Source organism: Virgibacillus carmonensis (assembly GCF_057836705.1).
Map to the genome: position 1 here is coordinate 1 of NZ_JBYQFJ010000014.1, position 57,671 is coordinate 57,671.

The following is a 57,671-nucleotide window of genomic DNA, read 5'->3' on the forward strand; positions in this document are numbered from 1 at the left end:
AACCGATGATCGGAACCATTTTTAAGTTATTTTTGGCTAGTTATGTCCCAGCCTCATCTCTTTTGTTCATTCACTTATTTTAATGCCTACATTTCCAAATTGATTCCCTTCTTTAAGATAATAAAATGCTTCTTTCGCGTGATTCAGTTCAAATGTTGTATCTACTATCGAATCAAGTTTGTGATTTTCAACAAACCGAAGCATATTTCGGAGCTCTTCCCTACTACCCATTGTTGTACCGAGAAGCTGATATTGGCCATAGAAAAATTCACGTAGATTTAACTCAACTGTATCTTCCGTCGTGGCACCGAATACTACTATGCGTCCGCCCTTTTTCAATACCTGTAATGAACGATTAAATGTGGCTCGACCGACGCTTTCAATTACTAAGTCTACTGTTTCATTTGCTAGTTCCGCTGGCCAATCACTCGTTGCATCAAGCGCGATATCTGCACCTATAGCAATGGCTTTTGCTCGTTTTTCTTCACTGCGCGATGTCACAATCACCTTTGCTCCAACACTTTTTGCAAACATAATAAGATATGTCGCAACACCACTTCCTGCTCCTGGAATAAATACTGTATCGCCTTCTTTTAATTCTCCTTTTGTAAATAAAGCGCGGTACCCTGTTAGAGCGGACAAAGCAAGAACGCCAGCCTGGTCCCAAGTCAAATGGGCTGGCTTTTTCTCCACCTGCTCAGCTGAAATAGCAATCTTTTCAGCAAACGTACCATGATTAGGCATGCCTAAAATATCAAATTCTTTTGGAGGTGCATCACTTTTTTCATTCCAGCGGAGAGAAGGATTAATAATCACTTCATCTCCTACTGAAAAATCGGTAACATGCTCCCCTATCTTCTCAATTACACCTGCTCCATCAGATCCTAAAATAAGCGTTTCTTCTTCTTTCCCTCGTCGTTTAGGGATCCCGACATCCCGGCGGTTTAATCCTGCCGTACGAATGCTTACAAGTACCTCATCATCATTCAAGTTAGGTTCAGCAATATTCTTTACTTCCAAGTTCCCATTTTCGTGTACAAATGCTTTCAACACAATCATCCTTTCTGAAAATATCCACTAAAATGTTCAAGCTGTTGCTTATCTGTAATATCGTTTGAAAATAAAGGAATATAGAATAATTCCTGCTTCGTAAACGTTTCTTCAATCATTGTTATATATTGTCTCTCATGTTCCTTCCTTTTTCCAAGGAATTCACCTTCAGGATTTTCTGGGAGTATTTTATTTACTAGTAATGTCTTCACATGCAACTGATAATTATCCAGCAAAGTGAGCGCTTTTTCCGTTTCCAGAATAGGTAGTCGTTCCGGATTTAGTACGAAAACAAAGCTTGTCTGTTTAGGGTCCAGTAAAATTTTTCTAGCAGCAGAAAATCGTTCTTGGCGTTTCTTTAACACATCATAGATCGGGTCCTCGATTGGTTCACCGTCGTTTAATAATTGTGTATAGTTCTCGTTTGTTTTTTGCCGTTTTTGAAGCAACCCTTCAATCCACACTCCCATCAACTCTGGAAGTGACAATAATCGAATCGTATGACCAGTTGGTGCTGTATCAAAAATGATTGTATCATAGTGGTCTCTTTCCTCTAAAATAATCGATATCAGTTTATCAAATAACGCTGCTTCATCAGCACCAGGTGAAGCCTTCGCAGTATCTAGCTGCCGATGTACCTCTTCCATCATACCTGAATGGACAATGCCTCTTATATTTTCCTTAACTCCCTTAATATAGTTTGTTGTCTCAATTTCCGGATCTATCTCGAGGGCCGCAAGATTATCAGTAATGTTTGTAATTTTACCACCAATTTTTTGATTAAAAATATCTCCAAGATTGTGAGCTGGATCGGTTGAAACTAGTAACGTTTTGGAACCCTTTTCAGCTGATTGCCAGGAAATTGCTGCGGCGGATGTTGATTTACCTACACCACCTTTCCCCCCAACAAATACGATTTTATTTTGTAATTCTTCCATAATGCACACCTTCTTTTCACAAAGATTTAGCAACAACGAATCCCGGATAATGGTGATTTCTCCATCCCCATCCGCAGATGCCAATCATGGAATTGTTCGATCATGTAAGGATAAAGTTCAAGTGTATAATAATAAACAGGATTTGGTATACCAATCATCTCTGAATAGAGTAGCAATAAAAATAAATCATCCTGATTCCGAAGCTCTCGAGCAATTTCTGTTCGATGCGGCATACTTAATACTTCTTCATAAAAGTCTATAATTTTTTTTATTTGATCTAACATTCAAATCACCAATCTTTACATGAAATAGTGCGAAAAGAGACCATTTAACAATGATCCCTTTTCACCCTTATCTTGTCTATACCTTATTTTAGCTTTTTAGAATCATCCATATTTTTCGTCAAGGTTGAAAAAGCAGTTAGAATAATCCATACGGCAAAAACAAATATGATGGCACCAAAGACAAACAAGAGCGTATTTGAGTTGGATCCGAACCATGACCATTCAAAAACTACTTGCTGGAACATAGCGAGCAAAGTCATGAATAGAACAAAAATCATTGGTATTAATGTGATAAGATAATTTCTCCCTAGTCGTTTTAACCAAATCGAAATTAACAATAAACTGATACCCGCAAGTAATTGATTTGAGGTACCGAATAATGGCCAAAGTAGATATCCACCTGATCCAAATCCTTTAGGTCCCTCAGGTAGTAAAACTAATGCTGCACTGGCTACAACTGCTAGAGAAGTTGCCACATGTGTCTTAGATAATGCAGGCATCTTATATTCAACACCAAGTTCCGCAATAATATAACGCATTAAGCGAACAGATGTATCAAGTGACGTTGCTGCAAAACTAATGATAATAATGGATACAATCGTTGTTGCAACTTCTTGTGGAATCATCAAACCTGTTGCTAATTTACTAGCACCTTCAACAAATACGCCAAGACCTGATCCACTAGAAGCAGCAAAGCTACTATACGTGGCGAGGAATGCTTCTTTACTTGGGAAGAATGTTACAACTGCAATTATCGAAATTAGTGCCAAAACACCTTCACCTACAGCACCAAAATACCCAACAAGTCGTGCATCTGTCTCTTTATCCAATTGTTTGGATGACGTACCAGATGATACAAGGCCATGGAAACCTGAAATCGCACCACAAGCAATCGTTATGAACAATAACGGGAACCAAGAGGTGTCTGTATCCACATTCGTAATAGGAGCTGTAATCTCAGGATTTGTGAATAGTAAACCTAAATACAATATAGCTAAGCCCACAACCAGTTGATGAGAGTTGATAAAATCACGTGGCTGTAATAATTTCCATACTGGTAACGTAGAAGCAATATAAACATAAGCCATCAGAATAATAATCCAAATAAAAAATGCGGTTGATACAGCGCCAAGTCCAAATAGCCCTGCTCCTCCTTCCCCACCCATGTATTGAACTAAATCAATTTGCATGAAGTCTACTTTACTGGCGACGACAGCTGTGATATACATTACAGCAAGTGCTAGTAATGATGGAATCAACATTTTTTGTTTTCTTTTATAAACCGCGAATCCTATCCATATCGCTAAAGGAATTTGAATGAAAATTGGAATAACGCTAGCTGGATAAGAAATAAATAAGTTTGCAATAACCCATGCAAATACAGCGTTTACCATTAATACAAGAATAAGTATAATAAACAAGAATAATATTTTTGCCCGTTGACCAATCAGCCTATGTGCTAATGTTCCAACAGATTGTCCTTTATTTCGTACAGAAAGCACCAGTGTACCGAAGTCATGCACACCCGCTGCAAAAACTGTCCCTAATATTACCCATAAGAATGCAGGTAGCCAACCCCAATAAACTGCGATAGCAGGTCCAACTATAGGAGCTGCACCAGCTACTGATGAAAAATGATGCCCCCATAAAACAAACTTGTTTGTAGGGACAAAATCCACCCCATCTTCATATTGATGTGCAGGTGTTACATAATTAGGATCTAATCGAAAAATCTTCTCCGCGACAAATTTTGAATAGTAACGATAACCTAATGCAAAAACAATAAGACCAATAATAGCAACTAATATAGCACTCACAAATCTCAACTCCTCTGATAGTTAATAGAAACATACCTATTAAAACCTATGTGTACACAAGTATGATTAGTACAACTTCTCTCTGCTAGATGATGGATGCGATTGAAAAATCATCGTAGTAATTCCGGGATATCCGGTAACCAAACGGAACATAGGTCAACCTCATGCATTACTCTTTTCCCATGCCTCGCAAAAATTGCAGAAGCATGGTTACACTTCGATTGATTTCTGGATCTTTTAACGCTCTAATTAAATCCATATAAGATGTCTTTTCAGATTCATCAAATGTACGTGATTTTTCCAATCCATCGTTAAGTTTTCCAGTGAAATGTTTAAGTTCTTCTATATTTAATTCTCCGATCAACAAAAAGAGATTGCTTACATTTTCTAATGTTGCGGAGTATTGTGGTTTATTCAATTCACGCATAACATTGTCGAGTGCAGTTTCTTTTTGTTTCACAAGTGCATGAGTCATATCTAGCAAGCCATTATTATTCATGGTACTTAAAAAATCAATGCCTTTCAAAATTGCATCCTTATTTTCACTAACAGCCTTTGTAACCTCTTTTAAGTTTTGTTCGCGGGCAATTTCTTCAGGAATTTCCACTCTTTTTATTTTCCTAATTGGATTAGCCATCATGCTTCACCTTACTTCCTGGAAAAATATAATCATCACGTTCCCATTTCCGGTCTACACGAACACCTATCTGCGGCTGAGGATTACCGTGTCTATGATTATTGAAAGGAAGTGGACTTTTTCCCTTTTTCTTTAGAACCTCCATTTTAACTGCAATCTCCTTATACGCAGGAGTATTCGTTTCTTTATCTACAGTGTTATCCGTTAAATAGTTTATAGCTGATTTTCCATTATCATTTAGTGGTAGATAGAGTTCCTTTCCTTTTACGCGGTCAGTAACATGGACAATTCCAGTTGCATAACCTGCCTCAGATATTAATTTAACTTTCGCACCTTCCTCAATCCCTCTTTCCTTAGCTAGTTCAGGTGAAACCTCGATAAAGGAGTTTGGTGTTTTTCTTGAAATTCCTACTGATTTGTAGGTCATGTTTCCTTCATGGAAATGCTCTAGCAATCTACCATTATTTACATGCAAATCGTATTCCTCATTTGTGTCATAATCTAAATCAAATTCTACAGAGAATAATTTAGCTTTTTTATCCTCAAACGGGAACCCATCCGTATATAACAATGGTGTATCCGTACCATCCGCTGCTACTGGCCATTGCAAACTTTTATATTCCGTTAGCAAATCATAGTTTACACCAGCAAATAATGGAGCGAGTGCTGCTGACTCATCCATGATTTCCGATGGATGTGCATAACCCCAGTCATAACCCATCTCTTTCGCAATTTCCATGAGAATCTGCCAGTCTGGCTTCGAATTACCAAGGGGACTAAGTGCTTGATAGAGCCGTTGAATCCGACGCTCTGTATTGGTAAAGGTCCCTTCTTTTTCAAGACTTGGAACTGCTGGTAATACAACATCAGCATATTCACACGTTTTGGTCAAAAATAAATCCTGAACAATAAAAAAATTGAGCTTTTTAAATGCATCGGTTACATAATTAATATTAGAATCTACTATCCCAGTATCTTCACCGATAACATACAATCCGTGTAATTCACCATCATGTATCGCATGTATCATTTGATGATTGTCTTTTCCTGGTTTACTGGGTAGTTCCACATTCCAGGCGTTTTCATATTTTTTTCTAGCATCATGATCGGAAACTTTTTCATATCCAGGGAAGAAATTTGGCATACTACCAAAATCACTGCAACCTTGAACGTTATTATGGCCACGTAATGGGTATGCACCAGTTCCGCTTCTCGTGTAGTTTCCAGTCACTAATAGTAGATTCGAAATTGCGGTACTTGTATCACTGCCTAATTGATGCTGGGTAACTCCCATTGCCCAACAAATTGCTACTTTGTCAACATTCACAATCTCTTTGGCTATTTCTATTAATGTTTCCTGAGAAAACCCGGTGATCTTCTCGGCATACGCTAGAGTGAATTTTTCAAGGCTTTCTTTATACGCTTCAAAATCGTTAACCCATTGATCGATAAATGTACGATTTTCAAACCCTTGATCGATAATGTATTTGGTAACAGCAGATAGCCATACCAGGTCTGTTCCACTTTTTGGTTGGAAAAAGCGATCTGCTCTCTCAGCCATTTCATGCTTTCGTAAGTCGAATACAAATAATTTTTGTCCAAACAGCTTTTGTGAGCGCTTAATTCGTGATGCAAGCACTGGGTGTGATTCCGCCGTATTGGATCCAATCGTGATTACCATTTCCGCTTCCGCGATGTCATCGATTGATCCAGAATCGCCACCATGACCAACTGTACGGAATAACCCTTTAGTAGCTGGCGACTGACAATACCGGGAACAGTTATCAATATTATTTGTTCCAATTACTTGGCGTGCTAGCTTTTGCATTAAATAAGATTCTTCATTAGTTGCCTTAGAAGATGAAATAAAGCCTAATGCATCTGGACCATATTCATCCTTAATGTCGGTAAAACGTTTTGCTATATATGAAATGACCTCATCCCATTCAACTTCTTCAAATTGGTCACCCCGACGAATTAACGGCTTAGTTAAGCGCTCTTTTGAATTCACATAATCCCATCCGAACTTCCCTTTAATACAAGTGGAAATTCCATTCGCTGGTGAATGCTGTTGTGGCTCAACCTTTAGTATCTTACGGTCTTTGGTCCAAACATCAAACGTGCAACCAACACCACAGTATGTACAAACAGTTTTCGTCTTATCAATACGTTCTTCCCTCATCGATGCTTCGGTATCAGAAACGGCAAATAACGGACCATATCCCGGTTCCGTTTTTTTCGTTAATTCAATCATCGAACGTAGTAATCCTGGCTTATGATTTGTCATATAGCCTGCTTCACCAATCATCTCTGTTTCCATTATTGCGTTACATGGACATACTGTAGCACATTGTCCACAGCTAACGCAGGAGGATTGATCAATCGGTACGTCGTTATCCCAGATAACACGTGGTTTTTCCCGGTCCCAATCAATTAGTAATGTTTCGTTCACTTCTACGTCCTGGCACACTTCCACACACCGACCACAAAGGATGCATTGATCCGGATCATAGCGATAAAACGAGCCTGAATTATCTATTTCATATTCCTTTGATTTGAATGGTTTTGATTGATGCTCTAGACCAAACTCAGCCACAGTGTTATGAATTTCGCACGTGCCATTGTTATAGTCGCAAACCGTGCAATAGAGCTCATGCTTTTCCAAAATTGTGTCTAACGCCTCTTTTTGGGCAGATTTCACGTAATCTTCAGTAGTTTTTACATTCATGCTTGTCTCAATTGTTGTACCACAAGCACGTGCCATTTCCCCGTCAACTTCGACCATACATGTATCACAGGTTTGAATGGGTCCCAGTGTCTCGTTATAACAAATCTGTGGAACCGATTCAGCTGTTGTATTGATCAAATCCAATAAGTTTTGTCCAGGCTTTGCTAAGTATTCTGCTCCATTAATTGTAACAATGTTATGTTCTTGATCATGCACGGAATTTCCCCCTCTTATTTTGTATCATATATCCCGTCACTCACATTCTCCTGCATTCTATTTTCATGCGTATACACATTTAAACTACTGTTCCGAATAAATCCTATTGCGGTTATTTGTAAATCTCTTGCCAGTTTCAGTGCTAGATCAGTAGGAGCCGATTTTGCTAGCAGAATACCAGCACCAATTTTTGAAACCTTAAGTACTACCTCTGAAGAAATTCGGCCTGAAAACAATATACAATAGCCTTTTACAGGTAATTTGTTTATTAAAATATGACCAAATAATTTATCGAGTGCATTGTGTCTACCGATATCAATGAAGGCAGCTTTAATTTGGTGTTCTGTAGCTAGTCCAGCCTGATGAACACCACCCGTTCTTCCAAACACATCTGCTTGCTCATCAAAACAATGCATCAGGCTAAAAATTTGATTCGGCTTTAATTTCATCGTAGTTGTACTTGTTTTCGCAACCTTAATATCCTGTTTCAAATAAAACTCACGGCTTTTTCCACAACATGAGCCAATCCAACGTTCAGTTCGCTCAGTAAATTCTACTGGAAAATGCAATTCTACATATGCAAAACCTTTATAATCGTCCACTGTAATGGACAGGATGTCATCGTACCTCCGAATCATCCCTTCAGACGCTAAAAAACCGATTACTAATTCCTTTAGATCTGTTGGCGTACAAACGATGGTTGCATATTGTTCACCATTAATCGTAATTGTAAGCGCAAACTCACGAGCAACTGCGTCCTCTTCGGTAGTTATAAGATGTTGACGATACTTTGTCGTTGTCCATTGTGTCACGCCTTTGTCTTCCAAAATTTCACCCCCCAACCTTGGAAATTTCCTAATAATTAAATCATTTACTGAATTTTTATATTATTATACCACAAAATAAGAAAGCACTTCCACGGTAGGAAGTGCTTTCTTATTTTGTGGTATATTTAAGTGGTTGTTCAAAAAGGTGCCAAGTTAGAAATGAGGTCGATTAAGAACGTAAATGACCAAAAGACCAGGCAACGAAGAAATTCGTATTTTTCGTTTGGTGATTTTTGGACCTCCCCTTTAATAAAGTTTTCCTTGACGGTATAAAACAGTCGAAAGCTTAGAGACTGCATGAATATAACAATTTTGGCGCAATGGGTGCGGGTCACCAAAAAATTGCGGCAGAATCGTATCAAACGTCTCTTTCATCTTACCAAATTGTTTTGTAAGGACCTCTTCTTCTGTATAAAATTGTGTCTCTCTTCCCTGGATCCACTCAAAATAAGAAACAATTACACCACCAGCATTAGCTAAAATATCAGGTACGATGATGGTACCATTATCACTTAGAATTTGATCTGCTTCAGCAGTTACAGGTGAATTGGCACCCTCGACAATAATACGTGCTTTGACGTCATGGACATTATCCGCATGAACTTGATCCTCAAGCGCGGCCAAAATCAAAACATCAGTGTCAAGACTCAATATATCATCTCGACCCATTATTTTGGCTTTAACCTCCGCATTAGCAAGTTGTTCTTCACTAGTAGGTAAATCACCATTATTAGACTCAGAAACCTTGATTAAAACAGGAATATCAAGACCATCCGAATTATATAATGTTACATTGCGGTCACTCACTGCAACAATTTTGTTATTTAGATAGTTGCATCTATACGCCTCAAGTGCTGCGATTGATCCAACATTTCCAAAGCCTTGCACCGCCATTGTCAAGTCTTTATCACTATGATCGAGAGCTGTTTTGGCAAAAATATTTTCCCGTTCTTCAAGCCATTTACGTTGAGCTGTAACAAAATCATGAAGCAAATATCGGAATGTATAATAAACCCCTTTACCAGTTGCTTCCCTGCGCCCTAATGATCCTCCGTTCACAACACTTTTTCCTGTGAAGCTTCCACGATATCTACTACCTGGACGAATACTTTTGTATTCACCCATCATCCAGTCCATTTCACGATCACTGGTGCCAACATCTGGTGCTGGTATATCCTTATCAGGTCCTAAGATTTCACTAAAGTATTGAACATATTTTTTACAGATTAAATTTAATTCTTTTGTCTCAAATTCACGTGGATTAATCGCAACACCACCCTTTCCGCCGCCAAACGGAACGTGATGAAGCGCATTTTTCAGCGTCATCAATGAAGCTAGATTAATAACTTCTTGTTCATTAACAGACTCATGAAAACGAATACCACCTTTGTATGGTCCTAAGATATTGTTGTGTTGAACGCGAAACGCAGGTATCCGTACTACCTTATCATTTTCAAGTGCCACTCGTAAGAATGATTTGTTCACGTGATTTGGAGTAGAAAGAATAGAAACTAATGAGGTAAAAGCCTTTTCTCTAATTCCATCTTGCAAATCCGGTAAGAATAATTCATCATCATATAGTGCGTTCAATGATTCTTGTACAATCGAGCTTGTTTGTTTCGACATAAATAGGGTTACCTCCAGTAAAAAAAATGTTTAAAATGTGCGTTCAAAAAGTCGTCGAATTAGAAATAAGAAGGTCGAGGCACGAAAGTCTTGAGGACCAGACTTGCGCGCGATGTGTTGACTTCTATGCTACCCACAGGACGTGGGGCACTTAGTAGAAATTCCTTTTCTAGCGAAGAGATTCGCCATTTATCATTTGGTGACTTTTTTAAACATCCTCTTAATTCCTTATACTAATGATTACCCTATTTTTCCAAACATATGCCTCAGATTTAAAGTAAAAAGATCGCAACCATTGTGGATATAAGCAAGCCAGCAATAACCGGAATAAAGTTTTTCCGAACCAAGTCCATGACAGAAATCCCACAGAAACCCGCAATAGCAATTAGAGAAGACCAAGCGACGAGCGTTCCACCACCAGTCCAAATTGCACCCATTTGGCCTATTGCTGCAAGAGTTTCTGTATCAATCGATTCATTACTAAGAGAAGCAGCTAACGCTCCAGTTAATGGTAGACCTGAAAATCCAGATCCATCTAGTCCGGTTATGATACCGATAATTAATACACTAAACCCGGCTAGTAAAGCACTTTGTGGCAGGAACTGTTGAATAGATTGAACAATATCAAACAGAAATGCAGGTGGATTTTCATCAATGCCAAGAATGCTTCCAGCAAAATCTGCGCTACCCAAAAAGAAAAACCCTGCAATCGGAATTACTGGTCCCATCGCCTTGAAGGCAAAAATAAATCCTTCTGTAATGTGATTACTAACGTAATCCAGTGCATGATGCTTACCAAACGCAACTGTCGCAAGTAGTAATAAGATAACAGCAACGCCCCCGATAAATGCTGCACCACCACCACCTTCAAAGCCACTCATACGACCAGACGTTAATTTTGTGGAGATCATATAAATGACTACTGCCAACAAGGATACTGGTACCACTATTGCAAATACCTTACTCCATGTTGATAAATGTGCACCATGGGGCATATTTGTAGATTCAGTTGCTGTTTCCAGTCTTGCTAAATCCTCTGCAATTAGTGGACTGTCCTTTTTACGAATTGTCTTACGATACATGAGATAAGCCAATAGAATTGCTACACCACCAGTGATCAGTGATAAAATTAACGCCGTATCTGTTACTGCTGCAGTACTGATGCCAGCTGACTTGGCAGATAAACTTGGAGCTACCTGTACAATATAATCAGACGAAAGTGCCATTCCTTGCCCAGCCAAAGCAATTGCCACTGCAGCTGTCATGGCTGGAAGGCCCGCCCGAACAGCTGCAGGAACCAATAACGCACAAATAAGCGGTACAGCAGGTGTTGGCCAGAAAAATAACGAAATGACATACGTTACCCCGATTAAAACGAAAAACGATACATGACCATTAACCATCATTTTTTGAATTGGTTGAATCATTCGCCGATCCGCACCAAGATCTCGTAAAGCATGAAGTAATGCCATCATAAATGTAATGATTAGGAAGATACTGAATAGTTCCGTTGCTGCAACAAGGTTGGCATTGAAGATTGCGGTAAATCCATCAACCAAGCTCCCTTTATACACCCACGCAATCACGAACGTTCCAAGTAAGGTGGGAAGTACAACACCCTTCTTGAAAATCATGGTTCCAATAATTACTAACGTAAAAAATCCATATAACCAATGTGAAACGGTTAATTCCATATTTCTACTTCCTTTCTCACATCCTTTATTTTTGAATGTGCTATAGCCTATGCACTTTTACAAGATTGAGTGAAAGAAAGCTCCCGATTCTATGGGTAGTACATATTCTATTATTTCTTGTGACCCGTATCGATCATCAGTAACTTTTACGGTTTCATCAGTATGTAGCATACAAAAAGGCAACCTTATTAAAAAAAGGCTGCCTACCCATTCTCATTATCTAATTTTTCAGCACACTCACTACATAAAAGCTTACCATTTTCTTGATGGCCATTAAAAAATCCATTCTCACAATACACGTTGTTACCACATGATTGGCACACGCCAATTAACTCACGCATTAACATCACCTCTTATAGACAGTATACAACAAAAATGACAGCCTTGATAAGAATCAAGGCTGTCATTTGTTGAGTAACTTTATTAAGCTGCGTTTAACAATGTTCTTGGCTGTTTGTGGAACAAGAGGAACACAGCGACAGTACAAATAATAAATGATGGTATCATGTAGGATATATTGTATAGTAACGAATACATCCAGACCGTTTGCCCATCGATTGCAGACTCAAAAAAGACTACACCCGCAATATAATGGGCAATAAAACGTAGACTTGAAGCCAACAATACGCCGAACATGATGTATGTTAAGTATTTTTTTGTACGACTATCTTTAACTGCTTTTTGTACTTTATTAGCAAAAATCCCAGCAAAACCTAAAACAGTAAAAGCAACCCCGTAATCCAAGACTCCTTGGATTGGGGTTAAAATATAAGCCGTACCTGTCGCCACCTGTAAAACTCCCCAGAGGAACCCGGACAACAAACCGCCTTTGATCCCCCACCGAAATGCAACAATAAAGACCGGAATCATCGCCAGTGAAATCGATCCACCCTGAGCCCAGATTTTAAACGACAAAAATGGAATTAAATCTAATACGAGTGCTAATGCTGTAAAAATGGATACCTCAATTAAAAATAAAATCTTTTTTGAACGCAAAACTATTACCTCCCCTATTTTTTCCAAACAAAAAAAGCAATGCCTAGGGGAAGTTTCCTGATGGTGGATTCCTCGCGCACTGCTTTTTATCCATCAAAAAAGTCACGATCCCTACGCTAGTATTAACTAACAGGTTCAAAGGGTCAGAACAAATATATGTTCACTCTCAGCCAAATGGCTCCCCCTGTAGGCTTTTTATATTGCTTTTTTCATTACATTTATTATAACGAATTTCTAGTAGTTTAACAATACTAATGTATCAGGATAAATCGAGAAATTCCTCAACGTCCTTGACACACAGCTTCATCGCACTCTCCCAGAAATCGGGCTTCGTTAAATCAATGTTTAAATGTTTTGCTGCCAGGTCCTCAACATTCATTTGACCGGTGTCACGCAACAATGCTATATAGTCCTCTTCAAAGTCTCCGTCAGATTCTAATGCATGTGCATACAGGCCAAGACTGAATAAATAGCCAAATGTGTACGGGAAGTTATAGAATGGTACACCAGTGATATGGAAATGCAGTTTAGAAGCCCAGAAGTTTTCATCATAATCATCAATAGCATCGCAATACGCTTCTTTTTGCGCTTCTACCATCAATTCATTTAATCGCTTAACGGATACCATGCCTTGTTTTCTTTCTTCATAAAAGCGATTTTCAAATAAAAATCTAGCATGAATGTTCATAAAAAATGCTACACCACGCTGCACTTTATCCTCTAGTAAAGACACTTTTTCCTTATCATCGTTTGCATGCTTTACAGATGCATCCGCTACAATCATCTCAGCAAAGGTGGAAGCCGTTTCTGCGACATTCATTGCGTACCCTTGATTTAAACCATGAATATCATTCATCACATGTTGATGATAAGCATGACCAAGTTCATGGGCCAATGTTGCAACGTTAGAGGATGTTCCCGAATACGTCATAAAAATCCGTGTTTGCTCACTATCTGGAAAGCTTGTACAAAATCCACCAGGTCTTTTCCCAGCACGATCTTCAGCTTCAATCCACCGCTTATCAAACGCCATTTGTGCAAAGTCCGCCATTTTTGGACTGAAGGTGCGAAAATGTTTCACAATAAAATCGGCGCCCTCTGAGAACGTTTTTGTTTCAACAGAATCTGAAAGAGGAGCACCAATATCAAACATGCTTAGCTTTTCACGTCCTAATAAGTCAGCCTTTTTTTGTAAAAATTTTACAAATGGCTGCTTATAATCGGTAATTGCCTTCCACATCGCATCAAGCGTCTCTTTTTTCATACGATTAATTTCGAGTGGTTCTTTCAAAACATAATCCCATTTACGATGCTTATATTTTTGTAAACGAAATCCAGCTAAATGATTGAGCGTTTGTCCAAAAAGATCTGAATTAGCTTTCCAAGCCTTGTCAATCTGTCCTGCAACATGTGCACGAACGGCACGGTCAGGATTGCTTAATTTATTGGACGCCTGCCCAACTGAATAGGACTTACGCTCACCATCTATTTCAAGTTCAACACTCATGTTCCCAACTAATGCATCATACATTTGACTCCAGCCATGATAGCCATCTACAGCTAAGTCATTGATCATTACTTCCTGATCTACAGATAATTGTTCTTTCGCTTTATTTCTATTCTCATTTAATACAAACGATACTTCGTTAAGTGTTGAGTGTGTCAAAAGTTCTTCCCATTTCGCATCATCTATTTGCACTAATTTTTGATCAAGATTTGTACGGATTGCATCCATTTCTGCTTTTAGTTCACTGCGCTTTCCTACTAACATACTAGCCTTTGCATCTTTTACATCTTGCGCACTTAAACAGCTTATGTAAGCAAAAGCTTCTCGCAGTTTTTTCATCGTAACCTCAAACCGATCAACAATACCAATTAACGTGTCTGCACGACCACTAGTCGGATTAAATTGTTGAACGGAACCTAAAAGTTCTTCCATCGAAGCTTTAATCTCTTTTAGGTAAGAGTCGAACTGTTCTGAGTCACTACCACCCTTAAAAATAGTATCCAAATCCCATGTGAGCTCATACGTTTTTTCCATTCAATCTCTCCTCAATAGTAAAAATTCTAATTCTATTATACCGATGATTTAGAATAGTTGCATCATTTTTCACTTAAATGTTGCTCCAGTTTCCGGATGTGCATATATGTTTACAGTGCCAAAATCGCGTGTTTTGACTGTATAAACGTGTTTTAAAGGGTTTCCAAGAACCTGATAGTTGAGTCCATTAAATTTGGACGGCCTAAGAAATCCTTTTTCATTACCTTTAACAGGCTTCTTATCTAATGGATACACACGCCATGAGTTAGCACTCGCAGGTATCTTTAAGATTTCTAATGGCTTGCTTGGGTTTGTTTCACCTTGTACGGTTGGCAAAAAATAGGCATTTCCAGTAAACAAACAAAATCCTTTCACTACTGCTTCAGCATAGGTTTTCCATTGTGTTTGTAACTGGTGAATGTCGTCCTTTTCTGAATCAGCAAATCCATATTCAATAATCGATGTAGTGATTGTTCCCGTATTCCTGTTCATAAAATAAAAATCCAGGTTAGAATTTGATGGCAACCTTCGAGTGAAAACTCGTCTAACATTCTGTCCGGCAGCTTTCATTTCGGCTGCTATTTTTCTAGACATTTCTTTCCCACCATATATAGAATGTATAATCTCAGCCCCGTCTCCGCCTCCAGCGTTTATATGGTTGGAGTGGCAAAACGTCGCCCCACTATTTCGTACAATTCTTGTTCTCACTTCAGGTGTAAGTGTTACATCTGATTGCCTTGTTAAAGAAACGAGTATTCCTAATTGCTTATACCGATTGTACTGGTATAAGGATATCTTTAAATTTAAATTCTTTTCTTCCCAAAATTTATTGGACCCACCACCAGGGTCCTTTCCCCCATGTCCCGGATCAATAATTAGTAATGGCCTCATATCTATTTCCTCCTTTAAAAAGTACTATCTCTACAATCGATAGTACTTTTTAAAAGGTGGCAGTTGTTTCTATAAGTGAACGGCAGATAAATGCCTTTCATCACTCTCAAAAATCAATGTAACGGACTGTCATTATCAACAGCTTTCTTTAGTGCTTGTTGCATGTAACCCATTCCACTGTATGCTTCAAGTGGAAACTTCATAGACATGTTATTGTCAAAGCTACCTTCAATTACTTTCTTATATTTTTTTCCTGCCAAAATAATTAGTTCGTCAAATTGATCAAGTTGTTTCGCTTTTACCTGTTTTTGCAAACGGTCAAATGAAATAATTTCATTACTTTTCTTATTAAACGTCACATCGTAATTCTCATCCACTATATCTTCTGGCATCAAAAAGCCATGTTTTGCCGACAAAACCACCCATTGATCGGTAAATTGCAACGCGTAGTTACGACAAAATGTATGGAATGTTCCGATATAAGTATGCTTAGCTTGTGTAGCGCCACGATTAGGTTCCTTATCCCATAATTTCTTTTTTCCACATGGGATAATACTTAATTGACTCAAAAGTTTCCCACCTTTCCGTATAATCTTAATTACGTATATCGTATCATTTTTAATGGCTAGTTTACTTAAAAATAGACAGGGTAAATGAAATACTAGATACTATTACATAATTACTTGACAACATCGTCTAATAATTATATACTAAGTATCGAAAAGTAACTAACATACTATTAATAACACGGAGGTATTTTAAATGGCTAATGTAAAATGGAACGTTGATGCAGCTCACAGTTCGCTAGAATTCGTAGTTAAACATATGATGATTTCAAAAGCAAAAGGTGTATTTAATGACTTTGAAGCTGTAGTCGAAGCTGACCCTGAAAATCTTGAGGGTGCTAAAGTTGAATTCACTGTAGATATCAATAGTATTGATACACGTAAGAAAGATCGCGATGATCATTTGCGCTCAGAAGATTTTTTTGACGCAGAAAGTCATCCGAAAATGACATTTGTAGCTACTGATATTAAAAAGAAGGCTGGTAGCAATTACGATGTGACTGGTAACTTGACTATTAAAGGAGAAAAGAATCCTGTAACATTTGACGTTGAATATGAAGGTTCTGGAAAAGATCCATGGGGTAACGAAGTAGCTGGTTTCAGTGGTTCTACTAAAATCAGCCGTAAAGAATTTGGTCTTACTTGGAACGCTGCACTTGAAACTGGTGGCGTTATGGTAGGCGATGAGGTAAAAATTAACATCGAAATTGAAGCGATTAAGCAAGCATAAGTGCTGTTAGATGCATCAAAGACTCTACTTTTCATAAGTAGGGTCTTTTTTGTTTAGTATATATTCCAGTTCCTGTTTACATATAGTAGTTATGAGGTAAAGATTAAATAAGGATTAAAATATCCAAAATTTAGCATAGATTAAGAGTTATACGCATGATTTTTTGTAACAGTGAAAAGCTATCATGATAGTAGTAATTTTTTTAAAAAGAGGAGGTAACATTGTGCCGTTAAATGTCGCGCAAAAATTAATAAAGGATCACTTGGTTTCAGGAACAATTGAAAAAGGTAAAGAAATTGGACTTAAAATTGATCAAACGTTAACACAGGATGCTACTGGAACAATGGTTATGCTGGAGCTTGAGGCAATGGGGTTAGATTATGCCAAAACTGAAGCTTCCGCACAATACGTTGACCATAACTTAATTCAGGTCGACAGCAAAAACCCTGATGACCATTTATTTCTGGAAAGTGCTACACGTCGTTTCGGAATGTATTATAGTCGTCCCGGAAACGGTGTGAGTCACCCAATCCACATGCAACGCTTAGCAAAGCCTGGAAAAACGTTACTAGGATCTGATAGTCATACATGTGCGAATGGCTGTATGGGAATGCTCGCAATTGGTGCTGGTGGTATTGATGTAGCACTAGCGATCACTGGTGAACCTATTTACATCAAGATGCCTGAAGTTATGGGAGTAGAGGTAACTGGTAAGCTTCCTGACTGGGTTAGCGCAAAGGATGTTATTTTTGAGTTGCTACGCCGTTATGATGTAAAAGGCGGCGTTGGTAAAATTATTGAGTACTACGGATCGGGCCTTGACAACTTATCTGCAATGGATCGTCATGTTATCGCAAATATGGGTGCTGAACTTGGAGCAACCGCAACTGTATTTCCATCCGATAAGGAAGTCAAACGTTATTTAAAACAACAAGACCGTGAGGACGACTGGATTGAACTAAAGGCAGACAAAGGAGCAACATATGATCTTCACGATACAATAAACCTGTCAGAGTTAGTTCCGTTAGTTGCAAAGCCTTCTAGCCCAGGTAACGTTGTCCCAGCAAGCGAATTAAAGGATACGCCAATTTACCAATCGTATATAGGATCTTCAGCAAATCCAGGATTTCGAGATTTTGCTATAGCAGCTGAAATTGTAAAAGATCGCCAAATAGCTGATAGTTTATCGTTTGACATCAATCCAACCTCAAGACAAATGCTCACAAACCTTGTTAAAGAAATGCATATCGCAAGTCTATTACAAGCTGGAGCTCGTCTCCACCAAGCAGGTTGTAATGGGTGTATTGGTATGGGGCAAGCGCCTGCAACTGGTAGAAATAGTCTACGTACAACACCACGTAACTTTCCAGGCCGCTCAGGTACAAAAGAAGATAGTGTTTACTTATGTAGTCCAGAAACAGCTGCAGCGTCAGCCTTGACTGGAAAAATCACAGATCCACGAACACTCGATTTTAACTATCCAAAAATTAAGGATCCGGACGAATCATCCGTGGATGACCGCCTATTAGATAAGCCGTTATCCTATGATGATGCACAAAAAACAGAACTCGTAAAAGGTCCAAATATCGTTTCCATTCCAGAAATGGATGCATTGCCAAACGAGCTGAAGATTCCAATTTTACTTAGCGTTGGAGATAACATATCTACAGATGAAATACTTGCTGGTGGAGCTCGCGTATTACCATTCCGTAGTAATCTTCCAGAAATCAGTAAGTTTACATTTGAAGCGATTGATCCAACCTATTATGACCGCGGAATGAAAAGTAAGGACACTGGAGGTCACGCTATCGTAGGTGGATATAACTATGGGCAAGGTTCCAGTCGTGAACATGCAGCGCTTGCACCTCGATACTTAGGTCTTCGCGTTGTTATTGTTAAAGATTTCGCTCGGATTCATTGGCAAAATCTTGTCAATTTTGGTGTCGTTCCTTTGGTATTCACTGATGAAGAGGACTTCAACAAGTTGACTCAGGGAGATATCTTGGAATTTAATGATTTGCGCGATAAAATTAAAAATGGTAATGAGTTTGCTGTAACGATTAAAGGGAAAGAAGGTAAGATTAATGTTCGTCATGCCCTCTCTGAGCGCCAGGTTAACATCGTCTTGCACGGTGGACTAATCAACTGGATCCGTCAGAAACAAACGTGATGATTATATGAAAAAACCGAGCCTGAGCTGGCTCGGTTTTTTATTGGCATAGGAGTTTGGACGAGCTGAATTCATGCCCTTCTCTTCATCAACCATAAGAAATATGGCGCTCCTATAATCGCGACGATAATTCCTGATGGGATTTCATTTGGTGCTAATAACGTGCGACTGAATAGATCGGCAACTAACAGTAACAACCCACCAATTAATATCGTGACAGGCAATAAACGTCGATTGGATGGCCCTACTAACAGACGCGCTACATGTGGTGCTATTAACCCGATAAATCCAATAGCACCAACAGCAGCTACGCTAAACGCTGCCAAAACTGTTGCTAGAAATGCCAATTGGAACCTTGAAGACATTACTCGCAATCCAAGCCCTTTTGCAGTATCGTCACCCAAAGATAAAGTATCCAATATCGAAATCCGCAGCCAGATCAATGGAAAAATAATCACAATTGGCCAAACCAAAAAGTGGATAAATTCCGACCACCCCTTGGCATATGTTGTTCCTGATAACCAGGTTAACGCTGCTGCAACACCTAAATCAGATTGAACGACGAGAATTTGGATAATGGCCGATCCAAATGCTGAAACACCAATTCCAAGCAATGCCAAAATCGTTGGTTGAAATTTTGCTTTAATTGCAAGCAGCATGACCGCCATAAAGAATACAAAAGAACCAATCATCGCGCCAATCGGTATCCAAAATGCTGACACACCGAATACGAACATTGTCATTAATGCACCGACCCCTGCCCCAGATGTGATCCCAATTACAGAAGGATCAGCTAATGGGTTTCGCAAGACGCCTTGAAAAATTAAACCACTTACCGCTAATACCATTCCACTTGTTAAGGCAACTAACGCGCGAGGCAGTCGTAAATCCAGAACTAAATTCTTCATAAATTCGTTGGAATCACCACCAAAGAATGCTTGGTACATAAGAACAGGTTCGAATCCATAATTACCGGAAGCTAGATTAACAAACATCACGATGATAATTAATCCTGCTAATATTGGTAAAATGACCCTTAATGGCATTCCCACTGTCATCTTCCCTGCAATAACAGATGTATTTTCTTCCCCGTACTGCGTTTTCTTCATCCGTAAAACCAGCCATACTAACCATGGAGCACCAATTAACGCAGTTATCGCACCGACTGGTAATTCGGAAAACGAAGGGTCCATGATTCTTGCGAGAATATCCGCCATCAATAGAACGTTTCCACCCCATATGAATGAGGCAATGACAAGTGGAACATGTTTCCGGTACCCGATGAGCTTAATGATATGTGGTGCCACTAATCCGACAAACCCAATTGGACCAACAACACTCACTGTTACGGACGTCAACAAAACCGCAGCTATAACAGAAGTAAACTTAACAACATTCACATTTTGCCCTAAAGCAGTTGCCACATCATCGCCAAGTGTTAGAGTATCTAGCTTGAAAGACATCACCAAAATCACAATAATACCAACAATTACAAACGGATAGGAAAACTGCACACCACTCCAATCATTTTGGATCAATGTCCCAGATCCCCATAGAAACAATCCAGCTGTTTCATTTTCGTAAAAAATTTGCAGAACACTTGTCAATGACGAGAATAAAAATGTCACAATCATTCCAGCCAAAACCATTCGAACTGGAGATGCCCTATTTCCTCCAGATAAAATAAACACGATAATGAACGTCCCTATTCCACCTAAGAAAGCAACAACAACCCCATTACCAAAGAGAGCAACTGGAAAAAAGACAGTACTAGCTACAACTGCAAAATACGTCCCAGAATGGATACCCAACGTACTTGCAGAAGCCAACGGATTTTTGGTAACCGTTTGGAGCACAACCCCCGCGATGGCTAGTGCTCCACCTGCAAGTATTCCCATCATTGCACGTGGCAACCTGAGGATCCGAACCGTGTGATGTGATAAGGTATCTGCTGGCTTTAAAATAGCATCAATGACTGTTGCCATTGGAATCGATACATTTCCTTGATTAATATGAATAAACGTTAAGATGAATAAAAGCGCGGTCCCACCTCCAAAGGTAAGAACCGCTACGATTGATTTTTGTAATGTCGTACGCATACGATTATTCTTCTACCATTGCATCAACCAACTGTTCGGTTAATACATGGGTGGATAAAATGCCACCAAATGTCCATGTATCCCCTGGAAGCTGATGTGTATTTCCATTTTTAACAAAACTTAAATTTTCCCAAACTGGGTTACCTTTAAGCTGATTTTCAAAAATGTTGTCCTCCTCTTGAACAATGTACAAGAATTGCAAATCTTCTTCTTGGAAGTTTTGCAATGCCTCGACCGTTACCTCACTATAACCATACGGTTCAAGCTTAGCTGATTCATAAGCATTTTCAAAGCTTAGACGTTCCATGACTTGCGATACAATTGAATTATCTGTAAACAAACGTAATGTTGGTGTGTTTTGTGCGGAAAATGCTTGAGTTGCAACATAGTCTGCTCCCTCTAATCCTGCATCCTTAACACGTTTCGTTTGGTCGTCAATAAATCCTTCTAATTCAGTAATGGCGATCTCTGCGTCTTCTGTTTTATCAACAATCGTTGCGACCTTTTTAAATTCTTCTTTCATGTTTTTATACTGATTTTTCGTTGCTTCTTCCGAATATGGCGCGAACGTTACAACGGGTGCGATATCCTTTAAGCTATCTAAAATGTCTTCATGTCTATATTTTACAGCAATGATCAGATCAGGGTTTAATCTTGAAATAGCCTCTAGGTTAGGTTCCTGACGGGTTCCAACATCTTTCACACTATTTGGTAGCTTTTCATCCACATTAATCCATTTTTTATAGCCATCTAAATCTGCTACACCAGTAGGTTGAATGCCTAAAGCTAATAAATCTTCCGCATACGACCATTCCAAAACTACAATATTTTTTGGTGTACCCTTAATGGTTTGAGTCCCCATTGCATCCTCAATTTTTATTTCACGGTCTGTTGTATTTTCATCCTTACTCTCAGTGTCCTCTTTACTTGGATCGTTACATGCAGCTAAGAGTGTCAAAACAAGTATGCATGCTAGTATCAATATTTTCTTCATATGTATTTCCTCCTCAGTCGTTATTAATCCACTCAATCGCATTTTGTATGGAAGTGCGACTTTTTGCATTTGGTACTTTGTTAGGATACCCAATCTGTACAACAGCGATTAGTCGATGGGTATCAGGTGATAAAGCTATGTCCCTAATAAATAGTTCATCCAATAAAGTTTCCTTAGCTGTCCACATGGTTCCGATACCGCTATTCCATGCAGCCAATTGAAAATTTTGTATAAAGGCACAAACCGCTGCATAATTTTCGTCATCTATGTAACCTCCACCATCTTCCTTTTCCATATAAAACAAAGCATGATGTGGTACTGACCTGAAAAATTTATCATAAGAAACACGTGCCTTCTGAAGCTTTTTCTCATCTAAAGTTTTTAATAATCCTAAACGTATGTAACTATCTACTATTTTTTCACCAAACAAGGATCTTGCCTCATCCTCGTAAAGCTTTATCTTCCAAGGCTCTTTCATATGATGGTTTGGAGCATAGGATGCTAGTTGAAATAATTCCAACAAAGTATTCCGTTCAACTTTTTCCGGCTTGAAATCAAGGATGGTTCGTCTTGACTGTATAATTTCATTTATATCTATTTATCTCACCTCTCACTCACCTAACTCAATTGATAAGGATTCTCATTATCACTAATGATGTTACCCTATCCCCTTTTTATTGTCAATGAAATTTTTGATTATGAAGAAATAGAGAATGTGATCACAAAAAAACAACCAGTCATAATCCTGGTTGATTAATTAATATATACGAGAAAAACGATGACCGACGTGATAATTGTGACAAGATAAATCGAGGAAATGATTGGAATATTTGATTTCAATGATGATGTTTCATATTCATGGGAGCGCCGTAATTCATCTTCAATGGTGTCTCCTTCCTCTTCGTATTTTTTCATTTTATTTTCCTCTTGCTTAAACGCAAAAATTGTTCCGAAAAGAGCTACAGAAAACAACATGATTAATAAGATCCAAACACCAGTAGTCATGGGTACAACCTCCCTATTAAAAGCGAATAATATCTATTTCTATTATCGCTTATTTATAAGAATATGTCTGTGACAAAAATCACATTTCTGTGAACAATAAAAGTCCCCAAAAGTAAATTCGTACTTTAGAGGGACTTTTTAAAATTTATTTATTAATTAACGGAAATCACGGCTGTTTTCCATTGTACGAGTAGCCACTATATACCCTACTAAGGAAGCAATAGTAACTAATAGATAGCAAAATACATTCTTGTTCATAACAACGTTCCCTCCTCTATTTGGAGATCTATATTGATTTGATATAAGTAATTAAAATGGACGTAACTTACCTTTTTTAAGAATTAACTTTGGTCCACCCAATAAAAATAAGTAACGGTTATCAATTACCTTCTTCATTGCAGAAGCAGATTTACCATATAGTTTTGTGCCAGAGAAGACAGTTCCCATCGCATCAGCATTACCTAATGAAGCTACAGTACCTTTGTCATCAAAAACAAACGAATTTAACGTTTCGTTATGAAGCAATGCTTTAATGTTAGCTGCACATGTATCTGCATGCTGCATCGCAGCTTGAGCTGTTGGCGGGAATGGACGACCTTCCACTTTGTTCATTACCCATGCACAATCACCAATAATGAAGATATTTTCCTCACCAGGTGCACGTAGATCACCATTAACCGTGACCTTACCTTTTGTTATTTCAAAACCAGACTTCCCTAAGATAGAGTTACCTGTTACGCCACCAGTCCATACGATAGTACCAGCCTTAACTTCTTCTCCATCATTTATGACAAAACTTTTCTCTTTACATTCTTGAATTTTAGCGCCAATTCTAAATTCGACTCCACGATCTTCTAAAGACTGTTTCCCGTAAGCAACAAGCTCTTCATTAAATCCCGGAAGTATAGATGGAGCAGCTTCAACATTGATAATTCTTGGAATACTTGGATCAATATCATATTTTTTACAAAGCTTTGGAACCTGTTCAGCTAATTCACCTACAAATTCAATACCAGTGAATCCGCCACCACCTACAAGAATGGTTAAATCCTCTTCATTAGCTTTAGGATCCAATTTATATTTAGCAAATTGATATTCAATATGTTCACTAATTAAACGACTTGTTTCAATATCTAGGATAGAGAACGCATTTTTTTCCATTCCTTTGATTCCAAAAGTATTGGATTCAAATCCGAGAGAAACAACTAAATAATCATAAGTTAGTTCACTATTTTCCAGTATTACACGATTTTCGTCTTTATTAACTTCAACAACAGAATCATAAATCAAACGAACACGATTCGGATTAAAAACATCACTGATCATCATTCGTGCTTGGTTTTGATTTCTTGTACCTGCTGCGATTTCATGTAACCATGTAGTTTGATAATGGTAATTATGTTTATTAACAAGCACAATTTCTGCTTCTTCCGCCCCCAACTTCTGTGTCAAGCGTTTGGTTGTCATCATTCCAGCATAGCCTGCTCCTAGAACAACGATTCTTGGTTTGTTTGTATTCACGTAACATCCACCTTCCTTTTTGATTACCGTTAAATTGAAATCTAAGGTATTTACTCCATAATTAGTGCTTATGTAGTATTCATTCAATACTTTAAAATATTTTTAAATACCATATCTATAATAGCAAACTTTTATTTAATAGGCTAACAATCATGCGAAAAATTTTGCATATACGACGCGAATAAGGTATTTTGGATTTATCAGAACTGAGGTGTGTTATGGATAAGTTAGTTATACATGCGAATGATCCCGCGGTACTTGAACTTTGTGAAGCCGATTCGTTAATGAAAAAGTTAGTCGGAATTGTTGGTGACATCGAATTCACCTTACGCCCCGATTATTTTTTATCATTGGTACGTGCAATGGTAGGTCAACAAATATCGGTTCAAGCAGCAAGCGCAATATTTAATCGGCTTGAAATCCTGTTAGACCACCATGTGACAGCAGCAGGTATCTTAGAAAAGTCTGAAGAGGAGTTGCGCGAAGTTGGACTTTCTGTACGAAAAGTTGCATATATGAAAGATTTAAGTGAGAAAATTGTGCAAGGTGAAATTGATTTAGATAAACTAGATCACCTTGATAATGCCTCCATTATAAAACTATTAACTAGCGTCAAAGGAATTGGAAAATGGACTGCTGAGATGTTTTTGATTTTTTCACTAGGTAGAATGGATGTATTAGCTGTAGACGATATCGGCATACAGCGTGGTGCGAAATGGCTCTATCAAGTGGATCAATCCGAACGTCGAAATCTATTAATTGAAAGAGCTAAAGTCTGGACTCCGCACTTCACCATTGCATCCATCTACTTGTGGGAAATTGTCCATTTAGAGTTAATGTTTAAGTATGATTCGATTGATGATATGAATAATTAATTTCCTGAAAAAAATTTGGGCGATGCGCAGTGCATCGCCCAAATTTAGTTATTTATGTTTATCGTTCTCTTTCTTTTTTTCGTCAATAGAATGTTCATTGGTTTCCTCTGCGAATTCAGTTTGCAATCGGTCTGAAGAATAAGGAGTCTTTTCACCTTCAGGAACTGTGTGAAAAACTTGTTCTCTCATGTAAACATGAAATAAAGATTCACACATGGCCATAAACACAGCTGCGAAAAGCGACGCAATTATTATCGGCATTGTTATATCAATGATTAAAGTTCCTAAAATCCAAAGCGTTAAAAAGGTCAATCCCAAATCTGCAATCGATGCTATGATGTAACCAAACCGCGGTAGCACAAATAAATCACCAATAATATAAGCAACACCGGTCACAAGCACACTGATCCAAAATAAACGACCTAAGGAAGCATTATAAAAAATACCAAAGATAGAATAAATCACAATTGCCGTGAAAATAAACTTAATACCAAGTGCCTTCATATGTTTCATAGAATAAATCCACCCTTTATTATGGAATTTACTCCTAGTATGAAACAGACTGAGAAAAAATAACCAAAAAATTATAATGGTCGAACTGTAATTTCATTTACATTCACATAATCTGGCTGCGTAACCGCATAAACTACTGCTCTTGCAATATCATCAGACTTCAACGGTTGGCGATCACTTGGTTTTGATGCAATCGCCGTGTCCACTTGACCTGGTGAAATATTCGTTACGCGAACTCCAGTACGTGCAAGCTCTTTTTCCAGACTCATTGATAATGCTCGAACCGCAAATTTAGTTGCACTGTATACAGCGCTGACCTTATTTACTTCAAGACCGGAAACTGAAGCAATATTTACGACATGCCCAGAAGAACGTTCCAACATCCCTGGCAATGCAGAATTGATACCATAAAGCACACCTTTAATGTTTGTGTCAATCATTTGATCCCAGTTTTCAGTCTGCCCATCCTGTATACGCGAACCCAGAACAGCTCCTGCATTATTTACATATATATCGATTTGACCAAATTCCTCTTTAGCTCGTTTAGCTAAATCATCAACATCCGACTTTTTCGCCATATCCGTAACTACTGCAATCGCTTTTCCATTAATTTTAGAAACAACGCCATCTAATTTATCTTTTCGTCTGGCTGCAAGGACCACATTTGCCCCTTCGTTAGCTAGATACTCTGCTACTGCTGCTCCAATTCCACTACTAGCACCTGTTACTACTGCCGTTTTCCCTGTTAAGTTCCCCATTTAACTATCACTCCTTCTTGGTTAAGTTTAACACCTTATTCTCAGGTTCAATAATGATATGCCATCCTCCAAATATGGTTAAATAATAATTGCATCTAAAAAGTAATACGCTTGTTTCAGTTAAAACGCTTACAAAAGTATGGTATAATTTTGATAATTCATAAAATAAAAAACCTGTATTTCAGTAAAAGGATACAAGCAAAGGTGGGTTAAGAATGGTAAGTACAACAGTACGAGTAGTTAATGACAAAGGTGACGATGTTAAACATGATGGAATAGAAATTGGTGAAATAATTGTAAAAGGTCCAAGCGTTATGGATCATGATTCGAGCAATAATAATGAAAATGAAGGCTGGTTGCGGACAGGTGACATGGGCACAATAGATGAAGAAAATCATGTCAATATCGTCGATCGAAAAAAGGATATAATTTTGAATGGGAAAGATGCCATCTCATCTATCGAGGTGGAAAGCGTATTTAATGAACATCCTGCTGTTCAAGAAGTAGCAATCATTGTTGCTCCACACGAAAAACTGGGAGAAATTATACATGCTATCGTTGTACTGCAAGAAAGTCATCTACTAACAAAAGAAGAACTATTTCTTTATGCAAAAGAAAAACTTGATGAAATTACATGTCCAAAAGAAATCACATTCATGGATGAGCTACCGAAAACACCTAGTGGTAAAATACAGAAAATTCAGCTGGGCGAGTTAGTTTAGATGATAAAAGAAGCATCGTAAAATAGCGATGCTTTTAATCATCTAATTTATAATGTAGTTGGGCAAACTTACCGAGGCGCTTTAGATTAACTAAAGCATAATCTAATTCAATATCCATATCTTTAAACAACGTTACTCCTTTTCCAATTATCGTCGGAGCAATCGTAACAATGATTTCATCTACCAGTTTTTCTTTCATGAATTCTTGCAGTAAGTCACCGCCACCAACAATCCAGATATCTTTCCCTTCCTGTTCCTTCAGCTCATTTGTAAAACTTGCAACATCCGCATTTACAAATTCAACATGTTCATTTTTCCCGCTTTTCGTTTTGGAAAATACATAACATTTCTCATTTTTATAGGGAAAGTTTCCATTCTCTAAAATTAATATCTGTTCATACGTTTTTCTTCCGATCAAAACAGTATCAATTGTTTCAAAAAATGCTTCGTATCCATTATCCCCCTCTCCTTCACTTTTAATTAACCAATCCAAAGAATCATCTTCCTTTGCAATATGGCCATCCAAACTTGTTGCAATGTACAATACAAGCCTCCTCATTTTATCTCTCCCCTACTTGTTGGAAATTGTCCGATTAAAATATTTCTTACGTTGATAGGTTGATAGAACAACTCCACCAACAATTAACAAAGACCCAAAAATCTCGACCAGTGTAATTGGTTTAAATAACAGAACTAAGCCCACGATCATCGCTACAAAGGGCTCCAAATTTGATAACATCGATGCCTTTGAAGCATCCACATGGCGGATGTTGCTATTCCAAATAAGTGTTGCAATTCCATGTACTACTATTGCTGTTCCGATGAGGAAGAACCAGTCCCCAGCACTAGCACTAAGTCTTATGGGATCGTCCAACCAAAAAGCAAATGGAACGGATACCACAAAACCAATTCCATTTGAGTAAAGTGTAATCGTAAGTGGATCGATTCGCTGTGAAAGTAATCTTGTCATAATAATCATAATGGCAAAAGAAACCATCGTAACAACAATCCACATCAAACCTTGTTCTACATGAATGGACGATAGACTTCCTTTTGTAACTACAAAGAAAATCCCGGTAATCGCTACTAAAGACCCTAGTACCATTCGAATTGTTACCTTTTCCTTTAAAAATATAGCTGCTAAAAAACCAGTCAAAATGGGTGTAGTCGCTAAAATTAATGCAGATAATGTTGTATCAGCAGTTTGCATTCCAACAAAAAAAGTCCATTGATTGATAAAGACACCAATAATACCAAGGAATAAAATTGCAAGTAAATCTGTTCTGCTTATGCGTTTGAAATGCCTTCTATAAGCTGCAATTCCAGCTAAAAATATAACAATAAATAAAAGTCGAAGCATGGTTAACATAGACGGGGAAAATTCTTGAACTAAGATTTTACCAAAAATAAAATTGCTGCCCCACATCACAATACAAAACGTTAACCAAGAATAAGCCTTTAACATAAGCATCCAGATCCCTTTCAATTCAAAATCATAACTAAAATCAACTATACCTTACAATAACGTCGAAATAAAACAAAGCGTATTTTAAATATATTAACATTTATTTATATCGATTTAAGTAATAAATTGAGTTTTCCTTATACACATCGTATACTTGATATCGAAATCCGATATTGAATTACGATAACGAAAGGAGGAACAATTTGGATAATAAAGTACTCAGAAAATTGTTTTTGGGATTCATTCAAATTCATATTCTGCATCATGCAAAAGAAGAAGCGATCTATGGTTCTTGGATGTTAGAAGAATTGCGTGAACATGGCTATGAAATCAGTGCGGGAACGCTGTATCCAATTCTTCACACCATGGAAGTGGATCAATTATTGAAAAAAGATGATGTAAATGTAAATGGGAAGATAAGAAAATACTATCAAATCACAAGCAAGGGTGAAGAAGTGTTAAATGAAGCCCGAGCAAAGGCATATGAACTTTTTAAAGAAATTAACTAATTAAAGCGTGGTGATGATGTGGATAAACAAACTAAGAAAAAAAGTCAGTTTCAGATTCTTTTAGAAATTCTATTTGCTTCAACTAAGTTAGGTCTCACTTCATTTGGTGGTCCAGTTGCTCATTTGGCTTATTTTAAAGATGAATATATTGATCGACGGAAATGGCTGGATGAAAAAACCTACACAGATATTATTGCTCTTTGTCAGTTTCTGCCTGGTCCTGCAAGTAGCCAAGTAGGGATTGCAATAGGTATGATGCGTGGCGGGCTCCTTGGTGGGATCATATCATGGATCGGGTTTACCGTTCCCTCAATTATTGTTCTCATAATCTTTGCGATGCTTTATCAAAACTTTTCTCTAAGTGACGCGGGATTTATTCATAGCCTGAAGATAGTAGCCGCAGCTGTTGTATTGCATGCTTTGATAGGATTGGGAAAAAAATTAACACCTGATAAAACCCGGCTCGCTATTGCGATTGTAGCTGCTTCGGTTATGTTAATCTATCCATCAGCATGGATGCAAATTCTACTGATTGTAGGAGCTGGGATGCTGGGTTTAAAACTCTTTAAAAATAGGACTGAGTCAAATGTGAAACCTTTTTCTGTGAACATATCCAAGAAAACAGGAGTTATCTCATTAGGGATACTTGTTTTTTCACTTATTGCGCTTCCTATCCTAACGAAACTCACGAATAATCCTCTAGTTAATATATTCGATATATTTTTTAGAGTTGGCTCATTAGTTTTTGGTGGAGGGCATGTAGTATTGCCGATGATTGAACGAGAAATTGTACCACAAGGTTTGTTGACAGCCGATCAATTTCTGGCAGGATATGGAATGGCACAAGCTGTTCCTGGACCTTTGTTTACCTTCTCTAGCTACTTAGGAACCATGATGGAAGGAATGACAGGAGCAATAGTAGCCACCATCGGAATATTCTTACCATCATTCTTGCTTATTGTAGCAGCTTTACCTTTTTTGAATGAGTTACGTAAACGTTCTTCCTTCCAAGGTATTCTGATGGGTGTTAATGCAAGTGTTGTTGGAATTTTACTTGCTGCATTCTATGATCCAGTTATCAAAAGTTCTATCTTTGATGCCTCTGACTTTGCCTTAGGAATTATATTATTCGCCCTATTAAACATTTGGAAAGTTCCAGCTTGGCTTATTGTCATATTAGGTGTTGCAGGAGGATATATGTTTAGTTTTATTAGTACAATATAAATGTAGCAATTTGTAATTAACCTATAAATGAGGATGTCATCAAAAGATGACATCCTCATACAATTTAATCCTACTTGACAATACGCCAATGTCCGAATTTGTGATCGTTTGTCTTTCTTTGTCGAAAGCATTTACAAAAAAACCTATATCATGCATAATACTGAATGGTTATTCATGAAAACTAGGAGGATTTTACAATTGAAAACAAAATTAATGCAATCTATTAACACGAAGAGACAAGAAATGATTCAGTTGGCAATGAATAAAGGATTTACAAACAAAGAAACAGTTAAATGTAGTAAAGAACTTGATAGCCTACTCGATTTATATATGAAGGTTAAGACTACAACACCCCTTTACTCTTCCTCCTCAATTGGTTAGGATAACTGCCTAAGTTGCTTCTAAATATGATAATTAAGACTTATCCATGTTTATTCAAGTAAAACACGACAAACAAAAGAAGCAAGGAAAAAAGGAAATAGTTCATCAAAGAGCAGTTTAAAAATTGCTCTTTTTATTTTTGTCAAAAACAAATAATCCTCTCAATATTACAATTAGGTTACAAATTGTAATTAAGTAATTAATATTTCTGAAATTTTGTTATACTTAGGGCAAATTTACTATGGGAGGTAAAATAATGAATCCACTCACCTTGTATTCAAAGTTATCTCGTGATTTTAAACAGAATTTAGATAGAGAGCTTTCAAGCAAAGAGGAAGACTTTATAAAGTGGATTATAGAGCAGGAAACTGATAAGGAAAAACAACGATTAAAAAGGACAGTCAATTTTTAATTTTTCATACTTCCTTTTTTTCTCTAGTTTCTGCCTTTTAAGTATGCAGTTGAACAGTTACTTCCAGGTTACTTTCTCTCATAAGTGAACTTGAACCTATCAAGCAAATGTAACTTTTCTCCCCTTTATGATATAACTGATTTTCTACTTTTTAAACTCCATTCTCCAGCTGTAATAATCATTTGTTGGATTCTTTTCATAATGTAAATATGCATTAAATTTATTCCCTTTTTTGCTTGCTAAACCTTTCACATAGGCAGTTCCGCTAGTCAATAAGGATTTTACCATAGTTTTCGTTGGTTTTTTCTTCATCGTTGCTAGGTACTTATCATTCTTCCAAATAACAAATTTACATCCACTCTTCCAATTGCTACATCCAAACCCTTTTTTGCCTTCAATAATCTTACCGTCACACTGTGGGCACTTTCCAAGAGGTTCCCTTGAGACGGTAGTTGATGTTAATTGGTTGATAATCCCCGCTTGATCATCTCTGATCGTTTCAACTGATTTCCGGGTAAAATCAAAAACAACACGTAAAAATTCATCTTTTGTCACCGAACTTTTTTCAATATCTGATAACGTCTTCTCCAGACGTCCTGTAAATTCCAAGTCAAATATCTCGTGAACAGGAAAGGTTTCCACCAATTTTGTTCCAAGTTCTGTACTTGCTAGACTTTTACTTTGCGCAGTGATATACCCTACGTCTTTTAGTTTTTTGATAGTTTCTGCTCTGGTTGCTGGGGTACCAATGCTGAATCCAGTTAAGACACCGCCCATGATTTCCTCAACATCATCCTCTTTAAAGCTCTTCCCACACGTCTCCATGACCCGAAGCAAGGTTCTCTCTGTATGGCTCTTCGGTGGCTTAGTTACATGACTGGAAACCTCTGAATCTACCACGTTTACTTGGGCATTTTCCTTGACGAGGGGCAACAGAATATCCTTCGACTGAATCTTCTCGACCTTCTTCCACCCTTCCACTAGTTGTACCTTACCCTTAGAATGAAATAACCCCTTTCCCTCTATTTCGGAAACTTTTGTAATTAACTTTGTTTCTTCATATACAGCTATAGGCATAAACTGGATAATAAAACGATTCTTAATCGCTGAATAGACTAATTGTTGGTCACTACTCAAACGAGAAGGCTTCATGTAAGTAGGAATAATGGCACTGTGACTTTCAACCTTTGCACTATTAAATACGCGCTTTGATTTCATAAACTTGATTTCATCTTTATAGGGTAGACTTTCAGAAAGTGTCTTTAATACGTTTGCCGCTTTTCCTACTAGACTATCATCCAATGCTGTACTTGGCGTTCGAGGATATGTAATGAACTTCTTTTCATATAATGACTGGGCGACCTTCAACACTTTATCTGACGTCCATCCATTATATTTACTCGTAATATATCCTTGTAGATTAGATAGGTTGAACAAAAATGGCGGGAATTCTTTCTTTTTTTCTACCTGCTTATCAATAATACGTGCTTGTTTACCAGAAAGCTGTTCTTGAAGTGTTAATAGGATGTGCTGTTCTTTGAACTTTTCTGTCTTTCCTTCCATATATGTACCGTGAAACTCATTGCTGTCACTCGTTTGAAAGGTTGCAGTTAGTTTAAAGTAGTTTTCGGGAACAAAGTTTTCTATTTCCTTGTCTCGATCATAAATGATTTTTAACGTCGGCAATAAAACCCTGCCTATATTTAGAGCTTTCCCGCTTCCTTTTTGATATTTCAGTGTAGCAACTGATGTTAAATTAATTCCAATTACCCAATCAGTCCACTGTCGGCTGATGCCCGCATCCTGCAATGGCTGCATCGCCTCGTTTGGCTTCATTTGTTCAATACCTCTTCGGACTTCATCTGGAGTCCATTCGTTAATTAACAATCGATAAACAGGTTTATTTGGTTTTAAGTTATTAATAATACTGTCCCCTATAACTTGTCCTTCCCTGTCATAATCACAGGCAGAAATAACTAACTCCACATCATTTCTGCGCATCAAATACTGAATAATCTTCAATTGTTTCCTAGCCCCACTATCGGCTATATCCCTATTTCGCGGATTACTTTTTACTTTGTATTTAAATTCTTCCGGGATAAATGGAAAATTGTCCATCTTCCATCTACCCATTTTGCTATCATAATCCTTTGCATCAAAAAGTTGCAGGAGGTGACCAAATGCCCAAGTAATAATATAGCCATTTCCTTCAAAATAGCCATCTTTCTTATCTTTGATTTTAAGAGCATCTGCAATGTTTTTTGCAACAGAGGGTTTTTCAGCTAGTATTAGTCTCATATTTTTCACCTGATTTACTGTTTTTTTCCAGTATACCACAACATCCGCTTGAACGGAACGGACGTTCTGGTTTATTCAGAAAACATTTGTCAGTTCCCACTCTTTAATTTTAATACGTTAATTTGAGGTGGATTAAATAATCGGAATCTCAAAAAGGAAATCGCATCACTACTGCCCAAACCCGTGCTGACATACTGTTTGATACCTTTATATTCCCATAACCCTTTTACGCGGTCTTGTGGTGGGAAGTAACCACCATTTCCGTACCAAGCTTCTGGAACAAAAAGAGCCCCTACAAACGGAAAGCGAATTTGTCCACCGTGATAATGTCCTGCTATTAGTAAATCATACTCTCTGAGTGACAGGTTTGGAGCATTTATAATATGATCAATTCTGGCATCAACTACAGGGTAATGGTTCAGCGCAATTAATACATCAGGATCTTCAGCTTTTTCTAATTCGCCCATCAACTTTTGTTGGTAAGCGTGATACTGTTTATTTGAAGCATAGGATGATTTAGGAATTCCGTTCGTTATCCCCAGGTTACCTATTGATAATTCGAAATTAACAAATTTAAGATCTGCTTCACCTATTTCAATTGTATCCGAAGCCTCTAAGAATGTAATACCTCTTTTTTCTATCCCTTGTACAAAATCACTTTTTTCAACATCCTGATTCACGCTATAGCTTTCGGGGTCTGCATTTCCAGGTACATACCATGCATATTCCTTGTTGCTAATGCTTTCTAGAATTGAATAAAAAGGATTAAAGTTTGTACTATTGACTCCATCCAGCATATCTCCAGTAAAAACAATGGCATCGTAATTAGTAGAATTAATCGTCTCTATTAGCTTCTTTTGATTCTTACCAAATACCTTTTCATGCAGATCGCTAATTTGAAGAATTGTGAAACCATCCAGTTGTTCAGGTAGATCATCTATTGCTATTTCCTGTTCAGCAACGGTTATACGGTTATTGTCCCAGAATGTGTATACTGCTAGAACAACAAATGCCAACAAAAAAACAATCAAAATTTTTCCTCCTATTTTCTTCAATGACAATCGCTCTCCAATATACGATATTTTTTACGGATAACTCTTTTTCGAGTCAATTCCGAGTCGTGACAGTTCTTACAAAACTAGTACTTCTTTGCCTGTATAAAGAAATTAAATTGAACAAATAAGAGCGCTCGTTATGATTGCATTTCAGTTCAGATATTACATCATAGTTCCTGGGGAATAACCAATTTGATAGCTCCATAATGCTATGTTTGGTGGTATCATAACTAAGGAACTGATAATCAATAAAATCAATATATTGGGCAAGCTTCTTCTTTTTGACTCCCAAATAATGATATCGTTTCTTTTGTGAATACTTTTTGAAACCATCTAACATTGGATATTCATAATAAACGATAGACAACGTACGCTGTAGTCTTTTTAATGTACGATGAGCTTTAGCGTCATTAAAAAGATCCTTATAATTTAACTGGTCCTTTAAAACATAAATCATTTGAATAATATCCAGGAAATGTTTTGAGGAATCTAAATTATGTCTCCATCCATGAAGACACATCATATAAAACGAATGATAATCAGAAAGAGTTTTTACATATTGATAATGTTCTAGCTGAATAGCCCCATTCCAAAACTCTTCTATTCTGAAACTAGACGTTGATTCCTTTAGTATATCCCAATGAATCTCAACCGTCAGTGGAACCGGTGAGCCAGGTATCTTTTTACTAAAACTGCAATGAAAATGGGATGGAATTGACTCTTCTTCTAATACAAAACCCATTGATTTAACAGTTTCGATGGCCAAATCTGTATCTTTTTTTCTAACCAGAATATCTATATCTGAAGTGTCTCTAGCACCTAAATGACCAAAATACCTTACCGCAAAATATACGCCTTTTAGTGGCATTATTTCTAAACCAGTCGTCTCAAATTTCTCAAGAATTTTGTCTGTCTGACTTTTTATAAATAAATTTTGATAGAACACTTCACGATAATTTTTCGCTAATCTCTCTTGAAAAAATGTAGGGGTACTCTTTAGATTCCCTTGATTCATTAAAATTTGATAGACCTGAGGTGATAATGAATGAAACTCAATATCCTCAATCATTTGGTCATAAAAAGCAACGTCATTTGGCAAGCTGAAATCTGGATTATATAGCTTATTCATAATAAGATTTTGAATCAAGGAACCCCCCACCTTTCTATTTAACTGCACGCATGGGTTGAAGACCAGCAGTGTTGGTTTCATCTGGAGAAAATTTGGTTTTGTTTAGGTCACGGTATAATCCAGGTTGGCTTATTAAATCTTCATGGTTCCCCTTCTGGACAACCATTCCTTTATCCATAACTACAATTATATCTGCATGTTGAATCGTTGATAATCGGTGAGCAATAACCAATGTTGTACGACCCATCATTAATTTATCAAGTGCTTCCTTTACGGAATACTCGGTTCCACTATCTAGTGCAGAAGTTGCCTCATCTAACAAGAGGATTGGAGCATCTTTTAATATTGCTCTTGCTATCGAAATTCTTTGTCTTTGTCCACCTGAAAGTTTCAAACCTCTTTCTCCAATTTCAGTATCATAGCCAGAAGGCAGTGTCACAACGTCTTTATGGATATTAGCACTTACCGTTGCTTTAAGCATCTCTTCTTCTGCAATTAGCGGGCGTGCCAACATTAAGTTCTCCCGTATCGTTCCACTAAACAAAAAGGTTTCTTGGGGAACATAAGCAATAGAATTTCTAATCTCGGAGACAGTAGCATCATGGATAGAAGAGTCATCGATAAGAATTGAACCAGTCTGTGGGCTGTAGAATCTCTGCAGCAAATTAAATAAAGTTGATTTACCTGCACCACTAGGGCCGACAATTGCTATCACTTTACCAGTTTCAATTCGTAAGTTGAAATTCGTAAAAACATTATTTTCACCATCATAACTAAATGTAATATCCTTGAATTCTATACTTTCATGAACTGGTTTTGACGGAGAATTGGAAGGTAGTTTCTTAGATTCACTTGGTTGATCAAGTAAGGTGGTGATACGTTCTAAAGCAGAAATAGACCATTGATATCCAGCCCACTGTCCTGCAAGGCCTGTAAGAGGATAAACAAGATGATTGATCAGATTGATAAATGTCAACAAAGCACCAATAGTAATTATATTATCCGTTACAAAATATGCCCCGATAATCAGGCTGACCAGAAAAGTAATTGATCCAACAGCTTCTCCCCCAGCGGAAAACCATCCTCTCAACTTGGCATCTTTTAATTCTAAGGAATAAAGTTCTTGATTTTTACTGTCATATTTTCTAAAGAAGATTTTTTCTAAGGTAAAAGACCGAATTACAGTGAAGCCATGGAAGGTGTCATTTAAACTCTTATTGATACTACTAATCAGGTTATGTATTGTACGACTATTCTTTCTAAATAATAACCCAAATATCGCTCCCCCGACAATTGCTATAGGAGCTACCGCTAAACTTATCAAAGATAATTTCCAACTGATTTGGATTAAATAAACAAAAGCCGCAATGGAGATAATTGGCAGTCTTATTAAGTTCATTAATCCTCTTCCGATTACCGCATCAACATTATGAAGATCATTGGTGAAATGGGATACTAGTTCCCCTGAATGAATATTGGAGAGCTTTTTACTTGGTAAAAGTAAAATATGTTGATATAAGTCCAAATTAATATCTTTTTTAACCGCGTTTACTGCTATTGTTTCCAGATATGTATCTACAAAATTTAATATAATGCTAATAACCGATAAACCTATACCAACTAGCAGTAACCACTTAAGTCTAATAAAATCACTCTGGACCGCAGCATCGGTTATATTTCCAAAAAACCATGCAAAGGCTAAAGTAATGGCAATATCACTAAACAATAACAGAAAGAGCCCAATATAAGGTTTTTTATGTTTTTTAATATACGGTAAAAGCATTAGAAATATTGTTTTCATTTCCTTGACGGAAAAATATTGTTTGATGTTGAGATTTTCTACTAGTTTTTTACTAATCATACGTACACACCTCTAAACTTTTACAGTTCTTTCAACTCTTTTTTGTTAAGAGACGTCCTTAATAAGGCAGGCAATAAGGGAAAGAAAAGTATCATTTTACACCATATATACACAAATAGGTTGGTTACTTTTATCCTCAATTTTCCTTTTCTTATTAGGGCTAATTTTCCAATGATCTGTTTATGATGAATAGGTTCGTCTACCCCAAGATTGGTATCTCCTTTTAATAAATATTCCACTTGATGATCATGAAAATGAGATTTTAATAACCGATGGCTGACTAATGCTCCTGCTGAAGATTGGTATAAAATGATATCTCCTTTTTTCATGCTTGAAGCTTTACATGAAACAAACCGACAAATATCCCCTTTTTGGATTAAGGGGTACATACTCGTTCCTTCAGCGGGAAGTTCAATCCATCCATTATTTCGAACGACTTCTTTAATAAAATAAAACGTTTTTGAATTAGCTTGCATTCTCGACAAGTCCATATTTAATCAAATCAGATATGAAAATTTCTACATCTTCTCGAATTGACTGATCTTTTAACGTATACTGTTCCTCCACAGCCCTGGTAATGCCATTAATCGTTTGTTGCTTGTGAAGTATTTTCCAACAGTATCCACCAACTTCATTTAACGTAGTGATTGTGTATGATTGTGAATCCAATATTAGCCATTCACCATCGAGTTCAGTCGTCTCAATGTCTTGTTTACGATTATATTTCTTCATTAGAAATCAACTCCCAAAATGTGTCATTCTTTTGAAAATGAAGCTGGTAAGCGGATACCTTTCCCACCAACAACTTTAATAAATGAAAGATTTTTACTGTCTCATCTTGTTTATAGGACCAATAAAAAACGTTATCCGTTAATTGTAGAAGCGCTTCTGCCTTTTTTAATTTAACCCTTTTATTAGAGAATGCCTGATGCAACAAATCAATACTCCACAGAGGAGCTGTTTGTTTATTACCCTTAGGTTCTATTTCGCTTCTGAAAGGGGAATTAAAAACAGTAATGCTGTCTTCAGTAACTTTCAAAATAGTTGCTTCATCTGAAAGAAGTTCTCTTGGCAGTGACAACTTAGCAGCAGTGGACTTCCCTGCACCAGAGTTACCTGAGAACATATGTGCATAGTCATTATCAATTACACAGGAGGAATGAATTAACAATCCCCAATTACGATGAACTATAAATGAACTATATAGATTCATTAGAGCGTGCTTTAGCGCAAGTTCATCATAAAATAGTATTTTTGCCTCACTATAGCCCGGATCGACTTCGATTAGGTAGTCAGCCCTTTTAAATGCGATTTTATTTTGTTTTTCTTCTATCGCCACTTCATAATTTAAAAAAGAAGTACCATAACCTTCTGCTAGGTTAATAATTAAATCTGGTTCACATACAGGCGGCTGTGCTATATAGTGGTAACTTTTCATTATATTTTTTTTCATTTCATCAGAAGTACATATGAATCGCACAAAATGTTCCCCTATTTTTACATTTAAGGTCTTCACTCTATAAACTCCTCGTGACACTAATTTGAAAAAACTATAACGCCATAACAAAGAGCCGATTGTATAGGTAGGACCCTTTGTTATGCTGAAACTTATTTATTTTTATGTGGTTTCTTGGGCTTGTAAGGATCATGCTTGTATTTATCCCCATCACTTTTCCCTGGGTCGTTTGAAACAGGTCCTCGTCCCTTATTCCAACTCTGCGAAGTCTCAAATTGGATCGGCTGATGATTTAAAACTTCTGGTCTGCTATAATTAGTTTTTTTCATTATTTCACCTCCTGTCAAAATACCGTTCCATATAAAGAACGTATTAGGTAAAAATTTTTGCTTACACGCTCCTTATATTATAACTGTTATTCGGTTCTTTTTAAAGAACAATCATTCGACACTTTTTTCACTTATTTTATAATCGTTACCTGGTAGCTTCCAGTTGATTTCGTAATAGATGACTGAACATATTTTTCTTTTCTTCTGCTAATTGTGTGAAACCACCTTTTTGGATTACTTTTCCCTCTTCTAATACAACAACTTGATCCGCATTTCGGATTGTTGATAAGCGATGTGCAATAACAATGATAGTCATCTTTCCCTTTAATCGTTCCAATGCTTCTTGGATTTTAGCTTCATTTTCTGTATCGAGTGCACTCGTTGCCTCATCCAACACAAGGATGGATGGATTTCGTAGGATCGCTCGAGCTAATACAAGACGTTGTCGCTCTCCCCCAGACAGTTTTATCCCACGATCACCTATCAGTGAATCAAGTCCATTTGTGAGCTTCCTTACAAATTCAGCCGCAGATGAAAATTCTAATGCTTCCCACATTTTCTCTTCACTTGCGTTCGGTTCGACCAATAGTAAGTTTTCTCTTATACTGGCATTGAACAAAAAGGGATCTTGTGGAACATAACTAATCGCATGTCTTAATGAGAGAAGATTATCATTGGTCAGCTGTTTTCCATCAATTAAAACCTGCCCTTTTTCCGGTTGATTTAGCCCCATTAATACATCTATCAACGTACTTTTACCTGCACCGGACCGTCCTACAAATGCTGTCATCTGATTTGATGGAATGACTAGATTGATATTTTGCAAAGCATATGTCAGTTCATTCTGATTATATCGAAAGGAGACGTGATCACATTGAATATTGTACTTTAAGTGTAGAGGGGGAATTTTATTATCCATTCCCATTTCGAATTCTCGAGCATTCCTGCATTCATGTTGCAAAGCCTTTACTGCTTTAAGGGCTGGGATCGTTGTTGCTATTTGCTCCATTGAAGATTGAATACCCGCAACTCTTGGCCAAAGCCTGGAAAAAATAATAATAACTAACATTAATTGACCCGCCTGTGCACTAAATACTGTAACGGCTACATAAATAAATGCCGCAATTAATACACTAGATGCGACTTTATAATATAATTGAGAAGTTGTTTTCAATTTCGTGTATTCCACTTGTTCATTTTGCATCCTATTTGTAATGGAACCAAACCAATCCATTCTAGAGCTTTCTAGCGTATTACACTTTATATCCTTTATTCCATTAATTTGATCCGTTATTCCAGCAAGGTAGTTCTTCCCTAATTCATAATTTCGTTTTCCGAGAGCCAAAGATTTTTTTAGAAATTTCCGATTTAAAAAGATAAGAACCAGACCAAAAAGTAGTACAAAGATGGTTATATTTGGTGAGAGCCAGAAAGCTAGCCCTACCTGGATAAATGTAAACACAAGAGAAGAAACAAATTTTAAAAATGAATTCGTTCCTGCACTGGCACGTGCCAATTCTGCCGTTAATATGTTAATAAGATCAGATTTTCTTTGTTTTATGAAAAAATCCCAATTTGAGTAAAGTAATGAACCGTAAGTTTCCATACGCATATGTCTTAAAAAACCAAGCTGAATAACCGCATTTTTAACTGTTAACTGTCGATTCACTACATTTTGAGCAATCACAACAAAGACAAATATCCCCAAAATCAACGGTAAACCCAATGAACTTGGAATATTATTTACGAATCCAAACATACTCATAAATGGTATTTCTTCTACACCCATATCGACAATCCCACTCATACTAATTAAAGCAACTAATAATATGATTCCAATACCTTCAAGCAAACCAATAGCAGTCATTGCAACAAGATTTATATAAAGAATTTTTCCAGAGTACGCGTGTATTTGTTTTAAAAAATAAAAAACATGACCCATTCGTTTGTCCCCCTAAGGTAATGCATGCTTCCTTATTTTTCTTGTTTTCCTCCAAGCCCATAATATCGGACGCAACGGAAAATATAAAAAATGAAGCCGTTTTGGTAGTGGCAGTGTTTCTGCATCTTCAGGATATGGATACAAGAAACTGATAATAAAAATAATTTTTTGCTGAAAAGACATTAAAGAAAACAAATGCCGTTTGTGATAGCGAGCAACTTCGTCAGGAACAGGGTCAGTATGTAAATTTATCATTGTCTCGAGGTAAAATATCGCTCCTTGAGCTAATTTTCTTGGACGTTTGCTTATAAATAATGATTTCATTTCATTTTTTAATGGTGCATTTAACAACTGTGATGCCAAGATAATACTCTGTCCACCTATACCAAGGAAATAATTTGATTTTAATAATTTGTGAACCATTTCCCAATTAATGTTTTGTTTCATAATGCGGTGAATATCTACTACCCAACGTAGACGTGACCAACCATGACGAGAACCGTGTGATACAAGAAATAAAAACAAATCTTCTTTTCCTAGTAAATAAACAGGAAAACTTGTAAGTGTACTCTTGTTTTTTCGTTTCCATAATTCGTAAAATCCTGGTTCTTTACTTGGACCTGGATTCAGCCGCCAATGGATTTCTAATTTAATATTTTTTACTGGGTGTATGTATGTAACATGATGATGTCTCCATTTCCAGTCATTCAACACCGTTTGTATATAATCATCTTTCTTATACCCATGACTAACAAGTAGTTGTTCTGCTTGATCAATTTTTTCTACGGGAATCAGCATATCTAAATCATTTGACGTGCGAAACGAAACGTCACCGTATAGTTCATTGGCAAGTACTGGCCCCTTTAAAAAAAGAAGACTTATTTGACTTTCTGCAAACCATTTACTTACACGTTCCATTTCACCACTTAAATGGAGCATTTGAAATGTATTTCGCATGTACTGCTGCTGCAGAAACTGTCTTACGTATGTTGGAACCAACTGCTCTTCAAGTAGCTTTATTTTATTATGGAGTAATGGATATACACGGTGATGCTTCGCCTGATTAATAAAAACGTCCCAATTGATCTTGTTGCATAGTTCTATTTGAATTTCTTTGATGTATTCTTCATTTCCTTCTTTTAGTAACGCAAGAATTAGATTTACTTCTCTAGGGATACGCGCGAGATCAAGTGTGTTATCCATAGTTTTCTCCTTCTAGATCTTTCATTTGTACTACCTTTGCAAACTTGGCAACAACAGTGAAGTTCTCCATTCCTTCTGAACCAGAAACATAGAATGATCCACTCCTTAGCCAAGCGTGGGCAATTAAATCACCTTTATTATCTTTGGTGGTACCTAAGTACAGTGTCGAATCAATGTAACGACGTTCCAGCATTTTCTGACTTGCAATTGCTTTTACTAGACACTGACTCTCCCAGAAAGTGTACGGACTCATAATTCGTATTGCATTAGATATATTTTTTACTATTCCCGTGTGCTTTGAATCTACTGTGTATGCAGTTTCCTTCATATTTTCACCCAAAGATGGTGCAATTTTAGAGAAAGGCATGCCCTTGAGAAAACGAGCCCATCCTAAGCAAAAAAAGGCCTCCACCAATAACATTTTTGTTTTCCAATTCAATGAAAAAAAAGTCCTTATCTTTTTCATAAGGTTTAATCCTTTCTACAAATCTAGTATACGTTCAAGTAGCCATTTATTTACTTAAACCAAACATCATATTTAGTAACCCATTTTAAAGGTTGGTTAACCAACCTTTATACTATTTAAAATATAGAGGTTGGCTATGTAATGTTACTGATGAATGACTTAATTAGCTATCTCCAAGTTCTCCACAACCCGGATCACAATAGTGATTAAACCAATCACCCCAGTCTACATTCACCTTTCATTTCATCACTCCCTTTCGAAAAATTTGTGATTTAAGGCACTTTGAATTTGCTATAATAAATATGAAACTGTCAAGGGGCTGCCCCTTCTTCTATCTTAATCAGCCTTTCGTCCAATAATAGATTTAAGAAAGACAAGACCTCGTCCCGGCATTCATCTTGCCCGACCTCATAATGTTTCATTAAAAATGCTATTAGATCTTCTGTCGTAGTAGGGTCTTTAATTTGTTCCCAAATCTCCCCACCCATTTGCCCAAGGTTGTAATATTTTCCATTATGAATACTTAACATTACTTTTTCACCATCCATATCGCTTACAATGTTTCCTTGTTCCTGACTAAGAATACTTTGGTTTTTAATCATCTGGCTTTCTCTCCTTTACCTATTTTAGTTAATATTAAATTTGCTAACTCATGAGCAGTGAAATGGGAAACTGGCCGTTTAATTTCGTAAAGGGCAATTTTATTAACAATGCCTGCAGTTGTTCGAAAATGCCATTCCAATAATCCCAAATGGTTAATTAAAAAGTTGCGGTATGTATGGTTGAACAAGGTATACAGTCGTTCAAGATTTTTAATCGGATGAATTTCGATATCGTAATCATCCGTTTTATTTAGTTCAAAAACTCCAGCCAGAGGTACTGGTGCAGTTGCAAATTGTTCTGGAACTGGAACGGCAAATTTTGTTTCCCTGTCGATGATAGGGCGTAGGGATTTTGAATCAATACCAAATTGATCTAAGCTTTCTATCCAAAGTTTCTGTTGTGGATATGCAGGTGTAACAATTGGAATATTGTTTTCCTTCACCGTAACTGGAATTACGTCGTCACTTAGTAGTTGATATCCCCTGCTTAAAAATGCGGAAGCAAGTGTTGATTTGCCTGCACCAGAATCGCCTAATATCGCATATGCCTTTCCATCTAACAGAAGTGCACTTCCATGTAGTGGTAGTACTCGTCTTTGCATTAATAAAGCACCCATACATGTACCTAGAATATAGAGTCTAATTTGATCCTCTTTGGAACCATCTATAGGCGAAACAAAAATCTTTTTCCCTTTTTGAATTAGGAAAATAGCTGTGTATGGAACATGAAATAAAACGAAGTCCTCTTTAACAACAAAATATTTGTTTTCCCCCGATAGTTTAGACCACATATTTAGTAAATCAGCGTAATGTATACCAATATCCGTCAATTCCTCGTCCGTATTTATCTGAGGCAACTCTGGCAGAGGAAATTCACTAGAAATATTCAAACCGAAAGCTCGGTAGACGTTTTTTTTCACAGTATCTATCATTGAAATTCTCCCCTATTTTTAAGTTCGTCTTTAAACCTGCCTTAAAGCATGTAGTGTCAATTAGAAGGTATAATACTTTTACAATGTTTTGCTAATTATGTATAGACCTGCATACCACGGTATGCAGGTCTTGTTTTTCATAAGTATTTATTAACTGTAATGAACAACATCGTCTTCCATTGCGTCAGGATCAGGTTGAACCTCATCTGGGTAATGTAATCCTGGTCCCGCCATAGTCATATTAATATCAAGTACCTCTAATAATGGCTTACTCCATGTCTTTTTCATGTATTCACCTCCTTAGAAAGTTTTTTTAATAAATCGATACACAATTAAACTTCGCATTAGTAACTTGAATTCTGAATCAAGTATAAGTTCCGGCTTTGGATTTTCCTTTACTTTTGACATTGCAGATTTAATTATATTCAGATTAAGATATTCAGCCATTGCCGGGTCCGTGGTAATACTTTGGAATTCATTTATCAATTCGGACCACTGTGGAAGCAGTCTTTGGATACCATCTACTCCCTGTGCTCCTTTTACCAAGTGATTTAACCTCACTTTATCAGGTAAGATATTTTTAGTTACCCTACGAATTAGTGATCGATCCACGCCCCTTTGAATATACTGCGAATCTGGTACAGATAAACAAAACCGGACAACCCGGAGGTCATTCGTTGGATCACGGTTCCAGATTGAGTTTCTCAAGGAAAACTTTGTATCAACTGTTCCATTACTCCGATAAAATAGTTTCTCAAACTGATTTTCTCTAGCTCCAAAGGTACTTGGTAAGATAGAACCTGTTTCATCTATACCAAAATTTTGTATCCTTTCAAATACGTTTGTTCTTTCAGCGAATGCTGGATTAATTAACATCGGTATGGAAGGCTCTGATCTAAAGCTGAATTTATTTTTTATCGATGGAAATGTTTTTTTTCCTATAACTGAGAATACCCTTTTTCTTCCTGTTCCTTTAACATGAATAAATGCATTTATTTCTCTGTTTAGATTTATCCAACGAAGACTCCTGAATAGCTTCGTATAATAATCTAAAGCATTTCCCCACGAAATAGTATAATTACCCCGCGATCCATTTAAAAGCACCTTCACCCCCTGTTGGCTAGCTACTTCATATATTCCAGAAATCCAATAGGAGTTTTCAAAAAATTTATATGGCTTTTCAAGTACATCCAACCATTCATCCATTACAGTTAATGGACTTCTATCGGGAAAACTTAGATAGTTTGGTTTAATATTTCCGACATGATTAACAGTTGATTTAATAAAAGGTCTCTCATCTGCTAATTTACTTTTTGGGGTCCAGTCTTCGAAACCATCCATCGGAACATAGCTGAACGTGTGTAATTCTTTTTTATTTTTTTCTAGGGCTTTTGCGGCAAAACCAACAACAGAACCAGAATCTAATCCTCCACTTAAGCGTGATCCTACCTTATGATTAGTTCGCAAATAACTATTGACCACATTTCCAAATAGTTCTTTAAAGGCTTCCTCGTACTCGGTATTTGACTTTAAATTTAATTTATATTTCGTAGTTAATGTGTTGTATCTTGAAAGAGTAACATTACCTTTAATTACTGATATCGTGTGTGACGGAGGAATTTGATCTATCCCTTTATACACAGTTGAAGATGGATCCACAGTATCAAACATATCCGGAATAGCGAGAAAGTCTGCAAGCCACTGTTCGTTTAAACTTTTCTCCACATATGGCAATGACAATAATGATTGCATCACTGTACAAAAAGCAAAACGATGATGTTTATTGTAATAATAAAGGGTTCTTGCACCTGAAAAGTCCCTAGCACCAAATAACTTTTGTCTTCGCTCATCCCAAATCATAAACGCAAAGTCTCCTACTAAATGTTTTGCTACCTCATCTCCCCATTTAGAATACGCTAATAAAATTAATTGACTATCTGGCATGGTTTTTCTTTTAAATTTCTTAACCTGCAATTTATGAAATAATTCGTCACGATTATCGATAATGGCATCAGCTGTAATTGATAACTGCCTTTCATAGTCATAATAAGGAAGTGGCTCTCCAACCGATTCGGGAGTTATCCATAGCGCATGGCATCCAAGAAAGACGTTCTTTTGTTGCCAAATTTGTACGTCATCAGCAGGGAACTTCTGAAGAGCTTGCATCATGCCATTGCTTTGCTCGTTAGATATAGGTTCATTATTACTATTGTAAATCCCAGCTATGGCGCTCATAATTTTCTCTCCCACATTAAAGGTTATTCTTAATAAAGAACAATAAAGGTAACAATTACCACAAAAACATTTCTTCAGACACTTTGAGTACTGTTTTATGGTTCAATCATTAAGTTCTATATAAAGAACGATATCACACATAATTAATATGCACAAGTGAAAGTTTAATTATCATCATAAAAATGGTTTATTTTGACTACATTACAGATTTCTCTAATTGATTATCAGTGGCTACAAGCCTTCCATTACTAATTTTAAATACAATATCGCAATTTTCTATTGTACTCAATCTATGCGCTATAATGATCAATGTCTTCCCACCTTTTAAACCATCAATTGCCTTCATAATTTCTTTTTCAGTTTCATTATCTAATGCTGATGTTGCTTCATCCATAAATAATATCTCGGGGTTATGATATAATGCTCGAGCGATTCCTATCCGTTGGCTCTGCCCCCCTGATAAGCGAACTCCCCTTTCTCCAACAGATGTATCCAATTGTTCTGGAAGTGCTTCAACAAGCTCTTTCAATTGAGCCTGATCTAATGCTCTCCACACTTCATCATCATCAATTTGTCCGCTATCTATTCCAAACGCAACATTGCAACGGACGGAATCATCTGATAGAAATATAGATTGAGGGATATACCCTATTTTTTGTTGCCATAAAGTTTTTAGTTCATACAAGTTTTTACCATCTATCAAAACTTGCCCTTTTTCTGGACTAAATAGCCCCAATATTATATCAACAAGTGTTGTTTTTCCAGCACCAGATTCCCCTATAAACGCAACTGATTGACCAATTGGAATTGTTAAAGATATATCCTGTACTGAAAATTCCTTCTGATTAGGATAACGAAAAGAGACTTCATTTAATTTTAATGAATCAATAAATGCTCTGTTACCTTTATTATTCACAATGGTTTCTGTTTCATTTCTCTTATTAATAGTTGTGAAATTATCGTTATTCATAAACAAATCATCATAGACAACTTTTAGCGCAGGTTGACTATACCGAATAGTTGTTATAAGCGCGACTACACGTGTAATGGAAGGCATTAAGCGAAAAGCTGCCATAGCAAAAAGCGCCATTGTTGACACAAGTTGGGTAGTGCTTGTTCCTTGGTACACTACGATTAGCATTGTTATAAGAACAATAGATACCAATAACGTTTCTATAAAAAGTCTTGGTACTTGCTCCAACATCTTCATATACCTACTATTGTTCGCCTTAATTTGGCTTTGGCCGGTGTAAGCTTTAATAAAGTAATTTTCTTTCCCTGACACTTTAACTTCTTTTCCTGCTCCTAATCCTTGATTCACCCATTTGATCATCGTTCCGTTAACTTTTTGTTGTTCTTCACCTAAATAACTGATTTTTTTACGAAGAATTGCAAAAAACAAAAAAACACTTCCACCTAATAAAATAGTAGCTACTATTGTTGCAACTGGGGCTGTCACTAAAAGCAATACTAAAATGCAAGTTGTCACAAGAATTTCCGTAAATAACTGAAATCCCGATATGACTATTCCTTGAAACACCTTAGATACTTCTCCATTCACATTACGTAATAGATCTGCTGTATTTCGTTGTAAATGGAAAGTGTATGGTTTAATCAAATATTCTTTAAACAAATCACGTGATAACTTAACTTGTTGATTTAAGATGACTCTAAATTGTGCATAGTTAAAAAGAAGTAAGTATAGGTTTTTTAAAAGAAATACTATCAGTAATAGTACTACGGAGAATATGATAAACGATGTTGTTGATTGGAAATTAAACAAATCGTATATATACGATAAAACTGCTTGTTCTTGAATGATATCGGGATTTGTTACAATTCCAACAAAAGGAACAATTAACCCTATTCCTACTGTCTCAAATAAAGCTGCTAGTATCATCATAAAAAACAAAATTAATAACTTTTTCTTTTCTCTTTTATTAAAGAGAATTAGTATTTTTTTTACAATACCCTTCAATTTGTTCACTCCTTTTTAATTTATTATTACCCATCCATACTGTTCACATAAGATTGGAACTTATTTTTAGCAAGTACAAACCTATAAAAAATAGTTACATTTCTTTGAATACAGATTAATTTAAGGGCCTTGTAGTACAAAGATGGACATCTATAAATTAATATGTCTTTATAGAATTCCTCATCATTCATAATTGATGATAAAATATTAAGTTTTTTATTTAATGTTAAGGTACTGTTTACCACATCATTCATATAGGATAAAGTAACGCCAGCATAGTAACTTTTTACATTATTCTTATAAATTTCAAGATTATACTCAATGCATATATCAATTAAGAAGTTTTTGTTATCATAAATGTATTCATATAGGTTTTCTCTAAAGGTTCGTGTTAAAGAATCACTATTGCGTAAATAGTAATTGTATAGCGGCTGCTCAAGATAAACTAAACTCTTTATTACTTTTAACAACTTAAAATTTAGTCTTGCATCTTCACTATGATGTTTACCTTCTTCGAATCTTATATCACAATCTCTGAATATTGCCCCTCTATAAAGCTTGTTGAAACAAGGTACCAAACTATAAGTTTTATTGTTTAGTATGGATGGGATTATATAATCTTTAATTGACTTTTGACTTACGACACAATTACCCCTCCCCCAAATGGAGGATTGGGAGTTAGTATTATGTACTAAATTAACTGTTTTAATAGGGCAAACAACTATGTCCGCTTGAAATTCCAATGCATTTTCATACAATAATTCATACATATTTGGTTCAATAGTATCATCCGGATCAACAAATGCTATATAACTTCCTACTGCCATATTTATCCCTCTATTACGAGCTGAAGAAACTCCCCCATTATTCTTATGTATTACCTTAACCCGTGAGTCAATTTTAGAGTAATAATCACATATTTCTCCACATTTATCTGGAGATCCATCATTAACAAGTATAAGTTCAAAATCAGAAAATGTTTGTGCTAATATGGATTCTAAACAAGCTGATAAGTAATTCTCAACATTATAAATTGGTACAATTATACTAATAACTGGCTTCATATTTTCTCACTTCATTTCTCTAAGACTTAATAAAACTGGAGTAAAACGTTCGTATCCCACGTATAATATAATTTCTATTGATTTGTAATGAATAAGTCTAGTTTTTTAAATTGATTCCTAGATTCTAAACACACTTTTTCTTTATTAAATTTATTTGGTCTGGCTTTTACAGCATTTTTGTTTAGTTTTTCTAACTCCCTTATAAAACAACAATTTCCTTCTAAATCTAGATCCTTCAGTACGTTATATGTTTTGTCACTGTAAATAATAGGGAACACACTTTGATTATAAAGAAGTCCTAATATTATAGAATGAAACCTGGTTCCAACTATAAATTCACAAGCTTGGAATTTTGCAAGAAATATTTCAAAATCACCATTATAGTTTACTATTTCTATACTATTCCTATAATCTTCTTTCACCCTACTTTTTATATGATTAACAGTGATTAAATCTCCTTCTTTTTCACAAAAAGAAAATAATTTAATCTTATAACCAAGCTTAATATTATGTTCAACTAGCTCAATCATCTTATTGTTATAAGTTTGAAAATGTTTTTTCAAATCATTTCTTTTTTCTAAATTAATTAATGAGAAGCCTACACTTTTTTCTGTGGAGTTAGACTTTTTTGTTTCCAGGTTAAAAACAACGTCTGGTGCAACTCTTACATTATCAAATTCTTTAAAGATATTATAAGAATAGTTATCTCTAAAACAAATATCATCAAACGATGAAAAATATTTATTATGAGAATCAACAAACTTCTTATCTTTAAAAGGACCAAAATTAGCCCCTATAATAAATGATTTCTTTTTTAACCTGTTAAATTCACCAGGTAATACTCTCCTTTTAGTCAAAGCCTCTTCCCATCCTATCTCTTCCATAAATATAGATCCTCCTATATTTAAAAGGGCATCATATTTTTTATACTTTAATAATAGTTTATTTATTTTGTGGAAAGCATCGATTTTGCGTATCCCGAAGAAATTCACGCTCATACTTTTTAGTGTTTTTACATTTTTATAGTTTTTAAAAATTCCATTGTATCTGGTATTTGATGTAAGTAAATACCAATCTACAGTAGGATATCTATCAAATAATACTTTTAAAAATAAATCATCCCCCAAGTTTTGAGAAAAGTAAGCATTTACTAAAATTTTCTTTTTCAATTTCTTCCACCTCTGTTTTCATAAAATTGATCTAGTAATTCTTTACGATTTCAAAAAGTTTTTCTAGTTCAATAGTTGAATTGATTCTTTCCTTATCTAGGTTATTGGTAAAGATGTTACATAACTTTTTATTCTTTATTAGTTTCTTTACACCTTCAAGTAATTCAATTTCATTTATGTCTACAACAAGACCTGTCTTTTCATTTTTAATTTGTTCTTTTGCCCCAGTAAAATTAGTGGTGACTATTGGTTTTTGAAGAGCCTTTGCTTCAGCCAGCGTAATACAATATCCCTCATGCCTAGATGGTTGAACATATATATCACACTGATCCATGTATGGATATGGATTGGGATCTGAACCTAACAAGATAAACTTATCCTGGAGATTATATTCGTTTATTAACTTTTCATATTTACTTTGTGAGCTACCTTCACCTAAGCAATACCATTTGACTTTATATCCTTCCTTTACAAGCCTGCCTAACACTCGTATAGCTAAATCCTGGCCCTTTTCAGTTGTTAACCTACCAACAGTTAAGATCCTTACCCCTTCAAAATTATCAATAAATCCTTTTCCTTCTTTTGATTGATCCTGAATTACTTTCGGAGACACCATATTTAGAAAAACTTCAGTGTTTTTTTTTATTGTCGGAACTAATTCAATAAGTTTATTCTTTGCTTCATTAGAGACAACAAAAATCTTATCGAACTTTTTGTATAGCTTAGTCGCAAAGTTTTCGTCGAATCCTATTTTAGTAACATCAAAATGGATCCATTGAATTTTCTTTTTTGCCTTTATTTTATGGATAATAAAATAGCTTATGAAGTCCATTGGACCAGCATAAGCTACAGCAATATCATATTCATTTTTAAAGTTACGAACATCCTTTAGGATATATTTTAAAAAAACACTTTTATTTTTACTTACTTTAGATATTAGGTATATTAAGAGTAAATTAAATCCTTTTATTACGTGACCCGTTTTAAATAAGCTTTTGACCACTTCTCTTGGTGGCTTATTCAGTGAATCTTGTAATTCTTTATATTCCTTTACATACTCTACATGCACCTCACTTGGTATTGAAGCTAAAAATCCCCCATATTTCTCTAACATTAATATTGTGATCTCATATTCACTCTTCGGAATCTCTGAAATCATATTAAGTAAAGCCTTTTCTGTTCCACCTACATTCATATTTATGAGCATGAAAACTATTTTTTTCTTCATTATTTTACTCACTTTCATCCAATTAATTGATAAAACTTTTCGACTTCTTCAATGTTACCTTTTTTTTCACCCCTTAGATATTGAATTATAGTCTCTCTTAATTCTTTATCATTTATTAATTTCATTATTCCATCTGAGACTGCTTCTGGATTCATATCAACTACAATGCCGTTCTTTCCTTCTACCATCTGAGCGTATACTGCATCAAATCTTGTGGTGATAACTGGTACATTAAGCATTCGTGCTTCTGCAATTGCTAAACCAAATCCTTCAAATTTTGAGGTCTGTACATAGATGTCTGCATTTTTAATGAACGGATAGGGATTTGATCTAGTACCCAATAATATAAAGTGCTGGGTTAAATTGTTTTTATTTATAAATTCTTCTATTTCTTTGTGTTGAGGACCTTTTCCTAATACGTACCATCTGAAATTGATACCATTCTCTTTCAGCTTTTTACACGCATTTAAAGCTATATCATAACCTTTTTGATAATCAAGTCTACCTATAGTAAGGATTTTTACACCTGTAAAATTATCATCATAACTTTTTCCTATATTAGCCATTTCAACTATTAAATCCGGATTATTTATATCGTGAATCACTCCCACCTTTTCTGAACAATCGGGGAAGGTTTCCAAGAATATTTCCTTTGTTGTATCAGAAACAGCAACTATTTCATTATATTTATCATAAAAATCTTTTTGGAACGTTTTATCTTGTTCTTTCAATTTATAACTAACATTTACCCAAGCAAACTTCTTCTTCGCGCTTACTTTGTCAGCTATATAAAAAGTAGGGACACCTTGTGCGTAACTGATAGCAACATCATAGTATTTAGAGTTTTTTTCAATATTTTTAGAAATACTTTGCCAAAAAATCCTCGCTTTTTGTGAATTTTTATATTTTTTCTTTCGGATACCAGTAGAATATTTCACCCTTGAATAAAGCATTCTATAATTAGAGTTTTTTAAAGTGAAAATTAAAGATTCCTTTAAACCTAATCTTGTGTATTCTGTATACTTCAATGGCTTTAAAATAGTTACTTCTTTCGGGACTAAACTTTCAAGAATCGTTCCATGTGCAAAAAGCATTAAATCAACGGAGTACTTTGTGTAGTCCAATAATGACAACAAAGTTACTAAACTCTTCTCTGCACCTGCACAATCCAGTGAATCTATAGCAAATAATAATTTCTTTTTCATTTTATCAAGCTCCATTATTAGGTTATAGTTCTTCTTTTAACCTTTTGAAGAATGTCTTATATTTTAGTTTAATAGCTATTATTTTTAACTTAGCTATTTTCACTTTCTTTGTGAGGCTATACCACAACAATTCCATATTTATGTTACCAGGCCAGTCAGATAATAGGCTGTTGATCTTATGAATACCTTCTCTATCTTTAAAGGTGCGTTGCTTTTTCTTAATGCTTTTCACAGTATTTAATGCAGCAAATTTAATCCCTTCATAATAAAAATGATTTTCCGGATTAAAAATGATATCATCAACAGATTTTTTTATACTTAGCAATTCGTTATTATAGCTTCTAAGGCATTCAGAGTCTGAACCTTCTTCTAGTAAATTATGCCCATAATGGATAAAGTCTAAATTAAGAGACTCACGAATCCCGTATGCTGCCAGTACGGAATCCGAAGTGACACAAAAGCATTCATTATCGATAGTTTTATCATGTAAAAGTTGTTTGTACTCATTAATATTTCTTCTTAACTTTTCAAAAGAATCTGGTACGGCATTGTTCAAGAAATGTATACTATTTTCATTTAAAAACATTTGAGTTAGTCTAATCGTATCGTTGTGTGTTTTATTTATATAAAAAGAATTCTCACGGTTGCTATAAAGCCTAGTTAGTTCTTCATTTATTCTTGATAGTATTTCAAAATCCGTTGTTTCAAAAACAAAGACACTAATAGTTTCCAAACCATTAGCAAAAGAACTAAGCACAGTATTTAGATCTTGATAGTCATTATTAAATTCCCCATCTAGCTTCTCATTATTGTACAGTTGCATTATTAAATTTTTTGGACCTTCTTTTACTATCTTTATATCTTTTTCGTAATAAATAGATCCATGTTTGCTAAGTACTTCCTTAACATCCTGCTTTTTTTCAAGAGATTTCGGAAATAGAAGAACAACATATGTATCTTTTTTTAACTTACAATATTCATAAGCAATTGCATCTGCCCACTTAGTACGAAGACCTTTTTGCTTAAAAAATTCATGATTATAATTTACATCACTTGCGTTTAATCTAATGGTCTTTACTTTTTTATTATAAAGTAGTGCTGCTGTTAGCCGATGGGCACCATCAATTGGGACATTACTCTTATTGATAGGTAGTAATGATACCTTGTCATCAAAGCCATTTTCTTTTACAGATTTTAAGGTATCGTTAAAAGAAGTAACAAAAGATGCAATCCCTTTTTTTCCTGAATCATCATCTTCATCATACTTATTAAAGACCCAAATATGGTCTTCATAAAGTCTATAACCCCAACTACTATTAAACTTGTTTTCATGGAACTTCCCATAAATATACTTTGCCATGATATCGAATCTTCTGTGGTCAATTAATGTAAGTGGCTCAAATTCTAACTCTTCTTGATGACTGTAAATAGTTGTCTGATCTATTCGCTTTAGGTTTACTTTTCTTAATGTGTCAGCTTCTTTATTCAGATTAACCATATTGTTTCACCTGTTCCAATGCTTCTGGTTGTGAAAGTAACCTGGATTTCCTTAATCCCTTTCTTATTGCAAGGAAAAAGACATTAAAATATGGGTGTAACGTAAATAGCTGTAATTGCTGACTAAGTTGCTTATCATTGTCGGCCGCTTCCTTTAAAGCAATACAGTTAGTCTGGATATAAGACTGTATTTCTTTCCTATATATACCTCTTTTATCTTGATCTCTGTTTAGCAGCAATAAGTTATAGTGTATGAAGCACGTTTTTAACATCACCTTATATGACTCATTTATTAGTTCTTCGTAAAACGCTTCAATGAATCTATGTCTTTCTTTTAAACCCTTTATTATATCCAGATTCCTAAGGGTATAGGTTGCAACGATACTATCACTTCGTTGGTAATAGTAATACAACGGTCTGTGTAAAAGAACACAGCAATTCACCTTTTGCATTACCTTGTGTGCCCAAAATACATCCTCAAACAATACTCCTTGTTCGAATTGGATATCCTGGATGATTTCAGTTTTGTACAATTTCCCCCAAGCAAAGTTCTTCACTCGTTCGTTTATAACTAATTCATACATCAATGTTTTATTATCTAAAAGTGCGAATGATTCATGTTTCTTTTGATACCTGTTATCGATAAGTAATCTCTCATCATAGGCATAATAAAAAGCTGATTGAACGATATCAGCTTTATATGTATAACTACTATTCACCATGTCTTCGATCATTTTATTTTCTAACCAATCATCACTATCCACAAAAACGGTAAATTCTCCTGATACATGTTTCATTCCATGATTTCTTGCATCAGATAGCCCTCCATTCTTCTTATGAAGAACCTTTACTCGAGTATCCAACTTTCCATAGTAATCAGCGATAATTCCGCAATTATCTGGTGAACCATCATCAACTAAAATCACTTCTATATTCTTGTATGTTTGATTAAGAATGCTATCGACGCATCTGTGTATGTATTTTTCTACCTTATAGATAGGAACAACAACACTAACTTTCTCTCTTTGCAACATCTATTGTTCCTCCTAAACTAATTGGTATAGTTTCTCTAATTCTTCACCATTATGATAGTTATTCCTTGTGCAGTTAGTAGCCAGCTTTTCTCTAAACTCAGTGTTCAGATAGAGTTTTTCTATTCCATCCGCTATTCCTTCAACAGACAATTCACAAATATAGCCATCAAATCCATCTTTGACCTGACTTTGTGCAGTTGGATAATTGGTTATCATAACCGGCTTTGCTAGTATTTGAGCTTCACCGACAGTTACAGCTTTCCCCTCATACCTAGATGGCTGCACGTAAAGATCTGCCGCTTTCATAAATGGATACGGATTCGTCTTTTTTCCTAGAAGTATAAATGATTCATCCAAGTTGTTCTTAGCTATTAACTTCCGTAGCATTTCCTCATCTCCACCATACCCAACCACATACCAAGCGATATCATCATTGCCTCTATCTTTTAATACTTTTAAAGCCTTAACTGCATTGTCGATTCCCTTTGCATGTGATAATCTAGCTACCGTTATCACTTTAAACCGGGGATCTGCATGCATTGGATTTTCCATTTTTTCATTCGATAAGGTTGTCACAAAGTCGGGTGAGGTAATATTTTCAATGACCTTTACCTTTTTTTCTAAAATTGGATACTTAGAGATAAATGCATTTCTACAATCATTAGATACCGCTACAATATAATTAAATTTATTCCACATTTTTATGTCTATTTCTATATCCGTCTCTACTGTTGAAAAGTCAGTGTGTATCCAAGCGATTTTAGTTCTTGCTTTCACCTTTTCTGCAACAAAGTAATGTGGCCATAAGTAACTAATCGCCACATCGTAAGTCTTTTCTAACTTCGGTAAAAGTGGTAATGCGTACTTCCACATGTACTGCATTTGCTTATATCCACATTCTGATAAACTATCTGCAGTGGCTTTGTACTTCGCCAGAATCCTTGCCAGCCCCATTACAGGCTTTCCAGATTTCAAGATTTGTCCGATAGACATTCTAAACGTTTTATAGGTTTTGGATTCTTCAAGTAGATTTGGTCCATTTGGAAGCAAATCCATAAAATCACCTGTATGACTGTATAACATAAGATCTATTTTATAATTGTTGTAATCAAAGTTATTAAGCAAACTGATAAGACTTCTTTCAACTCCTCCAACCTCCATATCAAAGGAAGCGATTACTATATTTTTCATGCGCACCACCATCACTATACTTGTAGATATTCATCAAACTCGAAATTCCTTTAGTCAGTGAATATCCTTTTTTTTCAAATGTTTCTATAATTTTATCTGTATTTTTTT

General features: G+C 36.0%; 54 protein-coding genes and 1 riboswitch (1 of these 55 running past the window's edge). Of the genes, 8 read left to right on the forward strand and 46 right to left on the reverse strand.

From position 1 onward, the window contains the following. Positions 1–66: 66 nt before the first annotated feature. The 13 genes from AC3G7N_RS12130 to AC3G7N_RS12190 form a co-directional block, all read right to left on the reverse strand. Positions 67–1,050, reverse strand: coding sequence for a zinc-binding dehydrogenase (locus tag AC3G7N_RS12130; RefSeq protein WP_489422422.1), 984 nt, complete (start codon positions 1,048–1,050; stop codon positions 67–69). 5 nt (positions 1,051–1,055) lie between these two features. Continuing rightward, a complete protein-coding gene (locus AC3G7N_RS12135) occupies positions 1,056–1,988 on the reverse strand; it encodes an ArsA family ATPase (RefSeq protein WP_489422423.1) in 933 nt (310 codons plus the stop codon). Positions 1,989–2,014: 26 nt separating this feature from the next. Further along, positions 2,015–2,272 (reverse strand): cory-CC-star protein, encoded by a 258-nt coding sequence (locus AC3G7N_RS12140; RefSeq protein WP_489422424.1) that lies wholly within the window; start codon positions 2,270–2,272, stop codon positions 2,015–2,017. Positions 2,273–2,355: 83 nt separating this feature from the next. Further along, positions 2,356–4,089: a carbon starvation CstA family protein gene (locus AC3G7N_RS12145; RefSeq protein ID WP_489422425.1), complete on the reverse strand. Its 1,734-nt coding sequence runs from the start codon at positions 4,087–4,089 to the stop codon at positions 2,356–2,358. Positions 4,090–4,258: 169 nt separating this feature from the next. Continuing rightward, positions 4,259–4,726 carry a helical membrane plugin domain-containing protein gene (locus AC3G7N_RS12150; protein WP_489422426.1) on the reverse strand — a complete coding sequence of 156 codons (468 nt, stop codon included), beginning with the start codon at positions 4,724–4,726 and terminating at the stop codon, positions 4,259–4,261. Next, on the reverse strand, positions 4,719–7,670 hold the full coding sequence (fdhF, locus tag AC3G7N_RS12155) for a formate dehydrogenase subunit alpha (protein WP_489422427.1): 2,952 nt from the start codon (positions 7,668–7,670) through the stop codon (positions 4,719–4,721). Before fdhF ends, AC3G7N_RS12150 begins: the two co-directional genes overlap by 8 nt. 14 nt (positions 7,671–7,684) lie before the next feature. Further along, entirely contained in the window at positions 7,685–8,497 is an 813-nt protein-coding gene (gene fdhD, locus AC3G7N_RS12160) for a formate dehydrogenase accessory sulfurtransferase FdhD (RefSeq protein WP_489422428.1), read from the reverse strand. Between the two features lie 246 nt (positions 8,498–8,743). After that, entirely contained in the window at positions 8,744–10,123 is a 1,380-nt protein-coding gene (locus tag AC3G7N_RS12165; RefSeq protein WP_489422429.1) for a Glu/Leu/Phe/Val family dehydrogenase, read from the reverse strand. Positions 10,124–10,395: 272 nt separating this feature from the next. Continuing rightward, entirely contained in the window at positions 10,396–11,817 is a 1,422-nt protein-coding gene (locus tag AC3G7N_RS12170) for a hypothetical protein (protein WP_489422430.1), read from the reverse strand. Between the two features lie 423 nt (positions 11,818–12,240). Next, entirely contained in the window at positions 12,241–12,813 is a 573-nt protein-coding gene (gene thiT, locus AC3G7N_RS12175) for an energy-coupled thiamine transporter ThiT (RefSeq protein ID WP_489422431.1), read from the reverse strand. 90 nt (positions 12,814–12,903) lie between these two features. Further along, a riboswitch (TPP riboswitch) is annotated at positions 12,904–13,008 on the reverse strand. Positions 13,009–13,072: 64 nt separating this feature from the next. Next, positions 13,073–14,854 carry a M3 family oligoendopeptidase gene (locus AC3G7N_RS12180; RefSeq protein ID WP_489422432.1) on the reverse strand — a complete coding sequence of 594 codons (1,782 nt, stop codon included), beginning with the start codon at positions 14,852–14,854 and terminating at the stop codon, positions 13,073–13,075. Positions 14,855–14,923: 69 nt separating this feature from the next. Further along, a complete protein-coding gene (locus AC3G7N_RS12185; protein WP_489422433.1) occupies positions 14,924–15,745 on the reverse strand; it encodes an N-acetylmuramoyl-L-alanine amidase family protein in 822 nt (273 codons plus the stop codon). A 113-nt stretch (positions 15,746–15,858) separates the two neighbouring features. After that, positions 15,859–16,314, reverse strand: a complete 456-nt coding sequence (locus AC3G7N_RS12190) for a DUF6884 domain-containing protein (RefSeq protein ID WP_489422434.1) — start codon at positions 16,312–16,314, stop codon at positions 15,859–15,861. Positions 16,315–16,507: 193 nt separating this feature from the next. On the opposite strand from AC3G7N_RS12190, the gene AC3G7N_RS12195 reads away from it, so the two are divergent. Next, a complete protein-coding gene (locus AC3G7N_RS12195) occupies positions 16,508–17,041 on the forward strand; it encodes a YceI family protein (RefSeq protein ID WP_489422435.1) in 534 nt (177 codons plus the stop codon). A gap of 223 nt (positions 17,042–17,264) precedes the next feature. Continuing rightward, positions 17,265–19,211, forward strand: coding sequence for an aconitate hydratase (locus AC3G7N_RS12200; protein ID WP_489422436.1), 1,947 nt, complete (start codon positions 17,265–17,267; stop codon positions 19,209–19,211). 71 nt (positions 19,212–19,282) lie between these two features. Here the strand turns inward: AC3G7N_RS12200 and AC3G7N_RS12205 are convergent, their stop codons facing one another. The 5 genes from AC3G7N_RS12205 to AC3G7N_RS12225 all read right to left on the reverse strand — a co-directional run bounded on the left by AC3G7N_RS12205 (position 19,283) and on the right by AC3G7N_RS12225 (position 24,830). Beyond that, positions 19,283–21,310, reverse strand: a complete 2,028-nt coding sequence (locus AC3G7N_RS12205) for an iron ABC transporter permease (protein ID WP_489422437.1) — start codon at positions 21,308–21,310, stop codon at positions 19,283–19,285. Positions 21,311–21,314: 4 nt separating this feature from the next. Further along, positions 21,315–22,304 (reverse strand): ABC transporter substrate-binding protein, encoded by a 990-nt coding sequence (locus tag AC3G7N_RS12210; protein ID WP_489422438.1) that lies wholly within the window; start codon positions 22,302–22,304, stop codon positions 21,315–21,317. 13 nt (positions 22,305–22,317) lie between these two features. Continuing rightward, positions 22,318–22,902 carry a nitroreductase family protein gene (locus tag AC3G7N_RS12215; protein ID WP_489422516.1) on the reverse strand — a complete coding sequence of 195 codons (585 nt, stop codon included), beginning with the start codon at positions 22,900–22,902 and terminating at the stop codon, positions 22,318–22,320. Between the two features lie 155 nt (positions 22,903–23,057). Further along, the gene (locus AC3G7N_RS12220; RefSeq protein ID WP_489422439.1) at positions 23,058–23,309 is read right to left on the reverse strand and encodes a hypothetical protein; all 252 of its coding nucleotides are present in this window, start codon (positions 23,307–23,309) and stop codon (positions 23,058–23,060) included. 309 nt (positions 23,310–23,618) lie between these two features. Continuing rightward, on the reverse strand, positions 23,619–24,830 hold the full coding sequence (locus tag AC3G7N_RS12225; protein ID WP_489422440.1) for an NAD(P)/FAD-dependent oxidoreductase: 1,212 nt from the start codon (positions 24,828–24,830) through the stop codon (positions 23,619–23,621). Between the two features lie 218 nt (positions 24,831–25,048). On the opposite strand from AC3G7N_RS12225, the gene AC3G7N_RS12230 reads away from it, so the two are divergent. Next, positions 25,049–25,705 carry a DNA-3-methyladenine glycosylase family protein gene (locus AC3G7N_RS12230; protein ID WP_489422441.1) on the forward strand — a complete coding sequence of 219 codons (657 nt, stop codon included), beginning with the start codon at positions 25,049–25,051 and terminating at the stop codon, positions 25,703–25,705. 48 nt (positions 25,706–25,753) lie between these two features. Here the strand turns inward: AC3G7N_RS12230 and AC3G7N_RS12235 are convergent, their stop codons facing one another. Continuing rightward, complete coding sequence (locus AC3G7N_RS12235; RefSeq protein WP_489422442.1) at positions 25,754–26,218, reverse strand: YndM family protein; 465 nt, start codon at positions 26,216–26,218, stop codon at positions 25,754–25,756. A 71-nt stretch (positions 26,219–26,289) separates the two neighbouring features. After that, complete coding sequence (locus tag AC3G7N_RS12240; protein ID WP_489422443.1) at positions 26,290–26,976, reverse strand: SDR family oxidoreductase; 687 nt, start codon at positions 26,974–26,976, stop codon at positions 26,290–26,292. Positions 26,977–27,191: 215 nt separating this feature from the next. Between AC3G7N_RS12240 and AC3G7N_RS12245 the strand changes: the two genes are divergently transcribed. After that, positions 27,192–27,698, forward strand: coding sequence for a class I adenylate-forming enzyme family protein (locus AC3G7N_RS12245; protein WP_489422444.1), 507 nt, complete (start codon positions 27,192–27,194; stop codon positions 27,696–27,698). A 34-nt stretch (positions 27,699–27,732) separates the two neighbouring features. On the opposite strand, the gene AC3G7N_RS12250 is transcribed toward AC3G7N_RS12245, so the two are convergent. Continuing rightward, positions 27,733–28,257, reverse strand: coding sequence for a dihydrofolate reductase family protein (locus AC3G7N_RS12250; RefSeq protein ID WP_489422445.1), 525 nt, complete (start codon positions 28,255–28,257; stop codon positions 27,733–27,735). Between the two features lie 12 nt (positions 28,258–28,269). Further along, complete coding sequence (locus AC3G7N_RS12255) at positions 28,270–29,163, reverse strand: DMT family transporter (RefSeq protein WP_489422446.1); 894 nt, start codon at positions 29,161–29,163, stop codon at positions 28,270–28,272. A gap of 203 nt (positions 29,164–29,366) precedes the next feature. On the opposite strand from AC3G7N_RS12255, the gene AC3G7N_RS12260 reads away from it, so the two are divergent. The 4 genes from AC3G7N_RS12260 to AC3G7N_RS12275 all read left to right on the forward strand — a co-directional run bounded on the left by AC3G7N_RS12260 (position 29,367) and on the right by AC3G7N_RS12275 (position 31,689). Further along, on the forward strand, positions 29,367–29,672 hold the full coding sequence (locus AC3G7N_RS12260) for a PadR family transcriptional regulator (RefSeq protein WP_489422447.1): 306 nt from the start codon (positions 29,367–29,369) through the stop codon (positions 29,670–29,672). An 18-nt stretch (positions 29,673–29,690) separates the two neighbouring features. Next, entirely contained in the window at positions 29,691–30,896 is a 1,206-nt protein-coding gene (chrA, locus tag AC3G7N_RS12265; RefSeq protein ID WP_489422448.1) for a chromate efflux transporter, read from the forward strand. Positions 30,897–31,094: 198 nt separating this feature from the next. Then, positions 31,095–31,277, forward strand: coding sequence for an aspartyl-phosphate phosphatase Spo0E family protein (locus AC3G7N_RS12270; protein WP_489422449.1), 183 nt, complete (start codon positions 31,095–31,097; stop codon positions 31,275–31,277). Between the two features lie 256 nt (positions 31,278–31,533). Next, on the forward strand, positions 31,534–31,689 hold the full coding sequence (locus AC3G7N_RS12275) for a hypothetical protein (protein WP_489422450.1): 156 nt from the start codon (positions 31,534–31,536) through the stop codon (positions 31,687–31,689). A gap of 144 nt (positions 31,690–31,833) precedes the next feature. Here the strand turns inward: AC3G7N_RS12275 and AC3G7N_RS12280 are convergent, their stop codons facing one another. The 24 genes from AC3G7N_RS12280 to AC3G7N_RS12395 form a co-directional block, all read right to left on the reverse strand. After that, positions 31,834–33,987 carry a DNA topoisomerase gene (locus AC3G7N_RS12280; RefSeq protein WP_489422451.1) on the reverse strand — a complete coding sequence of 718 codons (2,154 nt, stop codon included), beginning with the start codon at positions 33,985–33,987 and terminating at the stop codon, positions 31,834–31,836. An 89-nt stretch (positions 33,988–34,076) separates the two neighbouring features. Next, positions 34,077–35,018 carry a metallophosphoesterase gene (locus tag AC3G7N_RS12285; RefSeq protein WP_489422452.1) on the reverse strand — a complete coding sequence of 314 codons (942 nt, stop codon included), beginning with the start codon at positions 35,016–35,018 and terminating at the stop codon, positions 34,077–34,079. A gap of 76 nt (positions 35,019–35,094) precedes the next feature. Further along, the gene (locus tag AC3G7N_RS12290; protein ID WP_489422453.1) at positions 35,095–36,189 is read right to left on the reverse strand and encodes a nucleotidyltransferase domain-containing protein; all 1,095 of its coding nucleotides are present in this window, start codon (positions 36,187–36,189) and stop codon (positions 35,095–35,097) included. Positions 36,190–36,205: 16 nt separating this feature from the next. Continuing rightward, positions 36,206–38,032, reverse strand: a complete 1,827-nt coding sequence (locus AC3G7N_RS12295; protein ID WP_489422454.1) for an ABC transporter ATP-binding protein — start codon at positions 38,030–38,032, stop codon at positions 36,206–36,208. A gap of 20 nt (positions 38,033–38,052) precedes the next feature. Beyond that, positions 38,053–38,523 (reverse strand): signal peptidase I, encoded by a 471-nt coding sequence (locus AC3G7N_RS12300; protein ID WP_489422455.1) that lies wholly within the window; start codon positions 38,521–38,523, stop codon positions 38,053–38,055. Further along, positions 38,498–38,764 carry a PqqD family protein gene (locus AC3G7N_RS12305; RefSeq protein ID WP_489422456.1) on the reverse strand — a complete coding sequence of 89 codons (267 nt, stop codon included), beginning with the start codon at positions 38,762–38,764 and terminating at the stop codon, positions 38,498–38,500. Before AC3G7N_RS12305 ends, AC3G7N_RS12300 begins: the two co-directional genes overlap by 26 nt. Further along, on the reverse strand, positions 38,751–39,485 hold the full coding sequence (locus tag AC3G7N_RS12310) for a hypothetical protein (RefSeq protein ID WP_489422457.1): 735 nt from the start codon (positions 39,483–39,485) through the stop codon (positions 38,751–38,753). Before AC3G7N_RS12310 ends, AC3G7N_RS12305 begins: the two co-directional genes overlap by 14 nt. Before the next feature lie 155 nt (positions 39,486–39,640). Then, the gene (locus AC3G7N_RS12315; protein WP_489422458.1) at positions 39,641–39,817 is read right to left on the reverse strand and encodes a hypothetical protein; all 177 of its coding nucleotides are present in this window, start codon (positions 39,815–39,817) and stop codon (positions 39,641–39,643) included. A 145-nt stretch (positions 39,818–39,962) separates the two neighbouring features. Beyond that, positions 39,963–41,759: an ABC transporter ATP-binding protein gene (locus AC3G7N_RS12320; protein WP_489422459.1), complete on the reverse strand. Its 1,797-nt coding sequence runs from the start codon at positions 41,757–41,759 to the stop codon at positions 39,963–39,965. A 12-nt stretch (positions 41,760–41,771) separates the two neighbouring features. Then, positions 41,772–42,962 carry a nucleotidyltransferase domain-containing protein gene (locus AC3G7N_RS12325; RefSeq protein ID WP_489422460.1) on the reverse strand — a complete coding sequence of 397 codons (1,191 nt, stop codon included), beginning with the start codon at positions 42,960–42,962 and terminating at the stop codon, positions 41,772–41,774. Further along, positions 42,955–43,428 carry a lasso peptide biosynthesis B2 protein gene (locus tag AC3G7N_RS12330; RefSeq protein WP_489422461.1) on the reverse strand — a complete coding sequence of 158 codons (474 nt, stop codon included), beginning with the start codon at positions 43,426–43,428 and terminating at the stop codon, positions 42,955–42,957. Before AC3G7N_RS12330 ends, AC3G7N_RS12325 begins: the two co-directional genes overlap by 8 nt. 311 nt (positions 43,429–43,739) lie before the next feature. After that, on the reverse strand, positions 43,740–44,030 hold the full coding sequence (locus AC3G7N_RS12335) for a lasso peptide biosynthesis PqqD family chaperone (protein WP_489422462.1): 291 nt from the start codon (positions 44,028–44,030) through the stop codon (positions 43,740–43,742). Continuing rightward, entirely contained in the window at positions 44,027–44,962 is a 936-nt protein-coding gene (locus tag AC3G7N_RS12340) for an aldolase (RefSeq protein ID WP_489422463.1), read from the reverse strand. Before AC3G7N_RS12340 ends, AC3G7N_RS12335 begins: the two co-directional genes overlap by 4 nt. 150 nt (positions 44,963–45,112) lie before the next feature. After that, positions 45,113–45,250 carry a paeninodin family lasso peptide gene (locus tag AC3G7N_RS12345; protein ID WP_152640134.1) on the reverse strand — a complete coding sequence of 46 codons (138 nt, stop codon included), beginning with the start codon at positions 45,248–45,250 and terminating at the stop codon, positions 45,113–45,115. Between the two features lie 12 nt (positions 45,251–45,262). Further along, complete coding sequence (locus AC3G7N_RS12350; protein WP_489422464.1) at positions 45,263–47,197, reverse strand: asparagine synthase-related protein; 1,935 nt, start codon at positions 47,195–47,197, stop codon at positions 45,263–45,265. A gap of 196 nt (positions 47,198–47,393) precedes the next feature. Beyond that, positions 47,394–49,184, reverse strand: a complete 1,791-nt coding sequence (locus AC3G7N_RS12355) for an ABC transporter ATP-binding protein (protein ID WP_489422465.1) — start codon at positions 49,182–49,184, stop codon at positions 47,394–47,396. A 17-nt stretch (positions 49,185–49,201) separates the two neighbouring features. Continuing rightward, positions 49,202–50,239 (reverse strand): glycosyltransferase, encoded by a 1,038-nt coding sequence (locus tag AC3G7N_RS12360; protein ID WP_489422466.1) that lies wholly within the window; start codon positions 50,237–50,239, stop codon positions 49,202–49,204. A 74-nt stretch (positions 50,240–50,313) separates the two neighbouring features. Continuing rightward, positions 50,314–51,408: a polysaccharide pyruvyl transferase family protein gene (locus tag AC3G7N_RS12365; protein ID WP_489422467.1), complete on the reverse strand. Its 1,095-nt coding sequence runs from the start codon at positions 51,406–51,408 to the stop codon at positions 50,314–50,316. Positions 51,409–51,439: 31 nt separating this feature from the next. Further along, the gene (locus AC3G7N_RS12370) at positions 51,440–52,636 is read right to left on the reverse strand and encodes a glycosyltransferase (RefSeq protein WP_489422468.1); all 1,197 of its coding nucleotides are present in this window, start codon (positions 52,634–52,636) and stop codon (positions 51,440–51,442) included. Between the two features lie 14 nt (positions 52,637–52,650). Beyond that, positions 52,651–53,841, reverse strand: a complete 1,191-nt coding sequence (locus AC3G7N_RS12375) for a glycosyltransferase (protein ID WP_489422469.1) — start codon at positions 53,839–53,841, stop codon at positions 52,651–52,653. A 22-nt stretch (positions 53,842–53,863) separates the two neighbouring features. Next, positions 53,864–55,339 carry a hypothetical protein gene (locus AC3G7N_RS12380; RefSeq protein WP_489422470.1) on the reverse strand — a complete coding sequence of 492 codons (1,476 nt, stop codon included), beginning with the start codon at positions 55,337–55,339 and terminating at the stop codon, positions 53,864–53,866. Continuing rightward, a complete protein-coding gene (locus tag AC3G7N_RS12385) occupies positions 55,332–56,372 on the reverse strand; it encodes a glycosyltransferase family 2 protein (protein WP_489422471.1) in 1,041 nt (346 codons plus the stop codon). Before AC3G7N_RS12385 ends, AC3G7N_RS12380 begins: the two co-directional genes overlap by 8 nt. Before the next feature lie 12 nt (positions 56,373–56,384). Next, positions 56,385–57,563: a glycosyltransferase gene (locus tag AC3G7N_RS12390; protein WP_489422472.1), complete on the reverse strand. Its 1,179-nt coding sequence runs from the start codon at positions 57,561–57,563 to the stop codon at positions 56,385–56,387. Further along, positions 57,535–57,671 carry the end of a glycosyltransferase family 1 protein gene (locus AC3G7N_RS12395; protein WP_489422473.1) on the reverse strand. The gene runs 1,018 nt beyond the window's last position, so only the last 137 of its 1,155 coding nucleotides appear in the window; its start codon lies beyond the right edge, outside the window; it ends in the stop codon at positions 57,535–57,537. The genes AC3G7N_RS12390 and AC3G7N_RS12395 overlap by 29 nt, the downstream gene beginning before the upstream one ends.

Bases quoted from the DNA above. Each gene is read 5' to 3' on its own strand.
- AC3G7N_RS12345 (WP_152640134.1), bottom strand. From the start codon at position 45,250: ATGAAAAAGACATGGAGTAAGCCATTATTAGAGGTACTTGATATTAAT.
- AC3G7N_RS12320 (WP_489422459.1), bottom strand. From the start codon at position 41,759: ATGGGTCATGTTTTTTATTTTTTAAAACAAATACACGCGTACTCTGGA.
- AC3G7N_RS12180 (WP_489422432.1), bottom strand. From the start codon at position 14,854: ATGGAAAAAACGTATGAGCTCACATGGGATTTGGATACTATTTTTAAG.
- AC3G7N_RS12140 (WP_489422424.1), bottom strand. From the start codon at position 2,272: ATGTTAGATCAAATAAAAAAAATTATAGACTTTTATGAAGAAGTATTA.
- AC3G7N_RS12150 (WP_489422426.1), bottom strand. From the start codon at position 4,726: ATGGCTAATCCAATTAGGAAAATAAAAAGAGTGGAAATTCCTGAAGAA.
- AC3G7N_RS12240 (WP_489422443.1), bottom strand. From the start codon at position 26,976: ATGGGGAACTTAACAGGGAAAACGGCAGTAGTAACAGGTGCTAGTAGT.
- AC3G7N_RS12135 (WP_489422423.1), bottom strand. From the start codon at position 1,988: ATGGAAGAATTACAAAATAAAATCGTATTTGTTGGGGGGAAAGGTGGT.
- AC3G7N_RS12335 (WP_489422462.1), bottom strand. From the start codon at position 44,030: ATGATTAAAAACCAAAGTATTCTTAGTCAGGAACAAGGAAACATTGTA.
- AC3G7N_RS12220 (WP_489422439.1), bottom strand. From the start codon at position 23,309: ATGACTACTGGTGTTTGGATCTTATTAATCATGTTGTTTTCTGTAGCT.
- AC3G7N_RS12360 (WP_489422466.1), bottom strand. From the start codon at position 50,239: ATGAAGCCAGTTATTAGTATAATTGTACCAATTTATAATGTTGAGAAT.
- AC3G7N_RS12255 (WP_489422446.1), bottom strand. From the start codon at position 29,163: ATGTTAAAGGCTTATTCTTGGTTAACGTTTTGTATTGTGATGTGGGGC.
- AC3G7N_RS12195 (WP_489422435.1), top strand. From the start codon at position 16,508: ATGGCTAATGTAAAATGGAACGTTGATGCAGCTCACAGTTCGCTAGAA.
- AC3G7N_RS12170 (WP_489422430.1), bottom strand. From the start codon at position 11,817: ATGGAATTAACCGTTTCACATTGGTTATATGGATTTTTTACGTTAGTA.
- AC3G7N_RS12390 (WP_489422472.1), bottom strand. From the start codon at position 57,563: ATGAAAAATATAGTAATCGCTTCCTTTGATATGGAGGTTGGAGGAGTT.
- AC3G7N_RS12375 (WP_489422469.1), bottom strand. From the start codon at position 53,841: ATGAAAAAGAAATTATTATTTGCTATAGATTCACTGGATTGTGCAGGT.
- AC3G7N_RS12235 (WP_489422442.1), bottom strand. From the start codon at position 26,218: ATGAAACATATGAAGGCACTTGGTATTAAGTTTATTTTCACGGCAATT.
- AC3G7N_RS12305 (WP_489422456.1), bottom strand. From the start codon at position 38,764: ATGAAGAAATATAATCGTAAACAAGACATTGAGACGACTGAACTCGAT.
- AC3G7N_RS12380 (WP_489422470.1), bottom strand. From the start codon at position 55,339: ATGGTTAATCTGAATAAAGAAGCTGACACATTAAGAAAAGTAAACCTA.
- AC3G7N_RS12165 (WP_489422429.1), bottom strand. From the start codon at position 10,123: ATGTCGAAACAAACAAGCTCGATTGTACAAGAATCATTGAACGCACTA.
- AC3G7N_RS12330 (WP_489422461.1), bottom strand. From the start codon at position 43,428: ATGAAAAAGATAAGGACTTTTTTTTCATTGAATTGGAAAACAAAAATG.
- AC3G7N_RS12310 (WP_489422457.1), bottom strand. From the start codon at position 39,485: ATGAAAAAAAATATAATGAAAAGTTACCACTATATAGCACAGCCGCCT.
- AC3G7N_RS12230 (WP_489422441.1), top strand. From the start codon at position 25,049: ATGGATAAGTTAGTTATACATGCGAATGATCCCGCGGTACTTGAACTT.
- AC3G7N_RS12340 (WP_489422463.1), bottom strand. From the start codon at position 44,962: ATGATAGATACTGTGAAAAAAAACGTCTACCGAGCTTTCGGTTTGAAT.
- AC3G7N_RS12295 (WP_489422454.1), bottom strand. From the start codon at position 38,032: ATGATTAGTAAAAAACTAGTAGAAAATCTCAACATCAAACAATATTTT.
- AC3G7N_RS12280 (WP_489422451.1), bottom strand. From the start codon at position 33,987: ATGAGACTAATACTAGCTGAAAAACCCTCTGTTGCAAAAAACATTGCA.
- AC3G7N_RS12325 (WP_489422460.1), bottom strand. From the start codon at position 42,962: ATGGATAACACACTTGATCTCGCGCGTATCCCTAGAGAAGTAAATCTA.
- AC3G7N_RS12275 (WP_489422450.1), top strand. From the start codon at position 31,534: ATGAATCCACTCACCTTGTATTCAAAGTTATCTCGTGATTTTAAACAG.
- AC3G7N_RS12210 (WP_489422438.1), bottom strand. From the start codon at position 22,304: ATGAAGAAAATATTGATACTAGCATGCATACTTGTTTTGACACTCTTA.
- AC3G7N_RS12205 (WP_489422437.1), bottom strand. From the start codon at position 21,310: ATGCGTACGACATTACAAAAATCAATCGTAGCGGTTCTTACCTTTGGA.
- AC3G7N_RS12245 (WP_489422444.1), top strand. From the start codon at position 27,192: ATGGTAAGTACAACAGTACGAGTAGTTAATGACAAAGGTGACGATGTT.
- AC3G7N_RS12250 (WP_489422445.1), bottom strand. From the start codon at position 28,257: ATGAGGAGGCTTGTATTGTACATTGCAACAAGTTTGGATGGCCATATT.
- AC3G7N_RS12315 (WP_489422458.1), bottom strand. From the start codon at position 39,817: ATGAAAAAAACTAATTATAGCAGACCAGAAGTTTTAAATCATCAGCCG.
- AC3G7N_RS12370 (WP_489422468.1), bottom strand. From the start codon at position 52,636: ATGAAGAAAAAAATAGTTTTCATGCTCATAAATATGAATGTAGGTGGA.
- AC3G7N_RS12185 (WP_489422433.1), bottom strand. From the start codon at position 15,745: ATGAGGCCATTACTAATTATTGATCCGGGACATGGGGGAAAGGACCCT.
- AC3G7N_RS12385 (WP_489422471.1), bottom strand. From the start codon at position 56,372: ATGTTGCAAAGAGAGAAAGTTAGTGTTGTTGTTCCTATCTATAAGGTA.
- AC3G7N_RS12300 (WP_489422455.1), bottom strand. From the start codon at position 38,523: ATGGACTTGTCGAGAATGCAAGCTAATTCAAAAACGTTTTATTTTATT.
- AC3G7N_RS12350 (WP_489422464.1), bottom strand. From the start codon at position 47,197: ATGAGCGCCATAGCTGGGATTTACAATAGTAATAATGAACCTATATCT.